Below are 56,917 nucleotides of genomic sequence, written 5' to 3' on the forward strand. Positions count from 1 at the left end.
GCCGCGCCGTCGGCTCCGGCCGGCGCCCGCCCGCAGCTGCAGGCACTGCGCGGCACGGTCCAGAAGGCCAACCGCATCCGGCAGATCACCGCCACCAAGACCCGCGAATCGCTGCAGACCACCGCGCAGCTGACCCAGACCCACGAGGTCGACGTCACCAAGATCGCGGCCCTGCGGGCCAAGGCCAAGAGCGCATTCGCCAACCGCGAGGGCGTCAACCTGACCTTCCTGCCGTTCTTCGCGAAGGCCGCCGTGGAGGCGCTGGGCGTGCACCCCAACGTCAACGCCTCCTACAACGAGGACACCAAGGAGATCACCTACCACTCCTCGGTGCACCTGGGCATCGCGGTCGACACCGAGCAGGGGCTGCTGTCGCCGGTCATCCACAACGCCAGCGACCTGTCGCTGGCCGGGCTGGCCCGCGCCATCGCCGATATCGCCAACCGCGCCCGCAACGGCGGCCTCAAGCCCGACGAGCTGGCCGGTGGCACGTTCACCATCACCAACATCGGCAGCCAGGGCGCCCTGTTCGACACCCCGATCCTGCTTCCGCCGCAGGCGGCGATGCTGGGCACGGGTGCGATCGTCAAGCGCCCGATCGTGATCTCCGACAACGGCAGCGAGTTCATCGGCATCCGCTCGATGTGCTACCTGCCGCTGACCTACGATCACCGCCTCATCGACGGTGCCGACGCCGGCCGCTTCCTGACCACCATCAGGCACCGGCTGGAGGAGGCTGCGTTCGAGGCCGATCTCGGTCTGTAAAACGCTGCGCGACACGACGATTCGGTGACGACATGAAAGTTGTGATCGCCGGTTCGTCCGGACTCGTCGGGACGGCGCTGGTCGCCGCGCTGCGCCGGGACGGGCACGAGGTGGCCCGCCTGGTGCGCCGTCCCGCCGCGGCCGAGGACGAGTTCAGCTGGGATCCGGTGCGGGCGCAGGTGCCCGCACCGGCCCTGCGCGCGGCGGATGCCGTGGTCAACCTGTGCGGCGCCGGACTCGGCGCGCGCCGCTGGAACGGCAGTTACAAACAGCAGTTGCGCGACAGCCGCATCGGCCCGACCGATGTGCTGGCCACCGCGGTCGCCGCCGCCGGCGTGCCGACGCTGGTGAACGCCAGTGGCGTGCATTTCTACGGCGGCGACACCGGCAATCGGGTGATCACCGAATCCGATTCCGCCGGAACGGGTTTCCTGGCGACGCTGTGCCGGGACTGGGAGGCCGCCACTCAGCCCGCGGTCGACGCCGGGGTGCGGGTGGTGCAGATGCGCAGCGCGGTGGTGCTGTCGCGCCACGGCGGCATGCTGGCCCTGTTGCGGCCGCTGTATTCGATCGGCCTGGGCGGGCGCCTGGGCAGCGGGCGCCAGTATCAACCGTGGATCTCACTCGACGACGAGGTCGCCGGCATCTCCTTCGTGCTGCGGCATCCGTCGGTGCGCGGACCGGTCAACCTGGTCGGCCCGGCGCCGGTGACCAATGCCGAATTCAATCGCGCGCTGGCGCGGGCGCTGCATCGCCCGGCGCCGTTCATCGTGCCCGCCGTCGCCTTGCAGGCCGCGGTCGGGGAACTGGCCCAAGAGGCGATCCTGCGCGGCCCGCGCGCGATTCCCACCGTGCTCGAGGACGCGGGCTATACCTTCCGCCACGAAACCATCGGGCAGGCGCTGGCATCGGTGATCGACTGAGCAGGCGGTGATCGGCCGAGCGGTGGTGAAACCGCTCACACCTGCACGGACACCGCTCGCATTCGAGCCCGATCGGCTCGCCGCCGCCGAGGGTTGCGGATAGTTTGGGGCGGTGACCGATATCCCGTCGGGTGGACCGCGCATTCGCGATGCCGAGGAACGCGACATCCCCACCATCCTCGCCATCCACAACGACGCCGTGGCCGAGACGACCGCCATCTGGGACACCCAGCCGGTCGACCTCGACGATCGCCTGCACTGGTGGCGGGACCGGGTGGCCGCCGGATATCCGGTGCTCGTCGCCATCATCGACGGTCAGGTGGCCGGATATGCCAGCTACTCGCAGTGGCGGCCCAAATCCGGCTACCGGTACTGCGTGGAGAATTCGGTGTACGTCTCGGAGCGGTTCCAGCGCCGCGGCGCGGCGACCGCGCTGCTGACGGCCCTGCTGGGGCGGGCCGAGGAGTCCGGGCGGGTGCACACCGTGATCGCGGCGATCGAAACCTCCAACAAGACCTCGATTCTGCTGCACGAGAAGTTCGGCTTCCGGATCGTCGGCCAGCTGCCCGAGGTGGGGCACAAGTTCGGCGGCTGGATGGATCTGACCTTGATGCAGCGCACGTTGCCGGGCCCGATTTCGGCGGGCGTAGAGTCGTTCGAGTGACCTCCGTCGATACCCCGACATCGAACAGCGGCACGGCACACACCGCCGCGCCGGCCACGTCGTCCTCCGATTCCCTGGTACGGGAGTCGGGCGGTCGCAAATTGCTTCGCATCGAGGCCCGCAACGCGCAGACCCCGATCGAACGCAAGCCGAAGTGGATCCGCACCCGCGCCACCATGGGCCCCGAGTACTCCGAACTCAAGGGCCTGGTCAAACGCGAAGGGCTGCACACGGTCTGCGAGGAAGCGGGCTGTCCCAACATCTTCGAATGCTGGGAGGATCGCGAGGCCACCTTCCTCATCGGCGGTGAACAGTGCACCCGCCGCTGCGATTTCTGCCAGATCGACACCGGCAAGCCGGCCGCGCTCGACCGCGACGAACCGCGCCGGGTGGCCGAGAGCGTGCAGGCGATGGGCCTGCGGTATTCGACGATCACCGGTGTCGCGCGCGACGACCTCGAAGACGGCGGCGCCTGGCTGTACGCCGAAACCGTGCGCGCCATCAAGCAACTCAATCCGCACACGGGCGTGGAGTTGCTGATCCCCGATTTCAACGCCGAACCCGAGCAGCTGGCCGAGGTGTTCTCCTCGCGGCCGGAGGTGCTGGCGCACAACGTCGAGACCGTGCCGCGCATCTTCAAGCGGATCCGCCCGGCGTTCCGCTACGAGCGATCGCTGGCGGTGCTGACCGCGGCCCGCGAGGCCGGCCTGGTCACCAAGTCGAATCTGATCCTCGGCATGGGCGAGACCCCCGAAGAGGTCACCCAGGCGATGCGTGACCTGCACGAGGCCGGTTGCGACATCCTCACCATCACCCAGTACCTGCGGCCCTCACCGCGCCACCATCCCGTGGACCGCTGGGTGAAGCCGGAGGAATTCGTCGAACATTCCCGCGTCGCAACCGAACTCGGCTTCGCCGGCGTGATGGCCGGTCCGCTGGTGCGCTCCTCCTACCGCGCCGGCCGGTTGTACGCGCAGGCGATGGCGCATCACGGGCGGGAGATCGCACCGGAGATGGCGCATCTGGCCCAGGAGGGCTCGGCGAGCCAGGAGGCGAGCTCGGTCCTCGCCCGATTCGGCAGCTGAACCGAACCCCAGCCACGTCGTAACGACCGGCCGAATTCGCCTTCGGCCGGTCGTTCGTCGCGTACGGGGTGCGGATTCACCACGGATGGGGTGCGGATCCCCGGAACGGGTGACACAGCCGCGCGCCGGTGGGAAGCTCGAAGCAACCGCACGTGTCGACTCCGGGAAGTGAAGAGACATGGCCGAGAAAGCGAGCACCGCCGCCCGTAACAGTTCCGCCGGCAGAGTCCTCGAGGCGTCCCGGCCGGACGGTATCCGCAATGTGGTCCTGGTCGGGCACACCGGCTCCGGCAAGACCACGGTGGTAGAGGCACTGGCCATGGAGGCCGGGGCGCTCACCCGAGCCGGCCGCGTAGAGGACGGCACCTGTGTGTCGGATTACGACGATATCGAGCAGCGGCAACATCGCTCGGTCCAACTGTCGGTGGTGCCGGTCGCCTGGAACGGCATCAAGGTCAATCTGATCGATACGCCAGGATATGCCGATTTCGTCGGCGAACTACGGGCCGGTCTGCGCGCTGCGGATGCGGCCCTTTTCGTGGTCTCCGCGGCCGCCGGCGCCGACAGTGTGGACGGGCAGACCCTGGCGCTGTGGGAGGAATGCGCGAGCGTCGGGATGCCGCGGGCGCTGGTGATCACCCATCTGGACGCGGCCCGCGCCGATTTCGACCTGATGACCCAGACCTGCGCGGATCTGCTCGGCGACGGCGATTCCGACGCGATCCTGCCGCTGCAACTGCCGGTGTACGGCCCGAAGGGCCCCGACGGGCACCGCCCGGTCACCGGCGTGATCGACCTGCTCACCGAGCAGGTCTTCGATTGTTCCGGCGGGGCGCACACCCGCACCGACGCCACCGCCGAACAGACCGCGCAGATCGAGACCTCGCGGAACCGGCTCATCGAGGGCATCATCGCCGAGAGCGAAGACGAAACCCTGATGGACCGCTACCTCGAGGGTGAACGGATCGACCTCACCACCTTGATCGCGGATCTGGAACGCGCGGTGGCGCACGACCGCTTCCACCCCATCCTCATCGCGGCGCCTCCGCCCGAGGGCACCCGTGAGGGTCTGGGCATGGTCGAGATCCTGGAGCTGATCACCCGAGGCTTTCCCACGCCGGCCGAACACGCGGTCGCGGCGCGCTGCCCGAGCAACGGGGCGGCGCCGCGGGCACTGTCCTGCGATCCGGATGCACCGCTGGCCGCCGAGGTGATCCGCACCGCCTCCGATCCGTATGTGGGCCGGGTGTCGCTGGTGCGGGTGTTCTCCGGCACCCTGCACGCCGACGACACCGTGCACGTCTGCGGGCACAACGGCGGCAACGGGCACGATGTCGACGAACGGGTGGGCGCGGTGACGGCACCTTTCGGTAAACAACAGTTCCCGATCGGCCAGGCCATCGCGGGCGATATCGCCTATGTCACCAAACTGGGGCACGCCGAGACCGGGGATACCGTGTCGGCCAAGGATTCTCCGTTGCTGATCGAGCCGTGGCCGCTGCCCGAACCGCTGCTGCCGGTGGCCGTGCGCGCCCACGGCAAGGCCGACGAGGACAAGCTGTCGCAGAGCCTGTCCCGTCTGGTCGCCGAGGATCCGACGGTGCGCCTGGAGCAGAATCCGCGCACCCATCAGCTGGTGCTGTGGTGCCTGGGCGAGGCCCATCGCGATGTCGCGCTGGAACGGCTGCGGTCCCGGTTCGGTGTCCAGGTCGATGTCGACGAGTATCGGGTGGCATTGCGAGAAACGTTCGGCGGCAAGGCTTCCGGGCACGGACGGCATGTGAAGCAGTCCGGCGGCCACGGCCAGTACGCGATCTGCGATATCGAGGTGGAACCGCTGCCGGAGGGGTCCGGGATCGAATTCGTCGACAAGGTGGTCGGCGGCGCGGTGCCCCGCCAGTTCATCGGCTCCGTGGAGAAGGGCGTGCGCGCGCAGGCCGAGCGCGGAGTCGCCGCCGGTTATCCGCTGGTCGATGTGCGGGTGACCCTGCTCGACGGTAAGGCGCATTCGGTCGACTCCTCCGACGCGGCGTTCCAGACCGCGGGGGCGCTGGCCCTGCGGGAGGCGGCCGCGGCCGCCAGGATCTCGCTGCTCGAGCCGATCGCCGAGGTGCGGGTAACCGTCGCCGACGATTTCGTCGGCACCATCCTCGGCGATCTGGCGGGCCGGCGCGGCCGCGTGCTGGGCACCGAACCGGCCACCGCCGGGCGCACCGTCATCCGCGCCGAGGTGCCCGAACTGGAATTGAGCCGCTACGCCATCGACCTGCGCTCCCTCTCGCGCGGCGCCGCCCAGTTCGACCGCAGTTATGTGCGGCACGAACCGATGCCGAGCCAGATCGCCGCAGAGCTGCGCAATCGCAGCGAAGCGACCGTCTGAGGCGAGCGTCGCACCCGTTCTGCGGCCCGTGCGGGGTATGTCCCGCTCGACCACTATCCTGAGAGGTATGGCAGCAGGTAAGGGCGGCACACCGTCGAAGGAAGCGAAGGCCGCGGCGAAGGCGGCGCGCAGGCAGGCGTCGAAGGAGCGGCGTCAGCAGCTCTGGCAGACGTTCCAGATGGTGCGCAAAGAGGACAAACTGCTGCTGCCGCTGATGATCGGCGCGCTGGTCGGCATCACCGTGGTGCTGTTTCTCATCGGCTTCCTTTTCGACATGCAGTGGTTCCTGCTGCCGGTCGGCATTCTGCTGGGCGCGCTGGTGGCGTTCATCATCTTCGGACGCCGCGTGCAGAAGAACGTCTATGCCAAGGCCGAAGGGCAAGCGGGTGCGGCCTGGTGGGTGCTGGACAACTTGCAGGGTAAGTGGCGCGCCACCCAGGCCGTCGCCGCCACCACCCAGCTCGACGCCGTCCACCGCGTGATCGGCCTGCCCGGTGTGATCCTGGTGGCCGAGGGCTCGCCGCAGCGAGTGAAGTCGCTGCTGGCGCAGGAGAAGAAGAAGACCGCCCGCCTGGTCGGTGACACCCCGATCTACGACATCGTGATCGGCAACGAGGAGGGGCAGGTTCCGCTGAAGGGCCTGCAGCGTCACCTCACCAAACTCCCCCGCAATATCGACGCCAAGCGGATGGACCTCATCGAGGGCCGCCTCACCGCCCTGGCCACCCGCGGCGGACCGGCCCTGCCGAAGGGCCCGCTGCCCGCCGGCGCCAAGATGCGCGGAGTGCAGCGCACCATCCGCCGCCGCTGACATCCGCACGGCGGGTTCTGCCGCACAGCTGAAACCCGATATCGCCGCCGCATCCACCGCTTCTGGGTGCGGCGGCGATTTCGTGTGCACCTGCAGGCCAGCGTTCTCCGCCCGCCGCTCCAGCACTTCCGCCGCCCTCCGCACACCAGTGCCCGCGCCGCTCGGTCCGGGCCGCCGGGCTGGGGCGATCGGCCCACGGGCACCGATCGCATCGCGCCACCCGGCACCGGCCTGTCTCGATCTGCGTCAAACGCCGGACAAAAATCGCACTCGCCCGTAGGTTCGCATATAGGACAGGCTGTCATGAATGTCGGACAGTCATCAGGAGGTGGCGATGCCGTACTACCGGGCCGTCGGCGCATTCCCCCGGCAGCGCCATACCGCATTCAGCCTCGAGGACGGCACGCCGACGTTCGAAGAGTTCATCGGGGAGGAAGGGTTCTCCGGGACCGGGGCGCTGCTCTATCACCGCCGGGTCCCGTCGGCACTGGTCGATGCGCGAGCGTGGGACCTCGGCGATCAGTCCCTCACCGCCAACACCCCGCTGCTCCCCCGGCATTTCCATCTGCCCGATCTGTTCCACGAGGTCACCGGCCGGGACGCGGTCCGCCACCGCCGCCCGGTGCTCGCCAACGCCGACGTCCGCATTTCCTACGTCGTCGCCGACACGCCCTCTCCGCTCTACAGCAACGGCATCGGCGACGAGGTGATCTTCGTCGAGTCCGGCGCGGCCACCCTGGAGAGCGTCTTCGGCCGGGTCGAGGTGCGCCAGGGCGACAACGTCGTCATACCGCGGGTCACCATCCATCGCTGGCTACCGCACACCGACGCGGGCCCGTTGCGACTGCTGTGTGTCGAGGCCGCCGGGCACGTCCGGCCGCCGGACAAACACCGCACGCGCTATGGCCAATTCCTCGAGGGCTCCCCGATCACCGAACGCGATCTGCGCGGACCGGCCGGACCGTTGCTGGCGCCGGACGAGCTGGTCGATGCCGACACCGAGGTCTACGTCAAACACCGCACCGCCTCCGGCCTGCACGGCACGGTGGTCGTCTACGACCATCACCCGTTCGACGTGGTCGGCTGGGATGGCCACCTGTATCCGTACGCGCTGAACTATCGCGACTTCTCCCCCGTCGTCGGCGCGGTACTGCAACCGCCGCCGACCTATCAGGTGCTGCAGGGGCCGGGTTTCGTGGTGTGCAATTTCGTCCCGCGCCCACTGGAATTCGCGCCCGGGGCGATCAAGGTGCCGTACTACCACTCGAACGTCGACTCCGACGAGGTGATGTTCTACTTCGCCGGAGAGACGGCCGCGCGCAAGGGTTCCGGCATCCGGACCGGTTCGGTGAGCCTGCATCCCGCCGCGTACACCCACGGTCCTCGGCGTCGTGCCTATCTCGATTCGCCCGATTTCACCGAACCGAACGAGATGGCGTTCATGGTCGACACCTTCCGTCCGCTCGAGGTGGCCGAAGGCGGCACCGCGAGCGATGTGCCCGGCTATCCGTGGAGCTGGTCGGACAAACCGTATGCCGGTCGGCCACAACAGAAGGGAGGGCACGGTGAGTGAGTCGTTCGAGCGGATCCCGGTGATCCTGCACAGCGAGGAGCAGCCCACCGTCCGCGAGACCTACGGATTCACCGGCGGTCACGGAATCGTGCTGGAGGGACAATTGCTGCGCCCGCCGGGCGATCGGCGTTCGGGCGCAACGGTTTTCCTCTTCCAGCATCCCACCTCGACGCTGAATCTGCTGCCGATGCCGACCGCACTCGCCGCCCGCGGACATCACGTGCTGTGCGGGGCGAGCCGCTATCCGAAGAACGATTCCGCGCTGGTGATGGAGAAGGTGGTCCTCGACCTCGGCGCGTGGGTGCGCTGGGCGCGCGAGGTCGCGGGCTACGACCGCGTGGTTCTGGTCGGCTGGTCCGGCGGTGGATCGCTGTCGCTGCTGTATCAGGCCGAAGCGTTGGATCCGAGTATCACGCACACACCCGCCGGAGATCCGGTCGATGTTGTGGGAGCGGGACTTTCACCGGCCGACGGGGTCGTGTTCATCGCGGCGCATCTGTCGCGTGCGGAGACGCTCACCGAATGGCTCGACCCGTCGGTGATCGACGAAACCGATCCGCACCGCCGCGACGCCAACTGGGATATCTATGCCGACGACGCGCCGCAGCGCCCGCCCTACGGCCCCGCCTACGTCGCCGGATTCCGCGAAGCCCAGCGCGCCCGCAACCGCCGCATCTCGGACTGGGCGCTCACCCGGCTGGCCGACCTGCGCGCCGCGGGCGGGCCCGAACAGGAGCAGCCCTTCCTGGTCCACCGCACGATGTGCGATGTGCGCTGGCTCGATCCGGCCGTCGACCCCAACGACCGCCGCCCGAACTGGTGCTACCTCGGCGATCCGCGTACCGCGAACGTCGGGCCGGTCGGCCTGGCCCGCTACACGACGCTGCGGTCGTGGCTGAGTCAGTGGAGTCTGGACCATTCGGTGGCGGGCGGGGCACGCAACGCCGCGCGGATCACGAAGGGCCCGGTGCTGCAGATCGAGAATTCCGCCGACGACGCGGTGCCCGCCACCCACAACCCGATCGTGCGCGACGCGCTCGCCACCCCGGACCGCACCTATCGCGTAATCCCCGGCGCCACACACTATTACGTCGGACAGCCCGGCCATCTGCGCACCTCCCTCGAATACGTCGAGCAGTGGGCCGCCGAGCGGGAGCTGATCGAGGCGCCGCCCACGTAGGATTCCTGCCATGCCGGCTCCCGACACCTCGCAGACCCTGAGCCGGGGACTCGACGTGCTGAAGTTGCTCGCCAGCAGCCCCCATGCCCGCACCCCCGCGCAACTGGCGCAGGAACTGGGACTGTCCCGCACGATCATCTACCGGTTGGTCGGCACGCTGGTCGAACACGGTCTGGTGCGCCGCGCCGAGGACGGCACGATCAGCGTCTCGGCGGGCGCGCTCGTGCTGACTCAGCACGTACTCGGCTCGGTGCGCGAGGCCACCCGCGAGATTCTCGAGGATCTGGCCCGCGAGGTGGAGGCCACGGCCCATTTCTGTGTCGCCGACGGGGACGACGTCCTCGCGGTCGCGGTCGTCGAGCCGCCCTTCACCACCTTCCATGTGGCCTATCGGGTCGGCGCCCGCACCGCGCGCGGACAGGGCGCGCTCGGCGAGGCCGTCGAGGCGGCCCGGCGCGGCGAGCGCGGGATATTCGAGAGCGAAGGCAAGCTCGTGCCCGGCGCGCACGGCGTCGTCGCATCGCTGCCAGGGCTGCCCGGCCCCCCAGCGGCCGTGGGGGTGGTAACCCTGGCCGGGCAGGAGACCGCTGCGATGGCCGATGCGGTGCGCCGGGCCGCCGAGCGGTTGTACGCCGCACTGGGCTGAATCTGCCGAGAAGCGGGATCCGTTACGCCTCAACCATTTTCGGCTGACGAAACTCCACTCTGGCGTCACCGCCGAGTCGGCGGTCCCACCGTGGGTGAGGGACGGCGCCGCCGCCAACCGACATCGAGCCACACAGGCTGTCCGATAATCGGATTTCTCTTCACAACATACGATCACCGCGCTAGCCTGCTCACACTTCGTTCAGTCGTCAGGAGCAGCCGTGTCCGACTACACCTCCACCGCCCGCGCCGACGGCGCGCAGGCTCCGACCACGTTCCCGCCCCGCCGGCTCTGGATCGGCGGGCGCTGGCGCGACGCGAGCGGCGGCGCGACCTACCGCTCCGAGAATCCGGCCACCCTCGCACACATCTGCGATATCGCCGACGCGTCCGCCGTGGACGTCGACGACGCGGTCCGCGCGGCGCAGGCCGCGTTCGACAGCAGCGGCTGGAAGGAGATGGGCGGCGCCGAGCGGGGGCGAATCCTGTTCCGCGCAGCGGATCTCATCGAGGCCGATAGGCAATACCTGTCCGCGCTCGAAACCCTCGAGGTCGGAAAGCTGTACCGGGACGGCGTTTTCGGCGACATTCCGGCCACTCTGGCCACGTTCCGCTATTACGCCGGCTACGCGGACAAACTGCACGGCTCGACGGTGCAGCTCCCCGATTACGCAGGCCGGCACCGGCTCAACTACACCCTGCGCGAGCCCCTGGGCGTGATCGGGGCGATCACACCGTGGAACAACCCGATCGTCGTCGCCGGCTGGAAGATCGCTCCGGCACTGGCCGCGGGCAACACCGTGGTGATCAAGCCGCCGGAGGATGCGGCGCTGTCTGTCCTGCGGCTGGCCGAAATCCTCGCCGAGGCCGGGGTGCCGGACGGCGTGTTCAACGTGGTGCCCGGCCGTGGCGAGACCGCCGGCGCCGCACTCGCCCGCCACCCCGGACTGGCCAAGCTGACCTTCACCGGCAGCCCGGAGGTCGGCGCCCTCATGAACACCCACGCCGGAGGTCAGTTCCGCAAGGTCACCCTCGAACTGGGCGGGAAGAACCCGCAGATCGTCTTTCCCGATGCCGATCTCGACCGCGCACTGCCGTTCATCGCGGTCGGCAACTTCCTGCATCAAGGTCAGGTGTGCGCGGCCGGAACCCGCGTCTACGTACACGACAGCCTGGTCGAGGAGGTGACGCGCCGACTGGCCGAGCATGCCGAATCCCTTACTCTGGGCGACCCGTTCGACGCCGATGTCGCCATGGGACCGGTGGTGAACCGGCAGCAGTACGAGCGCATCGGCGGCTACCTCGGACTGGGTGTCGCCGAGGGCGCCGAACTGGTGACCGGTGGCTCACTCGCCGAGCGGCCCGGCTATTTCGTCGAGCCGACCGTCTTCCTCGGCCGCCACGAGCAGCGCATCGCGCGCGAGGAGATCTTCGGCCCGGTGGCCACGATCATCCCCTTCTCCGACACCGCCGATGTGCTGACGCTGGCCAACGACAGCCACTTCGGGCTCAACGCGATCATCTACACCGAGGACCTGCACACCGCGCAGACCACCGCGCGCGATCTCCGCGTCGGCAATGTATGGATCAACGCCTTCGGCATCCCCGATATGACCACACCGTGGGGCGGGCGGGCCGGGAGCGGTATCGGCCGCGAGCTCGGCCCGGCCGGTATCGAGGCCTACACCGAGGAGAAGACGGTACAGATGATGTTCTGAGCCGCCGCTCTCAGGCCCGGCTGTCGAGCACGGCGCGCATTCCGGCATCCAGCTCGACCTCCCGCGCCGCCATATTCTGCTCGAGATGGTCGAGGCTGCGGGTCCCCGGGATCAGCAGGATGTGCCGATCGCGGGCCAGCAGCCATGCCAGACCCACCTGACTCGGCGTCACTCCCAGGCGGTCGGCGATATCGCGCACCACGTCGTCGCCGCCCACCTTGGGCCGAACCGGAAATCCCGATCCGAGCGGGTAGTACGGCACGAAAGCGATTCCCCGCGAGCGACATTCGGCCAACAGCGGCTCCTCGTCGCGTTCGAGCAGGTTGTAGAGATTCTGCACGCACGCGATACCAGCCGGAGCGGCGTGCCGGAGCTGGTCGACGGTCACGTTGCTCAGCCCGATCGCCCCGATCTCGCCCTCGTCCCGCAACGCCATCAGTTCGGCCAGCTGGTCGTCGAGGTCCACGATCTGGTCACCGGTCGCCACGATTCCGGGCGGACCGTCGACCCGGCGCAGGTTGACCACTGCCAGTTGCTCAGCGTCGAGCGCCCGCAGGTCCGCTTCCACCGCGGCTGCCCGAGGACGTGACGGCGGCGATGGCGGGCGCGACGCTGGCGGGTATCGACCGCGAGCAGATCGATCGCCTCCTCGACCTTCTGCTCGACGGCCCGCGCTCGGGCACCGAGCGGCCGGAGGCGGCGACGATCGTTACCGAGCGCGGATGAGTGCCGTCCCGGTCGCCCGGTCGTGCATACCGCGCCGATCCCCGTCGGTGAACAACGCGGGCACCACGAAGGTCAGCAATACCTGCCGCGCCACCGAGCGCACGAAGCCGACCGGCGCCGACGCATCGATCCGCACGGTGCGCATTCCCAGGAAGTACTGCCCGGGCGTGAACCCGAACAGCATGACCGTCACCACGCCGATCACGAACCAGATCAGATAGGTGACGGTGTTCAGCGAGCCGGCGCCGCGCACGATCAGCGCGGCGATACCCATGGCGATGAAGTAGTCGACGAACAGCGCGACGATGCGGCGCGACATGGGCGCCAGCGACCCCACCCCCTCCTGCGGCAGGCCGAGCAGCTTGCCGGGGTAGTCGTCGGGCTGCGGCTCGCCGGGGTGGGCCGCATTCGGGCCGGACAGCCAGGAACCGGTAATTCGCGCCATGCTCCCAGCGTAGGCGTAACGGCGGTGAGGATTACGTCACACCCGGACCGCGCACGCACCCACGCGTAACACCGGCCCTCGGACGCCGCCCTCCGCGCGCGGCCTCGCCCCCGCGGCTTCGCGGGCCCGCCGTGGCGGCAGCACGATACCCCGCCGGGGCGATGCACCAAAGCGGTTGCGGGCGGGAAACTCTCGGGGTCGCGCGCACCGATCGGCGACGATGCGCGGTCCTCGAATCGAGCCCCGGATGCCGTGGTGGCAGGATAACGGTGCTGGTCCGGCACCGCATCGTGAACGAACCGTCGCGTGGTGTTGCCCGGGGAGGCCGCCGACCCGTCCAGCAGCACGTGTAACACTGGCGAAACACAGCCTTGATTGCGGGGAAACACCGCATCCATACCGTTCAGCGCTGAAACCCAGCAATCGGCACAGGCTGGGAACCGATCCGTAAGGAGTACTAAGTGGCGTTCAGCACGGCCGACGAGGTCATCAAGTACATCAAGGAGGAGGACGTCGAGTACGTCGACGTACGCTTCTCGGACCTTCCTGGCGTTCAGCAGCACTTCTCCATCCCGGCGAAGTCGTTCACTTCCGACCTGGCCGAAGAGGGCCTGGCGTTCGACGGCTCCTCGGTGCGCGGTTTCCAGTCGATCGACGAGTCGGACATGCTGCTGCTGCCCGACTTCTCCACCGCCCGGATCGACCCGTTCCGTGCCGCGAAGACGCTGAACCTGAACTTCTTCGTGCACGACCCGTTCACCCGTGAGGCCTACTCCCGCGACCCGCGCAACATCGCGCGCAAGGCGGAGGAGTACCTGCGTTCGACCGGCATCGCCGACACCGCCTTCTTCGGTGCCGAGGCCGAGTTCTACATCTTCGACGGCGTGCGCTACGGATCGGGCATGAACGGCTCGTTCTACGAGATCGAGTCCGTCTCGGGTTCGTGGAACACCGGCAAGGAGTTCAACCCGGACGGTTCGCGCAACCTGGGTTACAAGGTCCGTAACAAGGGCGGCTACTTCCCGGTCGCGCCCTACGACCACTACGTGGACCTGCGCGACAAGATCTCGACCAACCTGCAGAACGCGGGCTTCGAGCTCGAGCGCGGCCACCACGAGGTCGGCACCGCCGGTCAGGCCGAGATCAACTACAAGTTCGGCACCCTGCTCTCGGCCGCGGACGACCTGCAGCTGTTCAAGTACATCGTGAAGAACACCGCGTGGCAGGAAGGCAAGTCGGTCACCTTCATGCCGAAGCCGCTGTTCGGTGACAACGGCTCGGGTATGCACGTGCACCAGTCGCTGTGGAAGGACGGCAAGCCGCTGTTCCACGACGAGGCCGGCTACGGTGGCCTGTCCGACCTGGCCCGCCACTACATCGGCGGCATCCTGCACCACGCGCCGTCGCTGCTGGCGTTCACCAACCCGACCGTGAACTCCTACCACCGTCTGGTGCCGGGCTACGAGGCCCCGATCAACCTGGTGTACTCGCAGCGCAACCGCTCCGCCGCGGTCCGCATCCCGGTCACCGGCAACAACCCGAAGGCCAAGCGCATCGAGTTCCGCGCGCCGGACTCCTCGGGTAACCCGTACCTGGCCTTCGCCGCCATGATGATGGCCGGCCTGGACGGCATCAAGAAGAAGATCGAGCCCAAGGCCCCGGTCGACAAGGACCTCTACGAGCTCCCGCCGGAGGAGGCCAAGAACATCCCGCAGGCCCCCACCTCGCTGGCCTCGGTCATCGACCGCCTCGAGCAGGACCACGAGTACCTCACGGAGGGCAACGTCTTCACCGACGACCTCATCGAGACCTGGATCCAGCTCAAGCGGGACAACGAGATCGCGCCGGTGAACCTGCGTCCGCACCCCTACGAGTTCGAGCTGTACTACGACGTGTAAGTCGTTACGGCACAGTCGAATTCACGAAGCCCCAGCCGATTCCGGCTGGGGCTTCGGTGCGTTTCGAGACTGGTTACAGATGCGGGTGGCTACCCAGGGATGCGCTGTAGACGGCCGGATGAGCTTGGGCGGCAGCGAGATTGCGGCGTTCCTCGGCGGTCAGGGTATGGCGGGCCAGCGCCCGGCGGGCGTAGGTGCGCAAGGTCCCCAAAAACGAGGGGTGGGCGTGGGTGTGGATCATGGCTGGATCCCTCCTCCCTGAACTTTCGATGTGGCGAGGATCCCATTCTTCCATCAGTTCACCGAGATTTCAGGTTGTGTTCACTTCCGGTTGCCCGGCAAGTCGGCGGAGAGCATCCGGTTGCCAAGATCGAAAGAGGGTGAGATGATTCGCATGTAATCCTCTCATCATGTCGAGTGGTCAAAGGAGATCACGGATGACCGCCTCCGTCGCCCGCGCCGAGCGCACCGAACACGAACTCGGCCCCCGGAAGCCGATCGAACCCGGAACCCGCATGTGGGACGAGGTCGGACTGATCACCTTCTCCCTCACCGCCGGGTCGGCGTTCCTGCTGCAGACCATGGAACCGACGATTTCCGCGGTCGTCGACGAGCACTCCACCTTCCGCACCGATCCGATGGGCCGCGCGATGCGCAGTCTCGCGGCGGTGATGACCTGGACCTACGGCGGTGACGAGGCCGTCGCCGAGGCCGATCGTCTGCGGCATATGCACGCCTCGCTCAACACAGTCGACGCCCAGGGCAAACGCCACTCCGCGCTCGCCTCCGGCCCGTGGGCCTGGGTGCTGCACACCGGCACCTACGCCTTCAACGAGGGCTCGAAGTACTTCAGCCGCACCCCGCTCACATACGCGGAGAAGGAGCAGTACTACCAGGAGGTGCTGCAACTGCTGCGCATGTTCTCGGTGGCGCCCAAGGAGATTCCGCCGACCTACGCCGAGTTCGAGGTCTTCTTCGCCGACACCGTGGAGAACCACCTGGTCGCCACCGACACCGCGCGCGACTACCTGAAGACGATCCGCCACGTGGCCCCGCCCAAGTCGCTGCCCACACCGCTGGTGCCCCTGTGGAAGCTGGCAGCCTCCCCGATCGGCCGCATGCAGTACTTCTGCACCGTCGGCACCACGCCCGAACCGGCACGCCGCAAACTCGGACTGACCTGGACCGCGCAGGACGAGCGCAACCTGCGCATCCTGGGCTGGGTGCTGGCCCGGCTGGTTCCGCTGCTGCCGGAACGGATCCGCTACTTCCCCATCGCCTACGAGGCGCGCAAACTCGAGCGCGACCGGGCCCGGCTGCGCAAGGTGCTCGATCTGCGTCCGATGTGATCGAGGGCCGAATGGCCGGCCGGTTTCCCGACCCCGGTTCTGAGGTCTGGACGGGTGGCGGTGCAGACTCGATAGTCCTATGGTGCTCGAGAATTCATCGCCACGCGCCCGGCGCGTGCTCACGCGTGTGCTGTGCGGGCTGATCCTCCTGATCGCCGCGGCCGCGCCGGTCACCGCGACCGCCGCACCGGCCCCGGCGTATCAGTGGCGCCAGGAGTTCCTGACCACCCCCGACGGCGTGCGGTTGCACGCGGATATTCTGCGGCCCGCGGGCGTGGCCGACGACGTGCGCACCCCCGTCGTCATGACGGTGAGCCCCTACCGCAATCACCTGGCGTTTCTCACCGAGATCTATCCGGAGGGCGGGCCGTCGCTGCGCGATCTGTATCCGGAACTGTTTCTCGACGCCGGCTACACCTATGTGGTCGTGGATCTGCGCGGGTTCGGCGGGTCCAGCGGCTGCCCCGACTTCGGCGGTCCCGGCGAGCAGAGCGATGTCCGTACCGCCGTGGAATGGGCTGCGGCACAACCGTGGTCGACCGGCCGGGTGGGTCTGACCGGCACCTCCTACGAGGCGTGGACCGGCATCATGGGTCTGGCCACCAACCCGAAGGGGCTGGCCGCGGTGGCCGCGTTCGAACCCGATGTCGATCCCTACAGCTATCTGTACATGCAGGGCATCGCGTGGAAGTTCTCCGGAAAGCCGGTGACCGAGGACGGAATTCGCCCCGGCGATATGGCGGGGTTCGAACATCTGCTGATCTCCTCCACCCCCGCCCACCCCTCCGACTCCCCGGAGTACAAGGCCAACGCCGCGCGGTTGCCGATCGAATGCGCACAGCCGTATCTGGCCGGTATCACCAACCACGACGGTGGCACGCAGTTCTGGCGCGACCGCGATCTCACCGATCGCATGCGCGGCAGCAGGATTCCGCTGTTCCTGGGCCAGGGCTTCCTCGACTACAACACCCGCCCCTACCGGGTCTTCGACGTCTGGAAGAACCACGATCTGCCCGAGGACAAGGGCTGGTTCGGCCAGTGGGGTCACCAGAACTGCCACGACGGCTGCGGCACACCGCAATTCGACAGTGAGCTGCTCGCATTCTTCGACAAGTACGTGGCCCGGCGCGACGTCACCGTCCCGGGCCCGCGGGTGACGGTCGGCAGCTTCGACGGCCGCTGGCGCAGCGAAAAGGTATGGCCGCCCGCCGATTCCGCACGAGTCGCGATGCCGGTCCGCCCCGGCGAGTACACCGATCGCGGTCTCGTCCCCGGGCCGGATCGCGAGTACTGGTCGCTGTCGCAGCCATTGCCCGCCGATCAGCATCTGTCCGGAATCCCCACCGCCACCCTGGCTTTGAGCGGCCCGCCGAACGCCACGGTCGCCGCGGAACTCTACGATGTGGCGCCCGACGGCTTCAGCACCGTGATCACCCGCGGCATCGCCCAGGTCGCCGAGACCGCGACCATCCGCCTGCTGGCCCAGGACTGGACCGTGCCGGCCGGACACCGGATCGGCGTGCGTATCACCGATGTGGTCGACACCGTGTGGGCGCACCCCCCGGCGAATGCCCGGGTGAGCGTGCGTTCCGGCACCGTCGAGCTGCCGTTGCTCACCGGCACCCGGAACTTCGATCTGACCGGCGGCAGCAGTGAGGCGCTGGGCAAATGGCGCGCCCGCCGGGTGACCACGATCGCGCCGGAGGTCCTGCGCGATTCCGGTGTGACCGTGGACTTCCCGCAACGACGAGGAGATCGATGACAGCGACCGGTACGACCGCGACCACCGTCGACGACGCGACCGCGCAGCGGCTCGCGGCCGCCCTGCGCTGCGTCACCGTCTCGCGCGATGATGCCGATGCCGACGAGGTCGAATTCGACCGGCTCGCAACCCTTCTCGACGACGAGTTCCCCCTGGTGCGCGAACACCTGGAACTGGAGCGATTCGGCCACAGCCGGCTGTATCGCTGGCCGGGAACCGAACCCGGGACGGCGGCCGTGCTGCTCGCCCACCAGGATGTCGTTCCGGTCGACGACGAGGAACGCTGGACCCATCCGCCGTTCGCCGGTGTGGTCGACGACGAATTCATCTGGGGCCGTGGCGCGATCGACGACAAGAGCCGGGTGCTGGCTATCCTGGAGGCGGCCGAATCGCTGCTCGCCGAGGGCCGCCGTCCGCGCCGCACCGTCTATTTCGCCTTCGGCCACGACGAGGAGATCTTCGGCCGCGCCGGCGCCACCCGGATGGCGGCCCGGCTGCGCGAGCTCGAGGTGCGCGCCGACCTGCTGCTCGACGAGGGCGGGGTGATCACGCAGGGCGTCGCCGACGGCGCCACCGCACCCGTCGCCTCCATCATGCTCGGCGAAAAGGGCTGGGCCACCGTACAACTGCGCACCACCGACACCGGCGGCCATTCCTCGATGCCCGGCCGCGAAACCGCCGTGGGCCGGATCGCACGGGCGGTCGCGCGCATCCAGGACCATCCGATGCCGCTGCGCATGACACCGGTGATCGCCGACATGCTGGTCCGGATGCGGCCCGCCATGGCCGAACCACGCCGGTCCGCCCTGCGGCTCGCGCCGATCGCGGGCGGGGTGATCACCCGGATGATGGCGGCGCGACCGCAGACCGAGGCCCTGGTCCGCACCACCACCGCCCCGACCGTGATCCGCGGCGGGGTGAAGGCGAACGTACTGCCGCAGCGCGCCGAGGCGCTGGTGAATTTCCGTATCCTGCCCGGTGATTCGGTCTCCGATGTGCTCGACCACTGCCGCCGCGTGGTCGCCGATCCGCGCGTCGCGATCGAGGTGCTCGGCACGGCCTCCGAACCCTCGCGGATCACCGGCCCCGGACCGACCTTCGACGTGATCGCCGACATCACCCGTGCCGTGGTGCCCGACGCGGTGGTCACCACGGGCATCGTGCCCGGCGCCACCGACTCCCGCCACTACGACGGGCTGGCGACCACCCGATGCAACTTCGCGCCGATCGTGGTCGACGCGGCGGATCTCGAGCGCATCCACGGCACCGACGAACGGCTCTCCCGGGCCAACTACGCGCGGTTGATCGAATTCAACCGCCGCGTTCTCGCGCACTACATCAGCGCCGCCGGCTGATGCCGGGAATGTCGGTGTTCGCGGCTACGCTCAGCGGGTGCGAGCTACAGCAACGTTCACCGTCAAATCCTTCGTCGCCACGGACGTCCTTCCCGATCCGGACATCCCCACGGCGACGCCGGTCGGAATCGCCCGGCTGGAAAAGCATTTCGAGGGTGAGGCGGTCGGTCGCTCGGCCACGTTGTTCACCGCCGCGTTCGACCAGCTGTCGGGCCGGGGCACCTATGTGGCGATGGAGTCGTTCGAAGGTTCGCTCAACGGTTTGGCCGGCACGTTCAACTTCGCCCACTCGGCGACCACCGCGGGTGAGGACCGCAGTGCGGAATTCTTCACCATCGTGCCCAGCAGCGGCACCGGGGAGCTGAGCGAGATCACCGGGACCGGCGGACTGGCGGTCGACGCGGACGGCACCCACCGGATCTGGTTCGACTACGACCTGGGCTGACCACGGCGCGGCGGGCCGTTGCGCGACGCTGCGGCCCGCCGTGCGCGACAATGGCGGCGCAGCGACGGCGCAGACGGAGGCAGCGATGACAACAGGCGATACCGGCGAATTCGACGCCCGCGGCGGACAGGTCTTCTGGCGGGCCTGGCTGCCCGACCGGGCGCGGGCCGTCGTGGTGCTGGTGCACGGGGTCGCCGAACATTCCGGGCGCTACGACCATGTGGGAAAACGATTGGCCGACAGCGGTTTCGCGGTCTACGCCTTCGACCACATCGGGCACGGCCGCTCCGGCGGCGGGCGGTCGAATATCGAATCGCTCGACGCGGCCGCCGACAATGTGAACACCATGCTCGAGATCGCGAGCGCGAAACATCCGAGCCTGCCCCGATTCGTCGTCGCCCACAGCATGGGCAGCCTGATCACGCTGTATCTGGCGACGCGGGCGCCGCTGGACGTCGCGGGGATCGCCGTCTCGGCGCCGCCGGTGGTGATCGAGGCCGGTAACCCGGTGCAGCGGCTGCTCGCCCCGGCCCTGAGCCGCTGGGCACCGAATCTGGGTGTGCTGCAACTGGATTCGGCACAGATCAGCCGCGATCCGGAGGTGGTGCGCGCCTACGATCAGGATCCGCTGGTCTACCGCGGCAAACTGCCGGCCCGCACGGCGACCGAAATTCTGCGCGGCGCGGACTTCGTACTGGGCCACCTCGACGCGCTGCGGGTGCCGACGCTGGTGCTGCACGGCGGCGACGACGCCCTGGCCGCCCCGGTGGGCGCCGATCGGATCGAGGCCGGAGCCACCGCGACCGATCTCACGGTGCTGCGTTATCCGGGCCTCTACCACGAGATATTCAACGAACCCGAGCGTGAGAAGGTACTCGGCGACCTGGTGCACTGGTTGGAGGAGCACACCGGCGCGCAGTAACATCCGAGGATGAGCAATACCGACCAGGGACGCATCGCCTTCATCCGGGCCAACTGGCACCAGTCCATCGTCACGCAGGCCCACGAGGGTTTCCTGGCCGAGTACGGCGATCTGGGGTATTCGGCGGATGCCGTCGAGGTGTTCGACGTGCCCGGCGCGTTCGAGATCCCGCTGCACGCGCAGCGGCTGGCCCGCACCGGCCGGTACGCGGCGGTGGTGGCCGCTGCGCTGGTCGTCGACGGCGGCATCTACCGGCACGATTTCGTCGCCTCGGCAGTGGTCGACGGGCTCATGCGGGTACAGCTCGAGACCGACGTCCCGGTGTTCTCCGTGGTACTGACCCCGCATCACTTCCACGAGCACAGCGAGCACGTGGACTACTTCACCAAGCACTTCCACACCAAGGGCGCCGAGGCCGCCCGCGCGGTCGCGACCACGCTGAGCTCCCTGCGCACCCTCCCCACCGGCGCGGTCTGAGCGAACATACTCCGATGGGCGACCGGCCGTCCGGTCGCCCATCGGCGTCACTTGTAGTTGTTCAGACAGGCGGCCTCACCGTCGAGCACTCCGGTGCGGTAGGCGTCGATTCGCTGATAACCACTGGGCACGACCTTGCCGTCGGTATCACTGGCGGCCAGTCCGTCGGCGAGCAGGCCGGATACCGCCGCGTCCAGATCACCGGCGGTCAAGCGCGGATCGCTGGCCGGGTCGCTGAGCTTGGTGGTGATCACCCCGGACAGACATGCCGTCCGCAGACCGGCGGTCTCCGGCCCCGACAGCGACAGATGCCGCTCGTTCTCCACCGCGAGCGCATAGCGGGAAATGAACACCACGTAGGCGTTGTAGTTGCCGTCCACGACCGCCGACAGCGGTTCGTCGTCGCCGGGTTGCGCGCCGGCCCGTTTGGCCAGCTCCGGCACATCGGTTCCGATCCGGTTCATCCACGGACAGTACGAAACCGGTTCCACCGCTTGGTTTTTCAGGCACAGTTTCACGACGCCGGAGTAGTCGAAGGCCGGCGGGTGCTGGAGCGGATAGATCCGCCCGAGCGCGGCGGCGACGGCATTGAGACCGTCGACGTCGACACCCATCTGATTCTCCTCGTCGCCGGGTTCGAAGCTCGTCGGAAGACCGCCGCGACGCTCCTGGATCTCCTTCTTGGTGATGCCCTTACATCCGGCCGCCCCGTCCGACCAGCCGATCTGCACCGCCGTCACGCGCTCGAACGCCGACCCGTGCACATTCTTCGGATTGTCGGGGTCGCGGTCACGCACGGCGACCGCCGCACCCAGAACTCCGTTGAGCCCGTCGGTCGTGTTCAGCGTGAAATGCGCCGAACCGCCCTCGGCCACATGCCGCAGGAACACCCCGGCGAAGCAATCGGCCTGCTGTTCGAGCACGATTCCGGGCGTGAAGAATCCGTTGAGCCGAGCCTGATCCTGCAGCGAGTGACCGTACTCGTGCGCGAGCACCATCACCACCGCCATCTTCCCGTACTTGTCCGAGATCAGCGGTAGCAGTTTGCCGCGGTCCCAGCCGACGGTCTTGTCGATCTTGCAGTAGGCCGCGTTCACCAGGTGGTAGGTGCTGGAGCGGCAGAAGGTGACCGATTGTTCCTTGGGGGCGTTGGCATCCCAGGAAATGAAGTGGTCGACCGGCTTGAAGGTGCCCGGGAAGTTCTTGCCGTATTCGGCGCCCCAGTAGTCCTGCAGATCCGACAGCGTGTTGAGCGCCAGCCGGTCCATCTCGCCGCCGTCGCCGTTGTCGGCGTGCAGCGGCGCGTCGGGCACGCCCGGTCGCGGACCGCTCGGCCCCGAGACATTGGGCGCGGCGCCGCTCAATGCCCACGGATTCTCGTTCGTCGCGGCAACATCATGTGCCACAGTCGTTTTCGCATCGGCGCCGCATCCGGCCAATACCGCACCGAGCGCCAGCAGCCCGGCCGTCGCGGCCAGCCGCAGCCGCCTCTCGTGTTTCATCTCGTGTCCTCCCCGAATACCACTGTCGACGCCCGGACCGACGACGATCCGGATTCCGCACAGCGGTCCCCCCGTCTCCCGAGCGCTCACATCGTAATCGGGCGCCCGCGCGAATGCGCAACGTATATCTCGATATCGGCACGGATGCCGCGCGTGACGACCACGACATGGCGCGCACACCATTCGTTCAACTACTATTTACCTACGTAGGTAGTAGATGCTCAACGGCGAGCAGAGAGGCCGAGACCATGCCCCGACACCCCCGCGTATCGTTCACCCTTCCCGCCCTGGCGGCGCTCACCGCCGCGGGCCTCGGCTTCACCGCGGCGCCCGCCGAAGCCGAATCCAGGCGATCGGCCGCCCAGCCCGCCACCGGCTGCCTGTGGGCCGGAACCACTCACCCCGCCGGAGCCACGGTCGTCGCGGGCGGACGCGGCTACACCTGCGGCGCCGACGGCCGCGGCACTCCGATGTGGTCGGCCGGCGCGACGTCGGACCGGCCCGATACCGTCGCCAACCCCGGTTCGACCGGCGACCCCGCCGCCCACTTCAGCCTGGGCGCACGCCAACCCGGCACCGCCTACAACGACTACTGCGTCGGCAATCAACTGATCGAGGGCACCGACGACGTCTACCAGGTGGTGCGCGGCCACGACGGCCGGTTGTTCTGGAAGGCCACCGAACCCGTCAGCGCATGGCGCTTCGACCGCGGAACCGTTGCCCCGCAACCGACCTGGCGCGGAACCGGCCTGTGCTACGAGGGCAATATGGCCTGACCGCCCGCTCAACCCTGCTTGCGGTGCGGCACGAATTCCAGGGTCAGCAGCGCGAGCGCGGTGAAGACGATCTCACGCCAGCGGATGAGGACGAAACGCTGATTGCCGAAGGAGTTGAACTTGCGCAGGAACCGATACAGCGATTCCAGCCGGATCAACGGGTCCAGCGTGCGGGCCAGCACATAGATGGCCTGTTTGGAGCGGGATCGTTCCTTGTCGGCGAACAGTTCGGGGAACGCCGCGAACGCCAGCGAGATGCGGTGCACGTCGTGGTCGCGGCCGTAGTCGACGAGGTCGACGATCATCCGCTCGTCCAAGCCGTTCGGGGCGTCCTTGCGCCGCCACGGCACATCGAGGCTGAGTTCGCTGCCGTGGTTGGAGGACCCGTAGCGCTGGAATCCGGCGACCCGGCCCTCACCGTCGCGGGCGATCACCACGAGCATGCCCGGATTCCGGCCGTCGAGCAGATGGTCCAGGATCATCGAGAAGCCGCGGGTCTGATGTCCGCTCCCCCACTCGTCGACGATGCCCAGCAGCGTCTCGCGCAGCTCGCGGTCGAGTTCGCGTTCGGGGATCACCTCGGTCTTGACGCCGAAGTTACGGGTGCGGCTGACCGCCTGGCGCAGGTTGCGGAATTTGCGGCCGACCATATCGAACGAGTCGACCTCGACCACCACGTCGCGACCGATCGGAATGGCGTGCAGGCCATGGTGATCGGCCGCGCGGGTGCGCCACAGTTCGGTAACCGCGGGGCTGGCGCCCAGCACGGCGATCCGCCAGCCGTGGGCGGCGGCGAATTCGGAGAACTCGGCGATGAGCCGGCCGAATTCGGCGCAGTTGCCGACCGGGTCGCCCGCGACGACCGCGATACCGAAGCGCGCGCGATATCCGATCGCGGCGTTCGAATCCGCGCTGAAGAAATAGGATTTGGCCGAGTGCAGCGCGAACGGGGCCAGCGGATCCTCGACCGTGCGGTCGACGAGCGCGGCGATGCGATGCTGCTGGTCCGGCTGCGGACGCGAACTCTGCGGCAGCATGAGGATCAGGCCCGTGGAGGCGAGGCAGACGAAGCCGACGGTGCCGTGATCGCTGCGGTAGGCGATGTTGGAGACACCGAGCACGATCACCGCGACGGTGAAGTGCGGCAGCGTGATCGGCCGTCGCAGATTCAGACCGCGCGCCACGAACAGACCCGACAGCGACACCGCCACGAACCAGCCGCGATTGACACCTTCACGGGAGGCATGGTCGGCCGCGTAGAGCAGCACCACACCGACCAGCAACAGCACCACGATCAGAGGAACCCGCACGGCGCGGGTCGGATTCAGGGCGGCGTGCCGATAGGTGCGGTAACCGGTGACGGCCGAATTGAGTTCAGCCATCACGGTCTCCGATCACAGAGCGCATCGCGTGTGCCGTCGAGCAGGTGGGCGTAGCGCACCTCCACGAACATCCTCACCATGGTGGTCCTCCCGACTGGTCGCGTACGGATACAGTATGCGGAACGCTCGTTCCGGCTCTGCGAGGCCCCTCGCACGGTGACGATGGCACGGCACACTCTGTATCAACCGATATCGCGCCCGGCCTGTTCCCCGCAACACGTTTTCGGCCCGTACCGCGGAATTCATCGCCGGTCCACGAAAATCCCCCGGTCAGCCGCGTGACCGCGGCACCCGCCGCAATCGCGCGTCGGTGTCATCCATCGCGTACCCGGCCGCGACGGATCTACGCCGCGCTCACCCGCCGAAGACGCGCTCGACGACCGTCTTCGCCCGTCGCGTGACGCGCATGTAGTGGTCGAGAAATTCGCTGCCGTCGTCGGTCGGCCAGCCCGCGACCCGGGCCACGGCCGAGAGCAACGGCCCGGGCCCGGGCAGCTGGTCGGCGGGTTTGCCGCGCACCAGCACCAGCGCGTTGCGGGCCTTGGTCGCGGTGAGCCAGGCGTCGCGCAGCAGCTCCACATCGAGGGCGTCGAGCAATTTCTCGCGCTCGATCACAGCGAGGCATTCGAGCGTGGAGGTGTTGTGCAGATCGGGCACCTCGTGCGCGTGCTGCAGTTGCAGCAGCTGCACGGTCCACTCGATATCGGCGAGACCACCGCGGCCGAGTTTGGTGTGGGTAGCCGGATTCGCACCGCGCGGCAAACGCTCGGAGTCGACCCGCGCCTTGATCCGGCGGATCTCGCGCACGGCCTCCTCGGAGACACCGCCCTTGGGATAGCGGACCGGGTCGATCGAATGCAGGAACCGCAGGCCCAGCTCCTCGTTGCCGGCGACCTGATGCGCGCGCAGCAGCGCCTGCACCTCCCACGGCTGCGCCCACTGCTGGTAGTAGGCGCGATACGCGGCCAGAGTGCGGACCAGCGCGCCGTTGCGGCCCTCCGGCCGCAGCCCGGCGTCGACCTGCAGCGGCGGATCGGTACTGGGCGCGCCGAGCAGCCGCTGCACCTGTTCGGCCACGCCGATCGCCCACTTCACCGCGACCGTCTCGTCCGCGCCGGGACGCGGATCGCAGACGAACAGCACGTCGGCGTCGGACCCGTAGCCCAACTCCATCCCGCCGAGCCGACCCATGCCGATCACCGCGAAGTCCGCGGGCGCGGGCGCCTCGTGTTCGGCCTCCCAGGCCCGGATCACGGCCTGCAGCGACGCCTCGAGCACCGCGACCCACACCCACGACAGCGCCCGGCACACCCGCGGCACCTCCAGCATGCCGAGCACATCGGCGGAGGCGATGCGGGCCAGCTCGTGGCGGCGCAGCGAGCGGGCGGTGGCGACGGCGCGCCGGGGCTCGTCGTAGCGGGCGGCACCGGCCAGGATGCTGGAACGCACGTCCTCGGCCTTCGGGCTCAGCAGCAGCGGACCGTCGGGTCCGTCGGCGAACATCCGGATGGTCTCGGGCGCGTTGATCAGCAGATCCGGCAGATAGGCCGAGGAACCGAGCACGATCATCAACCGCTGCGCGATCGCACCCTCGTCGCGGAGTTCGCGCAGGAACCAGATCTGATCGTCGAGGCCCTCCGACACCCGCCGATAGGCCAGCAGCCCGGCATCGGGATTCGGTGTGTCACCGAGCCATTCGAGCAGCGTCGGCAGCAGCAGCGCCTGGATGCGGCCCTTGCGACCCACCTCGCCGGTGAGCGCCTTGAGGTGGCCGAGGGCGTTCTCCGGGGCGGCGTAGCCGAGGGCGGCGAGCTGACGGACCGCGGCCTGCGGACTCAGCCGCAACGCGGCGGCGTCGAGGCGGGCCACCGATTCCAGCAGCGGGCGGTAGAACAGCTTCGCGTGCAGCCGGCGCACCCGCACCGTGTTGCGCTTGATCTCGCTGCGCAGCACCCCGACCGCATCCTGGCGGCCGTCGGGACGCATGTGCGCGGCGCGGGCGAGCCAGCGCATCCCCTCCTCGTCGTCGGGCGCGGGCAGGGTGTGGGTGCGCTTGAGCCGCTGCAGTTGCAGGCGGTGCTCGAGCAGGCGCAGGAATTCGTAGGAGGCGGTGAGGTTGGCGGCATCGTCGCGGCCCACATAGCCGCGTGCGGCCAGCGCCGTCAGTGCTTCGACCGTGCCCGGCACGTGCAGTGATTCATCGGCCTTGCCGTGGACCAACTGCAGTAGTTGCACCGCGAATTCGACGTCGCGCAGGCTGCCGTGGCCGAGTTTCAGTTCGCGCTCGCGCATTTCCTCGGGCACCAGGCTCTCGACCCGGCGCCGCATCGCCTGCACGTCTGAGACGAAATCCGGTCGTTCCGAGGCGCTCCACACCATCGGCATCAGCGCCTCGCCGTACTGCCTGCCGAGTTCCAGATCGCCGGTGGCGGGGCGGTTCTTCAGCAGCGCCTGGAATTCCCAGGTGCGCGCCCAGCGCTTGTAGTAGGTGATGTGCGAATCCAGGGTGCGCACCAGCGCCCCGGCCTTGCCTTCCGGGCGCAACGCGGCATCGACGTCGAAGAACGCGCTGCCCGCGATACCCATCATCTCCGCGGCCAGCCGGGTCGCGGTGGTGTCGGCGGGTTCGGCGACGAACACCACATCCACATCGGAGACGTAATTCAGTTCGCGCGCACCGCATTTGCCCATCGCGACCACCGCCAGCCGGACCGGAACCGGATCGTCGGGGCAGATCCGCGCCACCGCCACCGAGAGCGCGGCGGTGAGTGCGGCGTCGGCGAGATCGGTGAGATGGTTGCCGACCTGCTGATACGGCAGCACCGGTTCGTTCTCGACGGTGGCGGCCAGATCGTGGGCGGCCAGTACCATCAGCTGATCGCGATATCGCTTGCGCAGCAAGGCGATAGCGTCGGGTCCGGCGTGGGTGGCCCGATAGAGCAGCGGGGCGGCGTTCGGCCCCGTCTCGGGCGTGGCACCGACCGCGTCGAGCAGATCGTCGAGGATCTCCCGCGGGCCCGGCAGTTCCCGCCGCAGCAGCTGCCAGCTCGCCGGATCGGCGACCAGATGATCGGCGAACGCGCTCGACGAGCCGATCAGCGCGAACAACCTGCCGCGCAACGACAGATCGGTGCGCACCGCGGAATCCAATGCGGCCCAATCGGACCCGAGCGCCTCGCGCAGGCGGACGAGGGTCAGCAGCGCCAGATCGGCATCCGGCGACCGCGACAACGCCCACAGCAACGCAACACTGTCGACATTGTCCCAGGCGAGCTCTCGTAACGACGCGGCTGCCGTCGGCTCCAGCAATCCCAGCCGACCGGCACCGGGCACTGCGGGACGTGCAGTCGGTGGCCGGACCATTCTCTCAAATTACCGTTACGGTCGAGCATGCGGAAGTTGCCTGCTCGCAGGCCGTCGAGGGAGTGCTCGGCCGCCGTTGGTCGGGGAGCCGATTCCCTTTCGGCGAGGAACGCGGTGTCCCGCCGGCGGGCTGCCGGGGTCGCGGCGAGCTGTACCCGTCGCGGGCCGCAGCACGCCGACCTTCGCCCGCGGTCATCACAAGGACGCATCGGGAGCGCTGGGCCGCCCGTCGCGGTGCGGCGTGCTGCGCGTCGGCGAGCGCGGCATCGGCGCCCGCGACGAACAGGGATCGACCGCGGACCGCGCGTACGCGACCCGCGGTCGACCCCGTCCCTCAGAAACTGTGTTCCGGCCCCGGGTAGGTTCCCTGCGCCACCTCGCGCGCGTATTCCGCCGCGGCGCTGCGCAATTCGTCGCCCACGCGGCCGAAGCGCTTGACGAACTTGGCCGTCTTGCCGCTGGTGTAGCCGGCCATGTCCTGCCAGACCAGAACCTGGGCGTCGCAGTCGCTACCGGCGCCGATGCCGACGGTCGGGATGGTCAGCTTGTAGGTGACCTGACCGGCCAGCTCGGCCGGCACCATCTCCATCACCACGGCGATCGCCCCGGCCTCCTGGACCGCGATGGCGTCGGCGATCAACTGCTCGGCCCCGTCACCGCGGCCCTGCACGCGGTAGCCGCCGAGGGTGTTGACGCTCTGCGGGGTGAAGCCGATATGCGCCACCACCGGGATGCCGGAGGCGGTGAGCCGGGCGATGTGCTCGGAAACGCGTTCTCCGCCTTCGAGTTTCACCGCGTGCGCACCGCCTTCCTTCATGAAGCGGGTGGCGCTGGCCAGCGCCTGTTCCGGAGAGCCCTCGTAGCTGCCGAACGGCAGGTCGGCCACCACCAGGGCGTGCGGCGCGCCGCGGACCACGCCACGGACCAGTGGCAGCAGTTCCTCGATCGTGATCGGCACGGTGGTGTCGTAGCCGTAGACCACGTTGGCCGCCGAATCGCCGACCAGCAGCACGGTGATGCCGGCCTCTTCGAACAGCTTCGCGGTGGAGTAGTCGTAGGCGGTCAGCATCGCCCACTTCTCGCCCGCGGATTTCCATTGCTGTAGGTGCTGTACTCGCGTCTTCCGCCGGGAAGTTGTCGGTGCGGCGCCGTAAGCGGTGGTTTCGGAAGCAGGATTGTCCTGAGCAGCGGACATCATCGTCCCTTTCGTCTGTCCTCGAGGCCCGACCGGGTCCCCGGGTTGCTATGACCTGTTCAGTCTGCCACCGCGGCACGGCCGCTTTTAAGGCGTGGCCGGGATGGGATTTGTCACAGCGGTGGGAGCGACGTGGCCGGAGGAGGCAGCCCGCGTAACCACGGAGGCCGCCGCGGACACCGCCCAACGGACACAGGCGGAGGTGGAAGGATGGCGCGCATGTCCTTGTCGCGATCCGGTCGCGTCGCAGCCGCGGTGGCCCTGATGTGTGTGGCCGCCGCCTGCTCGTCGACGTCGAAGAATCACCCCGTCGCCCAGCCGTCCGCGCCGAGTCCGGCCGCGCTGCAGAAGTACTACACCCAGGTCCCGTCGTGGGGTAGCTGTGACGGATTCGGCGATTCCTCGACCCGGTTCCCGCAGGGCACCGAATGCACGCACATCTCGGTGCCGATCGACTACGACAAGCCCGAGGGCGCGACCGCCCAGATCGCGGTCTCCCGGATCAAGGCGACCGGGCAACGCATCGGATCGCTGCTGTTCAACCCGGGCGGGCCCGGCCAGGCCGGCCTGTGGATGGCCGCGCAGGGCCAGGACACCCCGCTCGCGGAGCGGTTCGACCGGATCGGTTTCGACCCGCGCGGCGTCGGCGCGTCCACGCCGCTGATCGAATGCCTGACCGGGCAACAGTGGGATCAGCAACGCGCCGAACCGCCCAAGGACTACACCCCCGCCGGCATCGCGGCCGCCGAGCAGGAGAACAAGGATTTCGCCGCGCACTGCACCGAGAAGACCGGCAACGAATTCCTCGCCCACGTCGGCACCCGCGAGGTCGTGCAGGACATGGACATCATCCGGGGTGTGCTCGGCGACGACAAACTGAACTACGTCGGCTACTCCTACGGCACCCGGCTCGGCTACACCTACGCCGAGAAGTTCCCGGACAAGGTGCGGGCCATGGTGCTCGACGGCGCTCTCGATCCGGACGCCGATCCGGAGAAGGAATCGGTGCAGCAGGCCGCCGGATTCCAGAAGGCGTTCGACGCTTACGCCGCCGACTGTACGAGCAAACCGGACTGCCCGCTCGGCCAGGACGCGACCCAGGCGGTGGCCCGCTTCCACGATCTGGTCAACCCACTCTGGGACCACCCGGCCGAGACCCGCGACGGCCGCGGCCTCACCTACAGCGACGCCGTCACCGGTGTGCAGAACACCCTCTACGCCGAGGACAGCTGGAATGTGCTGAGCGCGGGCCTGGCTCAGCTGGCCAAGGGCAAGGGCGACATCCTGCTGCAGCTCGCCGATCTCTACGACGGCCGCAACAAGGACGGCAGCTACGACAATTCGCAGGACGCGTTCCTGGCCATCCACTGCGTCGACGATCCGGCCATCAAGGACCGCACCGAAACCGATAAGCAGGACGCGGAATACCGCAAGGTCGCCCCGTTCCTCGACGACGGCCACGCCACCGGGCAGGCGCCGCTCGAGATGTGCGCGTTCTGGCCCGTGCCCAACAGCGGCTCCCCGCACAACATTTCCGCACCCGGCCTGCCCAAGACCGTGGTCATCTCCACGACCGCGGATCCGGCCACGCCGTATCAGGCCGGTGTCGATCTGGCCCATCAGCTGGGCGCGGCACTGATCACCAACAAGGGAACCCGGCACACCGCGTTCCTCTCCGGCGGTGTTCCGTGCGTCGACGATGCCGTATTCGCCTATCTCACGGACCTGAAGACACCGCCGGAAGGGCTCACCTGCGGCTGACGCCACACATGCGGACCGGCGGTTGTTGCACGATGTAACACGGATTTAACCGCGGGTGCCTACGCTCGCGCGTATGGATCGCCAGAAGGAATTCGTGCTGCGGACGCTCGAGGAGCGGGACATCCGCTTCGTGCGACTCTGGTTCACCGACGTCCTGGGATATCTGAAGTCGGTGGCGATCGCCCCCGCGGAGCTGGAAGGCGCCTTCGAGGAGGGCATCGGATTCGACGGCTCGGCGATCGAGGGCTTCGCCCGGGTGTCGGAGGCCGATATGGTCGCCAAGCCCGATCCGTCGACGTTCCAGGTGCTGCCCTGGTCCACCAGCAAGGGCCATCAGCATTCGGCGCGCATGTTCTGCGATATCGCGATGCCCGACGGATCGCCGTCGTGGGCCGATCCGCGCCATGTGCTGCGCCGGCAGCTGAACAAGGCCGGTGACCTGGGATTCAGCTGCTACGTGCATCCGGAGATCGAGTTCTTCCTGATTCGTTCGGTGCTCGAGGGCGGGCGCCCGGTGCCCGCCGACAACGGCGGGTTCTTCGACCAGGCCGTGCACGACGAGGCGCCGAACTTCCGCCGCCACGCCATCGACGCGCTCGAATCGATGGGTATCTCGGTGGAGTTCAGCCACCACGAGGGTGCGCCCGGCCAGCAGGAGATCGACCTGCGCTACGCCGACGCGCTGTCGATGGCCGACAACGTGATGACCTTCCGCTACCTCATCAAAGAGGTCGCCATCGACGAAGGCGTGCGGGCCTCGTTCATGCCCAAACCCTTCTCCGACCATCCGGGTTCGGCCATGCACACCCACATGAGCCTGTTCGAGGGTGAGCACAACGCCTTCGCCGATCCCGACGACCCGAACAACCTGTCCGAGACCGCGCGTGCGTTCATCGCCGGCATTCTCGAACACGCCAACGAGATCAGCGCCGTCACCAACCAGTGGGTGAACTCCTACAAGCGCCTGATCCACGGCGGTGAGGCGCCGACCGCCGCGTCCTGGGGCCGGTCGAATCGTTCTGCGCTGGTCCGCGTTCCGATGTACACGCCGAACAAGCAGTCCTCGCGGCGAGTCGAGATCCGCAGCCCAGATTCGGCCTGCAATCCGTACCTGGCCTTCGCGGTGCTGCTGGCCGCGGGCCTGCGCGGCATCGAGAAGGGGTACACGCTGCCGCCCGAGGCCGAGGACGACGTGTGGTCGCTGACCACCGCCGAACGTCGCGCGATGGGCTTCCGCGAGCTGCCCTCGACCCTGGACGAGGCGCTGCGGGCGATGGAACGGTCGGAGCTGGTCGCCGAAACGCTGGGCGAGCACGTGTTCGACTTCTTCCTGCGCAACAAGCGCCACGAGTGGGCCACCTACCGCGCCCAGGTCACACCGTGGGAGCTGGGCGAGTACCTGACGCTGTGATCGGCTGTGCGAGAACGGCTTCGGCCGGCCGCACCGACGATCGGTGAGCAGGTTAGGTTGTCCCGGTGAACGCGCCTGTTTCGGTGGCCGATCAAGCACTGCGACCGCTGATCGACTGGGCCACCGCGCAACTCGGGAATCTGGGCCTGGCCGTGACCGGTGCGCAGGAGATGCGGCGCCGGGACTGGACGCTGCTCGCGCGCGTAGACACCGACGCCGGAGCCGTCTGGGCGAAGGCGAGTGCGCGTGCGTTCGCCCACGAGGGCCCGCTGCTGGCGGCGCTGGATCGGCTCGTTCCGGGTTCGGTGCCCAAACCCCTTGCGGTACACCGTGAGAACGGGTGGTTCCTGGGACCCGACGGTGGCGAGACCATGCGCACCGGACCGCTCGACCGGCAGTTCGCCCTCGACGGCGCCGACGCGCCGCCGCCGCGGCCACCGGGCTGGGAGTCGGTGCTGCGCTCCTACGCCGGCATGCAGCACACGCTGTGCACGCACGCGGAGTCGTTGCGCGACACCGGAACTCCGTATCTACCGCCGGCCCGCCTGATCGAGGTCTACCGCCATTTCGCCGATCGCGCGCCGGGACTGGAGTACGCGATCGAGTCGGCCGCCGGCGAACTCGCGCAGTACGGCCGGCTGAGCGTGGAACACAACGACCTGTATCCGGGCCATGTCTTCCGCTCCACCGCCGCGGTGTTCGACTGGGGCGATGCAGTGCTCACCCATCCCTTCCTGTCGGTGCGCACGTTCCGGGACCCGCGGCGAGCGGCCTATTTCGACGCCTGGCGTGAACTGGCGAGCGTCACCGACCGTGAAATCGAGCTGGCCGAACGCCTCGCACCCCTGACCACCCTGCATTCGTGGCTGACCATCGACACGGCACCGGGCCGCCCGGCCGAACGGTTCGCGCCCTTCGTCACCGAGATGCTGGACCAGCTGCGCGCGAACTTCGCCTGAGCCACGCGGCCACCCGCGGCGAGGTGGCAGACTCGTAGGTCCACAGGAGGAACTTCGGATGCACTCCGGAATCGAACAAAGGGAACAGATGTCGCAGAGCCGTTGGATGACTCGCGGAGCGCTCGCCGTCGGTGCGGCGCTGGCCGTCGCGCTGGTCGCCGGATGTGGTGGCGCGAGCACGGGTTCGGCCGGGCCCGAGAAATCCGGCGCCTCGGCCACGTCGACGGCCGCGCGTCCCAGCGGTTCGGCCGGTGTCACCGCCAAACCGGGACAGACCAGTCCCGTACAGGTTCCCGACCCGGTCGCGCAGAAGCTGTGCGACGCCATCTCCCCGCAGCTGTCGGATTGGCGGGTGCAGGGCCCGACGCTGGGGAAGGTGGCGCTCAACATCACGGTGCATCAGTGGGCCGCGGAGAACGGCGGCATCAACCTCGCGGTGCTCGGCGACAAGGCCGTGGTGGACCGGATCACCACCAAGACCTGCTCGGATACTCGTACTCAGGCGCTGCAGGCGCTGGAGCTGCCCGATCTCGCCTCGGGAATCGCCTTCTGATGCGCACCCTGTACCCGCCGCTGGAGCCCTACCGTGAGGGCATGCTCGACGTCGGCGACGGCCAGCACCTCTACTGGGAGGAGTCGGGCAACCCCGAGGGCAAGCCGGTGGTGTTCCTGCACGGCGGTCCGGGTGGCGGCACCGATGCGACGCACCGGCGGTTCTTCGACCCCGCCGCCTACCGGATCGTGCTGTTCGATCAGCGCGGCTGCGGGCGTTCGACACCGCACGTGGCCGACGGGGCGAGCCTGGAGGTCAACACCACCTGGCATCTGGTCGCCGATATCGAGCGGCTGCGCACCCATCTGGGTATCGAGCGCTGGCAGGTTTTCGGCGGGTCCTGGGGTTCGACACTGGCGCTGGCCTACGCCCAGACCCACCCCGAGCGTGTGACGGAGATGGTGCTGCGCGGTGTTTTCCTGTTGCGGCGCAAGGAGATCGACTGGTACTACAACGGCGCCGCCGGATTCGTCTATCCCGACGAGTGGGAGAAGTATCTGGCGCCGATCCCGGCGGACGAGCGCGACGGGGATCTGGTGGCGGCCTATCACCGGCTGCTGCACTCCCCCGACGACGAGGTGGCGACGGCCGCCGCGGTGGCGTGGTCCAGTTGGGAGGGCGCGACGAGTTCGCTGCTGCCGCAACCGGAACGGGTCGCCGAATCCGCCGAACCCCGGTTCGCACTGGCCTTCGCCCGCATCGAGAACCACTACTTCGTGCACGGCGGATTCCTGGAAGAGGGGCAACTGCTGCGCGATATCGACCGGATCGCGCATATTCCGGTGGTGATCGTGCAGGGCCGCCACGATGTCGTCTGCCCGGCTGTCAGCGCCTGGGATCTGCATCGGGCCTGGCCCGGTTCGCGCCTGCATCTGGTGGCCGATGCCGGACATGCCGCCGCCGAACCCGGCACCACCCATCATCTGATCGAGGCCACCGACGAATTCCGGGATCGGCGATGAGCGGGGCAGCCGGTCCCGCCGTCGTCGCCGCCCTCGGCGAGGACGTGGACCGGCTGCTGGCCGCGGAACCGAGGGTCCGCGCCGACGAATCGGATTCGGTACATCAGATGCGGGTCGCCACCCGCCGCCTGCGGTCTGTGCTGCGGTCGTATCGGAACGTTTTCCACCGCGACGAGATAGACGCGATCCGTGCCGAATTGCGGTGGCTGGCGGGCCTGCTCGGCATCGCTCGCGACGTCGAGGTGCGCGCCGACCGGTTCGCCGCGCTGCTGGACGAATACCCCGATGTGCAACGCCATCTCGGGCGGCGGCTGGTGAGCGCGGAACGCGCGGCCTACACCGACGCCCACCGCACCGTGCTGCGCGAACTCGACGGTGAGCGCTATGCGCTGCTGCGGGCGCGGGTGGTCGGCCTGCGCACCGATCCGCCGTTGCGCCGCAAGCGCGCCCGCCGCGATGCCGACCTCGTGTTCAAGGCAGCGGTGCGCGCGGATCTGCGCCGGCTGAAAGCACGCGTCGACGCCGAACGAGACGTCGAGGAGGCCGACCGCGTCGAGGCACTGCACGATATCCGCAAGGCCGCCAAGCGGTTACGCTACAGCGCCGAAGCGGCCACCGATATCCTGGACGGCCCCGCCGAGGACCTGGCCCGTCGCGCGAAGAAGGTGCAGGGCGTCCTGGGCGATCACCGCGACGCCATCGAGGCGCTGGCCACCATCACCGCCCGCGCCGAAGTCGTGCGCGGCCACGGCGCCGATGCCGCCCCCTACGAATTGCTGTGCGCCGCCGAAGTGGAAGCCGCCCGAACCGCCCTCGCCCAGTACCCGTCCCTCATCGAATTCTCGAACTATGACTACCTGTCCTGATCGGGCTTGACCTTCACGCATACGTCAATCCCTACGGTCGGCGGTATGACGTCCACTATCGCCACCACCCGCTCGATCCACCTGGCCGCCCGCCCCGGCGGGTTCCCCGAACTCACCGATTTCCGAACGGTCGACCATCCGATGCCGGCACCGGCGGCCGGCCAGGTACTGATCCGCAATCTCTTCATGTCCATCGACCCCGGAAGCCTGATGCAAATCGGCGCCTTTCCCGGAATTCCCCTGCCGCCCTTCGAGATCGGTGAAACCCTGTCCGGGGACGCGATCGGCGAGGTGATCGAATCAGGTGATCCGGCGGTGCCCGAGGGCGCCGTGGTCCTGCATCGGCTCGGCTGGCGGGAACACGCTCTCGCCGACGCGGGGACCGTGCGGGTGGTAGATCCCGACGCCTATCCCTCGCCGTCGGGATACCTCGGCTTCGGCCTGGTCGCCTACGCCGGGCTGACCGTCGCCGCCGAACTACGCCGCGGCGATACCGTCTTCGTCTCCAGCGCCGCAGGCGCCACGGGGAGCCTGGCCGGGCAGATCGCGCGGCTGCTCGGCGCCGGCCGTGTGGTCGGCAGCGTCGGCTCACCGCGGAAGGCCGCCCACATCATCGAGGAGCTGGGTTACGACGCCGCTGTCGACTACCACGACGATCCCTTCGTCGATCGGCTGCGAGCCGCGACGCCCGACGGCGTGGACGTGTATTTTCGACAATGTCGGCGGAGCCCAGTTGCGGGCGGCGATCGAGGTGATGAATCCCGGCGGCCGCATCGCGCTCTGTGGCGCTTTGGCCAGGCAGCGTGCCGGTGGCGAGCCGGACGGCGGTCCGGGTGATCTGTTGGCGGTGATCGGCAAGCGATTGACGTTGCGCGGATTCAGCACTATCGATCACTTCGACCTGGCCCCGGAGTTCGGCCGGAAACTGCGGGAGTGGACGGCAGCGGGAAACATCGTGCGGACCGAAACCGTCGTCGACGGGCTCGAGAACGCGCCGCGGGCACTGCTGGATACGGTCCGGGGGCGCTACACCGGGAAGGTTGTGGTGCGGCTGGCGCGTTGAGCACCACGTGAGACGGCGGAGAGGATACGCGCGATGTTGATCGGCGAATTGGCGGCCCGCACCGCAGTGACGACGCGGGCGCTGCGCTTCTACGAAGAACAGGGACTACTCACGTCCGGGCGCACCGCCGCGGGATACCGAGAGTACGAGGAGAAGGCGGTGGCCAGGGTACGCAACATTCGCGAACTGCTTCGCCTCGGATTCACGGTCGAGGATGTGCGTGCTTTCGCTCCTTATCTGGACCGGGAGCTTCCCGACGTCTTTCCGTACGAACCCCGCTGCGCCTCGGGATACGCGGTGGTCGGGCCGCCGCGGGTGGCGGAGCTGAACGAGCGCATCGCCCGTTTGACACACCTACGGGACCAGTTGGTGAGCCGGATGCCGTGGCTCGATCCCCAGCGAGGCACCGGCGACGAGCAACTCACTCCGCCGGAAAGCTGAAGCCCACCACGCGTTTGTCGGGGTCCGCGATGTCCAGGCGGACCCGCACCCGCTGGCCCTCCGGCGGCGAGCCGGTGCATTTGGCGAGCACCGGCGGATCGGCGACGAAGATTTCGGCGGATCGGTTGCCGTTGCCCTCGCGGATGACCACCGCCTCGAAGATGTCGCCCAGACGTGGTGCGAGAACGGTGGATTCGGTGAGATCGATGCACGCGCGTTCGAGTTTGCCGCCGACGGCGTCGCTGCGCCGCATCGTGTCCGCGGCGGCGGCGAGTCCGTCGCGAACCCAGTGCGGTACCGGGGTGCCGGCGCAGCGAGCCAGGCAGATTTCGGTGGCGTACCGGTCGGCGAGGCGGCGCAGCGGCGCCGTCACATGGGCGTAGGCCGCGCCGATACCGCTGTGCTGCAACACATCCGGCGTTTCACCGTCGAGCACGGTGTAGGACGCGCCGCGCAGCAGGCTGGTCGCCTCGGAGTTGAGCACCAGCGCGGCGGGGGTGTTGGGGTCCAATCCGGCGAGCATCCGGCCCACCGGCATTCCGGCCGGCCAGCGCACGCCCAGCGCGGCGGCGGTGCGGCGCATGGACGCGATCGCGGAGGCCGGTGGCGCCGGCATGGTGCGCAACAGTCCGATGCGGGCGTCGGAGCCGTTGTCCGCCAGCATGATTCGGGCCGCGCAGATGCCGGTGAGCAGGGAGACCTGTTCGTTCCAGTCGTCGGCGGCGGTGCGCGGTTCGACCGCCAACTGCCAGTGCTCGGTGTCGTGGTCGCGCCCGTCGGGGATCACCGATTGCGCGGGCAGCCGCAGTTCGATCGCGCCGCGGGCCAGGCCGGCCTCGATGCGCAGGCGGCCGAATTCCGGCAGTGCGGCGATCGAGGGATGCAGGCGGCCGGCGTCGGCGTCGGCCTGGACGCCGGGATAGTCGAGGCGGGCGCGGGAACGAACCAGGGCGCGCTGAACCGAGAAGCGTTGCGGTTCGGCCTTGTCGTCACAGTCGATGGTCCACAGGGCGGCGGGACGAACCGCGCCGGGCAGCAGACTGGCCGACCCTTCCGAGAGCACCGGCGGATGCAGCGGCACGGTGCCGTCGGGGAGATAGAAGCTTTGGCCCCTCGCGAGGGATTCCCGCGCGAGCGCGCCGTCGGGCGCGACCACCGAGCCCACATCGGCGATGGCGTAGTGCAGCAGGAATCCGGTCGGGGTGCGTTCGAGATGCAGCGCCTGGTCGAGATCCATGGCGCCGGGCGGGTCGATCGTCACGAACGGGATGTCGGTGCGATCGGCCCGGACGCCCGCGAACGCATCGGCTGCGTCGCGGGCCTCCGAGACCGCCTCGGACGGATATTCCGAGGCGAGTCCGAATTCGGATCGCACGACACCGAAGTCCACCGGTGCCGAGACGATCCTGGGATGCAGTTCCACGCGGGGCGCTGAACCTTACTTGAGCGCCAGCATCGTGCCGTTCAGCTGATCGAACGGACCGTACACGGTGAAAACGACGCGGCCGTCGGGGTACTGCGACGACAGGGTCGCCGCGGCATCGAGAGCCTGGCCGAACGAGGCCGCCGACGGGTGCGGCAGCACCGCGATCGTCCGGCCGACGTGGGACTGGTGGACCCACTGGGTGTCACCCGGGCTGAGGTCCACCTGGACGCCACCCGGCAACGGAGTGACCGCGACGGCGGACGCCGATCCCGCGCCCAGCACCGCAACACCCGACGCAGCTGCGGCGATCAATGCACCGGCCGCCAACTTGCGAACTACTCGCATATATACAGAACCTGCTTTCCGACACTCGTAGCACCCATTAGCCACTGCCACCCCCGGCAGCGACACTTCCAACGGCCAACACTTTATGACGTCGATCACGGTTCCGGCCACTCCGGGGCGGTTAGTCGCACGGGACACGCCGAGACCAGCCGATTCGCCCGCATTTGCCGAGAATGCGCCCGTCCGTCCGACCGGGCTCCAACCGCAGCTCGGACCGCGCGAACCGCCGGTGCCTGCGATTTCGCGCTCACCCAGCGCGGTGGCGGCAATGCGGTCATGACGAGTGCAACGGGGGTCGACGAATCGGCTCGACTACGGCCCGCACCGGTCGTCGAACTGGATCATTCCGGAAGGAAATGCCACACGATTCAGAGCGAACAGTCATAACTCGAACTAATCGGACCTACGTCCAGATCACGCTACCGCACGCCGAATCCCCCCGTCGAGTCCGTTTTCCGCTGAGCCTGCGACTGTCGGAGCGCGCTGTTACTGTTGCCGATGGTGACAGGCCACGGCGTACCCACGGATTCGGGGGTCCGTGCAGTAACGAGAGTGCGCCGCGCGGCGAGAGTCGTCGAGTAATAGTTCCTCGAGTACAAGGAGTTCCACACCGCATGTCGTCCATCGTCTTCGACTACCTGCTGCCTCTCGTCGGTCCCGAGCAGGCGGCCTACTGGGCCCAGATCCTGGTGATCAACCCCGCCGGCTGATCATCGCGCGACCGCACCCGGTGCCGGCGGCCCGCCGCGGGCACCGCATGCGGTCGCAAGGCCCGGCTTCGACGACGATCCGACACAGGAGGCCTCCACCATGACCACCGATCACGTCTGGTTCATCACCGGCACCAGCAGCGGCTTCGGCCGTGCGATCGCGGAGGCGGTGCTGGCCGAGGGCGGCAGTGTGGTCGCCACCGCTCGCACACCCGAATCCCTTGCCGACCTTCGAGATCGCGCTCCGGAGCGGGTGCTCGTCGCACAGCTGGACGTCACCGATCCGGCGTCGATCACCGCGGCGGTCGAGGAGGCGCGAGTTCGGTTCGGCCGCATCGACGTTCTGGTCAACAACGCCGGGTACGGACTACGCGGCGCGCTCGAGGAATGCGACGACGAGCAACTGCGCACACTGATGGAAACCAATGTCTGGGGCCTGATTTCGGTCACCAAGGCGGTACTGCCGCTCATGCGGGCCCAGCGCAGCGGTCATATCGTGCAGCTGTCCTCGGTCGGTGGGGTGCGTGCCCGTCTCGGCGGAACGCCTTACGCACTCAGCAAATTCGCGGTCGAAGGACTGTCGGAAGGTTTGTCGTACGAGGTCGCACCGTTCGGCATCAAGGTCACCATCGTGGAGCCGGGACCGTTCCGCACCGACTTCGCCGGCCGGTCCATCCAGTGGGCCGAACCGATGCCCGAATACACACCGATCTTCGCCGAGGAACGTGAACGCTTCCAGGCTCAGGACGGCGCCCAGCCCGGCGATCCGGCCCGAGCCGCCGAGGCCGTTCTGCGCGCGGTCGCCATGGACGAACCGCCGTTGCGGCTGCCGCTCGGCCCCGAGGCATTCGCCGGCATCCGCGCCACCCTGACCCAGCGCCTCTCTGATCTGGACGAGCTCGAACCCTGGGCCGCCGACACCGGTTTCCGGTAGGGCTCAACCACTTTCATCCGATCGGAGACTTGCCATGCTGTCCGCCGAGGACCGCTTCGCCATCACGGACCTGATCAATCTGCACGGCCACCTCACCGACTACGGCGACTTCGACGGCTGGCAGGCCCTGTTCCACGAGAACGTCACCTACGACGTCACGGCCCTCGGTGGCGAGGTCCTCGTCGGCCTGCCGGCGCTTCGCGACGCCGCCCTGGCCCTCGGCGACGACAATCCGGTTGCCCACCACGTCACCAACATCGTGCTGAACGAGGTGTCCGACGGAACTGTCCGCGCGCTGTCCAAAGGGCTGGGTGTGATGACCGACGGCACGGTCGGCAGCGTCACCTACGAGGACACCATCGAACGGGTCGGCCCCGGCTGGAAGATCACCCACCGCATCGTGCGTCCCCGGCGCAAGCCGTTGCAGCCGTAGACGCGGGTCCGACGCCGCCCGGTCGGCATCCGAACCATCGTTGCGGAATAGTCGCGAAATATGCGCTGAAGTACTCGGCACGGGTGATCATGGATGCATGACTGCGGAACCGCTACCGCACGCCCCCGGCCTGCGACGCGCACTGGACGAAGCCGCCGGGATCGCGCGCGAGGCCGGCCACACCGCCCTCGACACCGAACATCTCGTCCTCGCATCGCTGCGTCACCCGAGTTCGGCTGTCGCTCGGGCCTTCCAGCGCACCGGCGCCAATCTGGCGGCGATCTCGGATGCCCTGCACGAAACCCTGCGCAACGGGCCGTACCCGAATCCGAACGAACATCCGGACAACGGCGAGGGCTGCGCGCGCTAGCCGGGTCGGCCGGTCAGCGCAGGAGGGTTTCGTCAGCGACCGCGAATTCGGCGACCCGCGCCTCGCGGATCATCGCGCCCTGATCATCGGAGACCCCCGCGCCGCGGAACGCGTCCAGCGCCGCGCGGTCGTTCCACCGTTCGAGAATATTGATGCGGCCGGTGTCGACCAGGTCCGCAGACAGGGCGAAATCGAGGCAGCCGGGGGTGTGCCGGGCCGCTTCCACGACCTCGACGCAGGTCGCCAGATATCGGTCGCGATCGGCCGGGTCCACCCGCAGGTAACCGGTGACGATGATCTGCGGCGTCGCATCCATGAGGCAAGGATCGCATGTCGCGCCGACACTCGAACCTCACCGGCGGCTCGGCGGAGCAACCCCGGAGGGGACGAGTCGGTCTGTAAGCCGGATCCTGTTCCCGGTTCGCACCGGGAGGCGACCATCCATCTGGGTGCACCGTCACCGGGCACCTCGAGCAGCCAACCCGCAGGCTCGGGCGAGCAGCCCTCGGGCACCTGCGCAGCCGCACTCGCGAGAGTGCGACCTTCGACCTTGCTCCGGGCGGGGTTTACCGAGCCGCCCCGGTCACCCGGGGCGCTGGTGCGCTCTTACCGCACCGTTTCACCCTTACCGGCGGACCTCCGGAGAGACCGCCGGCGGTCTGTTTTCTGTGGCACTGTCCCGCGGGTCACCCCGGGTTGCCGTTAACAACCGCCCTGCTCTGTGGAGTCCGGACTTTCCTCGGCGACGGGCAGCGGCACATCCGTGCCCGTTCCCGTCGACGCGGTCGCCCGACCGACTCGTCGCGCACCATTCTGCCGTGCGAGCACCGCCGAGCGCACGCCGCCCCGGCTATCGCACCCGCACGTCCGCACGACCGGCTCGGACGTCGCGTGCCCACTCCGACGACCACTGTCGCGGGCGGACCTCAGCCCCGCCGGGCAACGGCGAGATCGTGGCGCGGTACCGCCGGTTACGCATACAGTGAAGCCCGCACTCGCCGTCGAGCGCGCATACTCGCCGGCGAACCGACGGCACAGAAGGGCAGCGCATATGGGGTTCGGCGACTTCCAGAACGAGATCTACTTCCAGGGGCTGCGCGGTGTCGTACCGGAGTACCCGGTGGCGTTCGCCGAACTCGAACAGCGCGCGCAGGCGGCCATGCCGCCCTCGATCTGGTCGTATGTGGCCGGCGGCGCGGGCGACGAGCGCACCCAGCGCGCCAATGTCGCCGCCTTCGACCACTGGGGGCTCATCCCCCGCATGTTCGTCGGCGCGAAGGAGCGCGACCTGTCGGTCGACCTGTTCGGAATGACGCTCCCCACACCGCTTTTCATGGCTCCGGTGGGCGTGATCGGCCTGTGCGCCCAGGACGGCCACGGCGATCTGGCGACCGCCCGCGCCGCCGCCCGCACCGGCGTGCCGATGGTCGCCTCGACCCTCACCGTCGATCCGCTCGAGGATGTCGCCGCCGAATTCGGTGACACTCCAGGCTTTTTCCAGCTCTACACCCCCACCGACCGCGATCTCGCCGCGAGCCTGGTGCAGCGCGCGGAGCAGGCCGGTTACCAGGGCATCGTCGTCACCCTCGACACCTGGATCACGGGCTGGCGGCCGCGCGATCTGTCCACCGGAAACTTCCCGCAGCTGCGCGGGCACTGCCTCGCCAACTATTTCACCGATCCGGTCTTCCTCTCCGGTCTGCAGCGCTCGCCCGAGGAGGATCCGATGAGCGCGGTGCTGCGGTGGGTGCAACTGTTCGGCAACCCGCTGCGCTGGGAGGATCTGGCCTGGCTGCGCTCGCTGACCGATCTGCCCTTGATCGTCAAGGGAATCTGCCACCCCGACGATGTGCGCCGGGCCCGCGACGGTGGCGTGGACGGCATCTACTGCTCCAATCACGGTGGGCGCCAAGCCAATGGCGGACTGCCCGCACTGGACAGGTTGCCCGAGGTCGTCGCCGCGGCCGAGGGTCTGCCGGTGCTGTTCGATTCCGGAATCCGCAGCGGCGCGGACGTCGTCAAAGCGCTCGCGCTGGGCGCCACCGCGGTCGGGGTGGGCCGGCCCTACGCCTACGGTCTGGCGCTCGGCGGCGTGGACGGAATCGTGCACGTCCTGCGCACTCTGCTGGCGGAAGCGGACCTGATCATGGCGGTCGACGGCTACCCGGCGCTGAAGGATCTGACTCGCGAGTGTTTGCGTTCCGTCCACCCATAATCGCGCCCTGAGCGGGGATCCACGTCTGCGGCCGGGCGCGCGTCCCGGTACGGTATTCGCCCATGGAGCGTGTCGAGGTGGGGTTCGGTTCGGGAAGCGAACAGTGTGCAGCGTGGCTCTATCTTCCGGACGGCCCGCCCAAACCGCGTCCACTGGTCATCATGGGGCACGGGCTGGGCGCGAACCGGGAAATGGGTCTGGATCGCTACGCACGCCGGTTCGCCGCGGCCGGAATGGGCGTGCTGGTCTTCGATTACCGGCATTTCGGCGCCAGCGGTGGTGAGCCGCGCCAGCTGATCAACATCGCGCGCCAGCGCGACGACTGGCGCGCCGCGATCGCCTTCGCCCGCACCCTCAAGGGTTTCGACGCGACCCGAATCGCATTGTGGGGCAGTTCGTTCGGCGGCGGACACGTCCTGTCCATCGCGCACGAGGACGACTATCTGGCCGCGGTCGTGGCGCAGTGCCCGTTCACCAGCGGCTGGTCCTCGGCGGTGGCGAAGGGGCCGATCAGCCTCGCCAAGACCGGCACCCTCGCGTTCGTCGACCTTCTCGTCGGCCCGATCCGCCGCAAGCCGGTGGGCGTGCGACTGGCCGGGCGCAAGCGTTCGGCGGCGTTGATGAGCGCCTCCGACGTGCCCGAGGGCTTCGGCCGCCTCGCCGAGGAGAGCGCGCAGTACCAGCCGAAAGTCGCTGCCCGCGTGGGCATGTCGGTGATGTTCGATTCACCGTGGCGGCGCACCAAGGCCATCAAGGTGCCGGTGCTGTACGCGGTGTGCGACAACGATTCGGTCGCGCCGGTGGGTCCGACGCTCAAAGCCGCCGAGCGCACCAAACACGGCATCGTGAAGCGATACCCCATCGGGCACTTCGACATCTACTTCGACGACTGGTTCGAGAAGGCCGTCTACGACCAGACCGAATTCCTGGTGTCGGTGCTGCGCCCCTGAACCCGGTGTCCCCGACCGGTGTTCAGAGGTACGAGGTGTCGTTGACCAGCCGCACCGACGATCCGCCGTCGGGATAGAACTCGGCGATCGACAGCGACGCCAGGTCCAGATGCAGCCGGTACAGCAGTGACGGGCCGACCTCCAACGCCAACTGCAGCAACGTCTTGATCGGCGTCACGTGGCTGACCACGACGACGTTCTGTCCCGGATACAGCGCCAGCAGATCGCGGCGCGCACCCTCGACGCGTTCGCGCACCTGAGTGAAGCTCTCACCGCCGGGAGCGGGCAGCGACGGATCACCGAGCCAGCACTGATGCAGTTCCGGATCCCGTTGCGCCGCTTCGGTGAACGTGAGACCTTCCCATTCGCCGAAGTCGGTTTCGGTCAATGCGTCCAGGACCCGCACCGGCACGTCGAGCGCTTGGGCCGCGGCCTGCGCGGTCTCACGCGCCCGGCCCAGTGGCGAGCTCACGACCGCGGCGATATCGCCTTTGGCGGCAAGGTATTTCGCGGCACGGGCCGCCTGTTCGCGACCGAGCGCGGTGAGTTCCGGATTGCCGCGGCCGGAATACCGTCGCTCCACGGACAATTCGGTCTGACCGTGACGCAGCAGCAACAGCCGGGTCGGCCGCCCGCGGGCGCCGGTCCAGCCCGGGCCGGATGCCGGGGCCGTCTCCTGCACGACCGGATCCTCGTGCGCGGCACGGGCGTCGGCCGCTTCGTCGATCCAGCTCGGAAGCTCGGCTTCGACGCCGCGTGCCGAATCCTGGGCGGCCGATTCCGGTTCGGCCACGCTGTCGATCACCGGCCGCTCGGTATCCGCCTCGCGCACCTCCGCGACCACCACCGCATCGTCCATGGCCTCGTTGGCGAGCCGATCGGCGTGCGAATTCTGCTCGCGCGGAATCCATTGGAAACCTACCCGATCGAAGCCCGCGACCAGCTGCCGGGCTCGCTCGGCGAGCGGAATCATGGCCGCGTGCTTGACCTTCCAGCGCCCCGACATCTGTTCGACGACGAGTTTGGAATCCATCCGCACCTCGACGGTGCGCGCGCCCAGTTCGGCGGCGGCGGCCAAACCCGCGATGAGACCGCGGTATTCGGCGACATTGTTCGTGGTGACGCCCAGATATTCGCGACGTTCGGCGAGGATCGTGGCGCGGTCGGAATCCCAGATCACCGCGCCGTAGCCGGCCGGGCCGGGATTACCTCGCGAGCCACCGTCGGCCTCGACGATCACCGTGCGTACCGTCATCGCCGGCCCGTCACAATCCGGACTGCTTGGTGCGCACCATGATCGCACCGCATTCGGGACAGCGGACCACGACCTGCGGATCGGTCTTGGCGATCCGGGCGATCTCGCCGCGGTCGAGTTCGATCCGGCAGGCGCCGCACCGGCGGGCCTGCAACAGCGCCGCGCCGACGCCGTGCTGGGCGCGCTGCTTGTCGTAGATCGCGAGCAGTTCGTCCGGGAATCCGGCGACGAGCTGTGCGCGGTCGGCGTCGCAGCGCTGCGCGGCCACATCCAGGTCGGCGACCGCGTCGTCGCGACGGCTCTGCGCGAGGGTCAGATCCTCCTCGGCGCGCGAGAGGTTGGCGCCGGCGTGCTGGTGATCGGCCTCGGCGGCCTCGCGCCGCTCCATCACCTCGAGCAGTTCGTCCTCGAGGACCCCGCGCCGGCGTTCCAGGCTGCCGAGTTCGTGCTGCAATTCCGAGAGCTGCTTCGCGCCCACGTTGCCGCCCTCGAGCATGCCGCGGTCGCGCGCCTCGCGTTTGCGCACGGCGTCGATCTCGCCCTCGAGTTTGCGAATGTCGCGGTCGAGATCGTCGAGCTGGATCTCGACCTTGACCGCCGCATCCTTGCGGTCGGTGCGTTCGGCTTCCAGCCGCTGCACTTCCTGCTGTTCGGGCAGCACCTTGCGGCGATGCGCGATCCGCGTCAGCTCGGCGTCGACGGCCGCGAGGTCGAGCAGTTTGGCCTGGATCGGTGGTTCGACATTCAACGCGGGACGTACTCCTCGACACTATGGACGGTTGCGGAGCGACGGGCAGCGGGTGCGCGACGCCGGTGCTCAACCGTACTCTGCCTGCGGCCGGTTTCGCCCCAACCCCGCATCGCCCGCCCGCGACCACCGGATACGCGGTCGAACGCGGTGCGCCGGGGTGCCGGTTCGCGGGTCCACCGACAACTCGAGTGCGGTGCCGCCGCCACTGTGACACCCTGACCGGATGGCCGAACATCGCTATCGCGTGGACGTGGTGTGGACCGGTGCCACCACCGATTACCGCTCGTATTCGCGCAATCACGAGGTGCTCGCCGAGGGGCGGCCGCCGCTGCAGGGGTCGGCGGACCCGGTCGTCGGCCGGGGCGACGCGACCCGCTGGAATCCCGAGCAACTCCTGGTCGCCTCGCTCTCGGAGTGCCACATGCTGTGGTACCTGCATCTGTGCGTCGAGGCCGGAATCGTGGTGATCGACTATCTCGACGAGGCCGAAGGCGTGATGAACGATCAGCGCTTCGAACACGTCACCTTGCGCCCGCGCGTCACCATCACCGACGCCGCCCTGGCCGGGCAGGCTCGCGCACTGCACGCGGAGGCCAACAAGCGCTGCTTCATCGCCAACTCGGTCAATTTCCCGGTCGACCACGAGCCCGCCATCCGGACCGAGTGAATCCGCGCCGGTCAGGGCCCGTCGCGTGGTGGTTCAGGAGCGGGCTCGCCACCGAACGCGACTGACTGAGTGCCCCGCGGTGATCAGCGTGCGTATCGCAGCTGTCCGCGTCAGTCGTCGGCGGCGCCGAGGGTCCACGGATCGGTACGGAGAGTGCTGACCCGGGTCTCCACTCCCGGAAGAGCTTCCCGCACAATGCCTTCCGCTTGGCCGCACCAGGGGAATTCGCTGGCCCAATGGGCGACGTCGACGAGTGCGGGACCGCCCGCGCGCAGGTGTTCGTCGGCGGGATGGTGGCGCAGGTCGGCGGTGACGTAGGCGTCGACGCCGAGCTTCGCGACCGTGCCCAGGAAGGAATCGCCGGCTCCGCCGCATACCGCGACCGTGCGGATCTCACGGTCGGGATCGCCGGCCGCCCGCACACCCCACGCGGTGCCGGGCAGGGCGGCGCGCACGCGAGCGGTGAAGGCGCGCAACGTTTCCGGTTCCGGCAGGGTGCCGATGCGCCCGAGGCCCTGCGCCGAAGGCAGCGCCGCGCGTTCGGTGACGTCGAAGGCCGGTTCCTCGTAGGGGTGGGCGGCACGCAGCGCGGCCAGCACCGCGGCGCGGGCCGACGGCGGTGCCACCACCTCGACACGGTCCTCCTCGACGAATTCCAGGTCGCCGACCTGCCCGATCGCCGGATTCGCCCCCGCCATCGGCCGGAACTGCCCCGTTCCCGGCACCCGCCAGCCGCATTCGCGATAGAACCCGGCGCCGCCCGCGCCCGCCTCGAACATCGCCGCCAGCACCGCGTCGGTGTGCGCGCGCGGAATGAACACCACCCAGGTGTCCACCGGCGCCACCGATTTCTGTTCCAGCGGCCCGGTCACCGTCAGCCCGAGCGTGTGGGCGAGGGCATCCGACACTCCGGGATCGGCCGAATCGGCGTTGGTGTGCGCGGTGAACAACGCACAGTCGTTGCGGATCAGCCGATGCAGCAACGCACCCTTCGGGGTACTCGCGGCCACGGTGTCGACACCGCGCAACAGCAACGGGTGGTGCACGACCAAAGCCTGTGCGCCCCAATCGATCGCCTGGTCGACGACGGCGGCGGTGGCGTCGACCGCGAACAGCACCCGCGAGACGGAGGCCGCGGGATCACCACAGACCAGCCCCACCGAATCCCAGGACTCCGCCAGCCGAGGCGGATACGCGCCGTCGAGGACATCGATCAAGTCCTTCAGCGTCACAACAGAATTCGTCGCTGTCACCACCGCACCTCCACCGTTTCGCCGTTCCGGTCATTATCCACGCCGATGCCGCCTGCCGGGCCGGACCGCGCCGCGAGCCACCTGGTCGCCTGGGCGCCGATCCTCACAGCCCGACGGCCTCGATCGCGGCGATCAGACGTTCCACGGCGGCGTGGTCGCGGACCGCCAGGCGCAGAAATTCGGTGCCGAGCCCCGGGAAGGTGTCACCCCGGCGGACACCGATGTTCTTGTCCGCCAGGTGTTTCCGCAGCAACTCGCCGTCGGGCACGCGGATCAGCAGGAAGGGGCCGGCGGCCGGTTCGTGCACGTCGATACCGAGGGCGCGCAGGCGGGGAATCATCGCCTCCCGCTCGGCCACGATCCGGGCCGCACTCGCCTCGGCCTGCGCGATCGCATGCGCTTCGCAGGTCGCCGCGATCGCCTCGAGCTGCAACGTACCGAGGGGCCAATGCGCGCGACCGTGGTTCAACCGGGCCAGCAGCGCGGACGGGCCCAGCAGATATCCGCACCGCAACCCGGCCAGCGCCCAGGTCTTGGTCAGGCTGCGCAAGACCAGGACATCCGGATAGGACCGTTCCGCAAGCGATTCCGGTTCGCCCGGTACCGCATCGGCGAACGCCTCGTCGACCACCACGATGCGACCGGGCCGCCGCAGCGATTCGATCGCGGCGCGAGGATGCAGCACCGAGGTCGGATTGGTGGGATTACCGAGCACCACCAGATCGGCGTCCTCGGGGACCAGCGCCCCGGCCAGCTCGTAGGGCGGCGCCAGCACCACCCGCACCACCGGAACATCCGCCTCGCGCAGCGCGAGTTCCGGTTCGGTGAAGGACGGATGGATGACGGCCGCCAGCCGAGACCCCAGCCGCGGCAACAGCGCGAACCCCTCCGCGGCCCCGGCCAGCAGCAACACCTCTTCCGCCGCGCGCCCGTGCCGTGCCGCGACGATCGCGCGCACCGCCTCGGCCTCCGCCTCGGACGGATACCGCCCCAGTTCCGGCAATCGCGCCGCCAGCCGCCGCAACAACCACTCCGGGGGCGCGTCGCCGCGCACATTCACCGCGAAGTCGAGCATCCCCACCCGCACATCGCGGTCCCCGTGGTGGCGCAGCGCCGAACGATCGACCTGCAAACCACCGAATTCAGCACCGCCGGACACCGCACCGTCGTGCAACGCACCCCCGGGCTCCCGCACGCGGTCGTCGCGCACGGCAGAACCCGCACGCGTCGCATCTGCCTCGGCTGCGCGTCCGTCCCGACGGGTATCGCTCGGGCGGTCCGGGCCTCGGTGCGACCGCGTGCCGGCGGTCGTGGGGGTGTCCTCGGGCACAGCCACCTACCCTACGTGGCCGCCGCCCGCACCGACCGGCCACAATGGGTGCGTGGGCGAGCTGCATGTGACCTTCATCTGCACCGGCAATATCTGCCGGTCGCCGATGGCCGAAAAGATCTTCGCCGCGCATCTGGAACGAGCCGGACTGGCCGATCGGGTGCGCGTGAGCAGCGCCGGCACCACCGCCTGGCATGTCGGCTCGGACGCCGACCCGCGCACGACCGCCCTGCTCACCCGGCACGGATATCCGATCGGGCACGTCTCGGCCATGATCGGGCCCGATCATCTCGACGCCGATCTGCTGATCGCCCTGGATTCCGACCACGACCGGGAACTGACCCGGCTGCGGATTCCGGAAGCGCGGCGGCGACTGCTGCGCAGCTTCGACCCCGGCGCCGACGATCACGACGTGCCCGATCCCTACTACGGCGACGACACCGATTTCGAGCTCGTGCGCGAACAGATCGAGGCGGCCGTCCCGGCGCTGCTGGCCTGGGTGCGCGAACAACTCGGCGAACCCGCGACGACCGGACCGCGACAATGAGCATCCTGCGCCGGCTCACGTTCCTCCTGCGGCCCAGCTGGGCGATTCTGGCGGTCGTCGTGGTCGCGTTCGCCTATCTGTGTTTCACCGTGCTCGCGCCCTGGCAGCTGGGCAAGAACACCTCGACGTCGCATCGCAACAACCTGATCGCGGCCTCGGTGAACGCCGACCCGGTTCCGGCGAAGAATCTGCTGAACACCGGCGAGGGCACACCACCGGCCGGGACGAATCCGGCCGACACCGAATGGCGGCGGGTCATCGCCACCGGTAGCTATGTGCCGAATTCGATGGTGGTCGAGCGTTTGCAGCGGCTCAACGATCAGCCCGCCTACGGGGTGCTGGCCGCGTTCCGGCTCGACGACGGCCGGGTCGTGCTGGTCGATCGCGGCCTGATCGCGGCGGTGAACGGCTCGGATCTGCCGATGATCGCGGAACCGCCGTCGGGTCCGCAGCACATCGAGGGACGGGTGCGCAGATCCGAGGGCGTCGTCCCCGGCAAGGATCCGATGGTCCGCGACGGCCTGCGTCAGGTGTACTCGGTCGACACCGCTGCGCTCTCCACCGTCCTCGGCACGCCGCTGACCGGCTTCGCCACCGGTGAGCACGGCGGCTATCTGCAGTTGGACGCGGGCCAGCCCGGCGCCTTCACCCCGGAAGCGCTCCCCCAGCTCGACGCGGGCCCGTATCTGTCCTACGGCCTGCAGTGGATCGCGTTCGGTGTCATGGCCCCGCTCGGCCTCGGCTACTTCGTCTACGCCGAACTCCGTGAACGCCGCCGCGACCGTGCCGCTGCCGCGGCGGCCACGGCCACTCCGAGTGACCAGGTTCCGGCGATGAGCACCGCCGGATCGCACGCCGAATCGGCAAGCACCGCAACCGAAGACACGAGCACCGGTCCGGCCGTCCCTTCGGACCCGGCTCCGACGCAAGCCGAGACGACGCCCGCATCCGACGAATCACCGGCGAAACCACGTACCACCGCGGACCGCCTCGCCGACCGCTACGGCAACGGCCGCCGCTGACCGCGAAGGTGGTCCGGGACCGGCAACACCTGGACACCGCGGCCCTACTCCGGCAATTCGGCCCGAACCGACCGGCGGCGGCAGAACGCATACGCAGCCGCTGCCACCGCGGCCGCCAGCTGCACTCCGTTCGACAATCGCACCGCTCGCCGCAGATCGGGTACCTGCGGAGTCCGCCCGCTGCCCAGCACCGGCCGCATCTCGATCCCGTGCCGGTACTCGGTCCGCCCGCCCAGCGCGACGCCCAGCGCACCGGCCATCGTGGCTTCGGCGACGCCCGCATTGGGGCTCGGATGTGATCCGGCGTCGCGGCGCCACGCCCGCCACGCATCGCCGGGCCGGCCGCCTGCCAGCGGTGCGAGCGCGACGGTCAGCGCACCGCTCACCCGCGCGGGCAGCAGATTCGCGAGATCGTCGACCCGCGCGGCGGCCCAGCCGAAGTTGCGGTACCGCTCGTTGCGATAGCCGACCATCGCGTCGAGGGTGTTGATCGCGCGGTAGCCCAAGATGCCGGGCACACCCGCGATCGCACCCCACACCAGCGGCGCGACGGTGGCGTCGGAGGTGTTCTCGGCGATGGATTCGACTGCGGCACGGGCCAATCCGTCGGCATCGAGCACCTCGGGATCGCGTCCGCACAGCGAGGGCAGCACCTCCCGCGCACCGCTCAACTCGCCCGCCTCCAGCCGATCCGCCATATCGCGTCCGGTCCGGGCGAGCGTGGTGCCGCCGAGCGCGATCCATGTGCCGACCGCGGTGATCACGACGGTGCCGAGTCCCGCGCGCAGACCGGAGCGCCCCTGCGCTGCCCGAGGGGCGCTGCACCCGCCCCGCTTGCGCCCGGCCGCGACGCCTCTCCTCCGCCGATCCGACCCCGCCACCGCGCCGCGCCCACGGCTGCTTCCCGATTGCCGGCCGGCGATTTCCGCACCGGCACTCAGCGCGACGACCCCGCCCACCAAGACGATCTCGTGCACGATCCCGGCGGCACGCGTATCGCGGTACCAGGGCGATTCCAGCGCGGCCGCCGCCGACCCGAACAGCGCCACCGGATGCCCGCGCCGCGGATCTCCGAATATCCGATCCGCCGCGAATCCGATCAGCAGTCCCGCGGCCCGCGCCGTTCCATATCGCACCGGGCGAGACTATCGGCCGCCTCCGGCACCCCGATGTCACACTCGGCACGGCGGCATCGTCACCATAGGGAAGCATCCGGGCGGTGGGCCCGCACGGCGAGACGAGGATGGCACCTGTGACGACCGGACACGACGATATCGACCAGACCGAACTGGCACGCCGGTTCGAGGAGCACCGCCAGTATCTGCGCCGGGTGGCCTACAGCACGCTGGGCAGCCTCAGCGATGCCGACGACGTCGTGCAGGAGGCGTGGCTGCGGCTGCAACGCTGGTACGAAACCCGTTCTCCCGGTGATCGAATCGACAATCTGCGGGCCTGGCTGACCACCGTCACCGGCCGCCTCGCCCTGGACCAGCTGGGTTCGGCCCGGGCGCGCCGCGAACAGTACGTCGGCGAATGGCTGCCCGAACCGGAGGTCACCAGCTGGGACGATCCGGCCGACCGCGTCTCGCAGGACGAGCGCGTCACCACCGCCCTGCTGGTGGTCCTCGAATCGCTCTCGCCCGCCGAACGCACCGCGTTCGTACTGCAGGACATCTTCGGCATGACCGGTCCCGAGGTCGCCGACGTGGTCGGCCGTACTCCGGCCGCGGTCCGCCAACTCGCCTCCCGCGCCCGCAAGCACGTCGAGGACGGCACCCCGCGCTTCCCGGCGTCTCGCGACGAACACGAGCGGGTGGTCTCGGCCTTCTCGACGGCGTGGCGGTCCGGCGATCTGAGCGGCCTGCTCGGTGTGCTCGACGAGAACGTCACCCTGACCGCCGACGGTGGCGGCCGCGTGCCGGCGATCCGGCAGCCGGTGCAGGGCGCCGAGCTGGTGGCCAAGCTGTACTTCGGCTGGTACCGCGCCGGAACCGGTGCGTGGGCGCGCAAGGTCGCGGTCAACGGCCTGCCCGGCCTCATGGTGTTCGACGGCAACCACCTGGGAATCATGGCCTTCACCGTCGAAGAGGACCGCATCACCTCGATCGCGATCGTCCGCAACCCGGAGAAGCTGCACGATCTGCCCGAGGGCGAACCGGATTGGACGATGTGAGGCCGTACTCGATCATGCGCGGCTCGATCAGGGCCGCCACCTCGCGCCGTGACCGGCCCCGGCCAGGCCGTGTGCTCGCGCCACCGCGGCGGAATAGAGCTGTCCCGCATCGGCATTGAGCCCCGCCTCGAGCCCCGGGTCGGCCCGGCAGGCCTCCCGCCAGCCGAGATCGGCGATGGTCCGCACATACGGCAGGGTGGCGTTGGTCAACGCGACGGTGGCGGTGTGCGGGACCGCGCCGGGCATGTTCGCGACGCAGTAGAACAGCGAATTGCCCACGGCGAAGGTCGGTTCGGCATGGGTGGTGGGATGCGAGCTCTGGAAACAACCACCCTGGTCGATGGCGATATCGACCAGCACGGTTCCCGGCCGCATCCGCTGCACCAGGGTGTCCGGAACCAGTTGCGGCGCACGGGCTCCCGGTACCAGCACCGAACCGATCACCAGATCCGCGGCGACGACGGCCCGCTCGATATCGGCGGCATTCGAGGCGAGAGGGGTGACGCGACCGGCGAACCGGACATCGAGTTCCCGCAATCGCACCGGATTGTTGTCGAGCACGATCACGCGCGCGCCCATTCCGACCGCGACCGTCGCCGCACTCGTTCCGGCCACCCCGCCGCCGATCACCACCACTTCCGCCGGCCGCACCCCCGGCACACCGCCCAGCAACACACCGGCGCCACCCTCGGGCGCCATCAAGTGGTAGGCGCCGACCTGCGGTGCGAGCTTGCCCGCGATCTCGCTCATCGGTGTCAGCAGCGGCAGCGATCCGTCGGGCCCGCGCACGGTTTCGTAGGCGATGGCGGTGATCCCGGAGGCCAGCACGGCGTCGGTGCATTTGCGGGAGGCCGCCAGGTGCAGGAAGGTGAACAGCACCTGCCCGGCGCGCATGTGTGAGTATTCGGGGCCGACCGGCTCTTTCACCTTCAACACCAGTTCCGCCTGGTCCCAGACCGCGTCGGCGGTGGCGGTGATGGTCGCCCCGGCGGCCACGTAATCGGCGTCGGTGAATCCGGACTCGAGTCCGGCGCCGGATTCGATCAGCACCCGATGACCGCGCCGGGTGAGTTCGACGGCGCCGGCCGGGGCGAGCGCGACCCGGCTCTCCTGCGGTTTGATCTCGCGCGGAACACCGATTCTCATACCGCCATCGTGGCCCCGATCCGGGCGCGGCGCCATGATCATGTCGCGGTGATTCGCCGAACCGCAACCAATCGGCAATCGATCCGCGTCCGGCCGCCCGCCGTCCTCGTCACAGCGTGATCGACTCGCCGAGCGGCGGGATCCGAAGCTGCTTCTCCCGCCCGCCGTAGCCGAAGGTGCGTCGCAGATGATCGAGGGTCTCGGTGAAGTGCGCCCAGCCCTCGGCGTGTACCGGCACCACGACGGCGTCGCCGAGCGCCGCCGCCGCTGCCAGCGCGGTGCGCGCGTTGAGCGTGACGTCGCGATCCTCGAACCGGCCCACGTTCGCGGCGCCGACATTGAGCAGGGCGATGTCGATCCGGCCGAATCGCGCCACGATGCGCTCGACGTAGTCGACGGAGGCGTTGTCGCCGGAGATGTACACCGTCGGCAGATCCTCGGCCTGCAATACGAACCCGGTGACCGTGCCGCTCAGCGCCTCGGCACCCTCCGGCCCGTGCAGTGCGGGTACCGCGGTGACGGTGACGGCGCCGATGCTCACCGACTCCCACACCGTCAGTCCCCGAACACCTTCCAGCCGTCCGGCCGCTTCCGGCGTGGACAGCACGGTCTCCACGCCGGCCATGACGTCGCGCCCGGCCGGATCGAGGTTGTCGGGATGCTGATCATGCGAGAGCAGCACCACGTCCACCGGACCCACCCGATCCGCGGCGATTGCCGGTCCGGTCAGTTTGTGCAGGGTGAGCGCGCCGGCGGAGTAGTCGCCGGGTTCGTCGAAGGTCGGATCGGTCAGCCAGACCAGCCCGCCGTAGTTCAGCCGGACGGTGGGGCCGCCGATGTGCAGGAGTTCGACCGTGGTGGAGAGCGTGTTCGTCATGAGCACCAGCCTGTACCGCTCCGGCACGTTCGAACAGTGGCCCGCAGGCCATGCTTCGATAAGATCGGGCCATGCATGTGGTCGCGGTGATCGCCTTCGACGGGATCAGCCCGTTTCATCTGTCCGTTCCCGGAATGGTGTTCGGGCGCATCGGCACCAGCGTGCAGCACAGCGCGCCCTACCAGGTGCTCACCTGCGCGGAAGTTCCCGGAATACTGAGCACCCCCGGCGATTTCGACCTCGTCGTGCGCCACGGCCCCGAGGCGATCGACCGGGCGGAGACCGTGGTGATTCCCAGCTGGAATCCGGAACTTCCCGTGCCCGAGGTCATTTCGTCGGCCCTGTGGCGCGCGCACGACCGCGGTGCCCGCATCGTCGGATTGTGCCGCGGTTCCTGGGTCGTCGCCGCGACCGGTCTGGCCGACGGTCGCGAAGTCACCACCCACTGGGGTCTGGCCGCGGCCCTGGCTCGCGCGTTTCCCGCGGTGACCGTACGCGCGGATCGGCTGTGGACCGACCTCGGCGATGTGGTCACGTCCGCGGGAGTCGCCGCGGCACTGGACTGTTGCCTGCACCTGGTGCGCGCCGACCACGGCGCCCGCGCCGCGACCGAACTCGCGCGCACGCTGGTCCTGGCGCCGTATCGCGCCGGGTCGCAGGCACAGTACATACCGCTCGCGGTGCCCGATGCCGACGACGACGATCCGATCGAACACGCGATGGTCTGGGCGCGAACACATTTGGATCACCCGATCGATCTGGACGGCTGGGCCCGCACCGCCCTGATGTCGCGGCGCACCTTCACCCGCCGCTTCCGCGAACGCACCGGCTCCAGCCCGCAGCGCTGGCTGCTCGATCAGCGCATCGACCGCGCCCGGCTGCTGCTGGAATCCACCGACGACACGATGGACCGCATCGCCGCCGAGACCGGCCTGGGAACGGCGATGAATCTGCGCCACCATTTCCACCGCACCCTCGGGCTGCCACCGGCCGCACATCGCGCCCAGTTCCGGGCCAGCTATGTTGACCTGCATGAGGATCAAGCTGGGTGAGCACGAGCCGCAGATCGACGACACCGCGTGGGTGGCGCCGACGGCCACGGTGATCGGCCGGGTGCGGCTGGGTGAACAGGTCAGCGTCTGGTACGGCGCGGTGA

At 68.9% G+C, this 56,917-nt stretch carries 56 protein-coding genes and 1 other RNA gene (1 of these 57 cut by a window edge); 39 read left to right on the forward strand and 18 right to left on the reverse strand.

What is annotated here, in order from left to right:
• The 10 genes from sucB to NK1_RS15530 all read left to right on the forward strand — a co-directional run.
• Positions 1 to 765, forward strand: a 765-nt coding sequence (sucB, locus tag NK1_RS15485; RefSeq protein ID WP_063906012.1) for a 2-oxoglutarate dehydrogenase, E2 component, dihydrolipoamide succinyltransferase, incomplete at its 5' end; no start/stop codon positions are given.
• Positions 766 to 797: 32 nt separating this feature from the next.
• Positions 798 to 1,688, forward strand: coding sequence for a TIGR01777 family oxidoreductase (locus NK1_RS15490; RefSeq protein ID WP_063009297.1), 891 nt, complete (start codon positions 798 to 800; stop codon positions 1,686 to 1,688).
• A gap of 112 nt (positions 1,689 to 1,800) precedes the next feature.
• Positions 1,801 to 2,352 carry a GNAT family N-acetyltransferase gene (locus NK1_RS15495; protein WP_281189159.1) on the forward strand — a complete coding sequence of 184 codons (552 nt, stop codon included), beginning with the start codon at positions 1,801 to 1,803 and terminating at the stop codon, positions 2,350 to 2,352.
• Between the two features lie 74 nt (positions 2,353 to 2,426).
• The gene (gene lipA / locus NK1_RS15500) at positions 2,427 to 3,437 is read left to right on the forward strand and encodes a lipoyl synthase (protein ID WP_063009420.1); all 1,011 of its coding nucleotides are present in this window, start codon (positions 2,427 to 2,429) and stop codon (positions 3,435 to 3,437) included.
• A gap of 178 nt (positions 3,438 to 3,615) precedes the next feature.
• Positions 3,616 to 5,817, forward strand: a complete 2,202-nt coding sequence (locus tag NK1_RS15505; RefSeq protein ID WP_063009299.1) for an elongation factor G-like protein EF-G2 — start codon at positions 3,616 to 3,618, stop codon at positions 5,815 to 5,817.
• A 67-nt stretch (positions 5,818 to 5,884) separates the two neighbouring features.
• Positions 5,885 to 6,628, forward strand: a complete 744-nt coding sequence (locus tag NK1_RS15510; protein ID WP_036500017.1) for a DUF4191 domain-containing protein — start codon at positions 5,885 to 5,887, stop codon at positions 6,626 to 6,628.
• Positions 6,629 to 6,962: 334 nt separating this feature from the next.
• A complete protein-coding gene (locus NK1_RS15515) occupies positions 6,963 to 8,201 on the forward strand; it encodes a homogentisate 1,2-dioxygenase (RefSeq protein WP_063009424.1) in 1,239 nt (412 codons plus the stop codon).
• Positions 8,194 to 9,381 (forward strand): alpha/beta hydrolase family protein, encoded by a 1,188-nt coding sequence (locus NK1_RS15520; protein ID WP_245660540.1) that lies wholly within the window; start codon positions 8,194 to 8,196, stop codon positions 9,379 to 9,381. The genes NK1_RS15515 and NK1_RS15520 overlap by 8 nt, the downstream gene beginning before the upstream one ends.
• Positions 9,382 to 9,391: 10 nt before the next feature.
• Positions 9,392 to 10,027, forward strand: a complete 636-nt coding sequence (locus NK1_RS15525; RefSeq protein ID WP_063906013.1) for an IclR family transcriptional regulator — start codon at positions 9,392 to 9,394, stop codon at positions 10,025 to 10,027.
• A 220-nt stretch (positions 10,028 to 10,247) separates the two neighbouring features.
• Positions 10,248 to 11,744, forward strand: a complete 1,497-nt coding sequence (locus NK1_RS15530) for an aldehyde dehydrogenase family protein (protein ID WP_084461003.1) — start codon at positions 10,248 to 10,250, stop codon at positions 11,742 to 11,744.
• A gap of 10 nt (positions 11,745 to 11,754) precedes the next feature.
• Here NK1_RS15530 and NK1_RS15535 read toward each other — a convergent pair whose 3' ends face one another.
• A complete protein-coding gene (locus NK1_RS15535; protein ID WP_063009303.1) occupies positions 11,755 to 12,312 on the reverse strand; it encodes an aldo/keto reductase in 558 nt (185 codons plus the stop codon).
• A gap of 17 nt (positions 12,313 to 12,329) precedes the next feature.
• Between NK1_RS15535 and NK1_RS34535 the strand changes: the two genes are divergently transcribed.
• On the forward strand, positions 12,330 to 12,470 hold the full coding sequence (locus NK1_RS34535; protein ID WP_157104287.1) for a hypothetical protein: 141 nt from the start codon (positions 12,330 to 12,332) through the stop codon (positions 12,468 to 12,470).
• Here the strand turns inward: NK1_RS34535 and NK1_RS15540 are convergent.
• Complete coding sequence (locus NK1_RS15540) at positions 12,454 to 12,915, reverse strand: RDD family protein (protein WP_036500011.1); 462 nt, start codon at positions 12,913 to 12,915, stop codon at positions 12,454 to 12,456. The two genes, NK1_RS34535 and NK1_RS15540, sit on opposite strands and share 17 nt — an antisense overlap.
• A gap of 461 nt (positions 12,916 to 13,376) precedes the next feature.
• Here NK1_RS15540 and glnA (NK1_RS15545) point away from each other — a divergent pair, with 461 nt between their 5' ends.
• Positions 13,377 to 14,813, forward strand: a complete 1,437-nt coding sequence (glnA, locus tag NK1_RS15545) for a type I glutamate--ammonia ligase (protein WP_036500008.1) — start codon at positions 13,377 to 13,379, stop codon at positions 14,811 to 14,813.
• A 73-nt stretch (positions 14,814 to 14,886) separates the two neighbouring features.
• Here the strand turns inward: glnA (NK1_RS15545) and NK1_RS34540 are convergent, their stop codons facing one another.
• Entirely contained in the window at positions 14,887 to 15,054 is a 168-nt protein-coding gene (locus NK1_RS34540) for a hypothetical protein (RefSeq protein ID WP_157104288.1), read from the reverse strand.
• 196 nt (positions 15,055 to 15,250) lie between these two features.
• Between NK1_RS34540 and NK1_RS15550 the strand changes: the two genes are divergently transcribed.
• From NK1_RS15550 to NK1_RS15575, 6 genes are all read left to right on the forward strand, one after another.
• Entirely contained in the window at positions 15,251 to 16,162 is a 912-nt protein-coding gene (locus NK1_RS15550) for an oxygenase MpaB family protein (RefSeq protein ID WP_063009305.1), read from the forward strand.
• A 115-nt stretch (positions 16,163 to 16,277) separates the two neighbouring features.
• Positions 16,278 to 17,924 (forward strand): CocE/NonD family hydrolase, encoded by a 1,647-nt coding sequence (locus tag NK1_RS15555; RefSeq protein WP_245660542.1) that lies wholly within the window; start codon positions 16,278 to 16,280, stop codon positions 17,922 to 17,924.
• Positions 17,921 to 19,279, forward strand: coding sequence for a M20/M25/M40 family metallo-hydrolase (locus NK1_RS15560; protein WP_063009308.1), 1,359 nt, complete (start codon positions 17,921 to 17,923; stop codon positions 19,277 to 19,279). The genes NK1_RS15555 and NK1_RS15560 overlap by 4 nt, the downstream gene beginning before the upstream one ends.
• Before the next feature lie 37 nt (positions 19,280 to 19,316).
• Positions 19,317 to 19,724 (forward strand): DUF3224 domain-containing protein, encoded by a 408-nt coding sequence (locus NK1_RS15565; RefSeq protein ID WP_030515341.1) that lies wholly within the window; start codon positions 19,317 to 19,319, stop codon positions 19,722 to 19,724.
• Between the two features lie 85 nt (positions 19,725 to 19,809).
• Entirely contained in the window at positions 19,810 to 20,646 is an 837-nt protein-coding gene (locus NK1_RS15570) for an alpha/beta hydrolase (protein ID WP_063009310.1), read from the forward strand.
• A gap of 9 nt (positions 20,647 to 20,655) precedes the next feature.
• Positions 20,656 to 21,123 carry a 6,7-dimethyl-8-ribityllumazine synthase gene (locus NK1_RS15575; RefSeq protein WP_036500001.1) on the forward strand — a complete coding sequence of 156 codons (468 nt, stop codon included), beginning with the start codon at positions 20,656 to 20,658 and terminating at the stop codon, positions 21,121 to 21,123.
• A 47-nt stretch (positions 21,124 to 21,170) separates the two neighbouring features.
• On the opposite strand, the gene NK1_RS15580 is transcribed toward NK1_RS15575, so the two are convergent.
• Complete coding sequence (locus NK1_RS15580; protein WP_063009312.1) at positions 21,171 to 22,625, reverse strand: neutral zinc metallopeptidase; 1,455 nt, start codon at positions 22,623 to 22,625, stop codon at positions 21,171 to 21,173.
• Positions 22,626 to 22,873: 248 nt separating this feature from the next.
• Here NK1_RS15580 and NK1_RS15585 point away from each other — a divergent pair, with 248 nt between their 5' ends.
• A complete protein-coding gene (locus NK1_RS15585; protein WP_063009314.1) occupies positions 22,874 to 23,401 on the forward strand; it encodes a hypothetical protein in 528 nt (175 codons plus the stop codon).
• An 8-nt stretch (positions 23,402 to 23,409) separates the two neighbouring features.
• Here NK1_RS15585 and NK1_RS15590 read toward each other — a convergent pair whose 3' ends face one another.
• The 3 genes from NK1_RS15590 to panB form a co-directional block, all read right to left on the reverse strand.
• The gene (locus NK1_RS15590) at positions 23,410 to 24,783 is read right to left on the reverse strand and encodes a bifunctional lysylphosphatidylglycerol flippase/synthetase MprF (protein ID WP_084461005.1); all 1,374 of its coding nucleotides are present in this window, start codon (positions 24,781 to 24,783) and stop codon (positions 23,410 to 23,412) included.
• Positions 24,784 to 25,137: 354 nt separating this feature from the next.
• Positions 25,138 to 28,146, reverse strand: a complete 3,009-nt coding sequence (locus NK1_RS15595; protein WP_063009316.1) for a bifunctional [glutamine synthetase] adenylyltransferase/[glutamine synthetase]-adenylyl-L-tyrosine phosphorylase — start codon at positions 28,144 to 28,146, stop codon at positions 25,138 to 25,140.
• Between the two features lie 334 nt (positions 28,147 to 28,480).
• Complete coding sequence (gene panB, locus NK1_RS15600; protein ID WP_157104289.1) at positions 28,481 to 29,344, reverse strand: 3-methyl-2-oxobutanoate hydroxymethyltransferase; 864 nt, start codon at positions 29,342 to 29,344, stop codon at positions 28,481 to 28,483.
• A 207-nt stretch (positions 29,345 to 29,551) separates the two neighbouring features.
• Between panB and NK1_RS15605 the strand changes: the two genes are divergently transcribed.
• From NK1_RS15605 to NK1_RS15640, 9 genes are all read left to right on the forward strand, one after another.
• On the forward strand, positions 29,552 to 31,102 hold the full coding sequence (locus NK1_RS15605) for an alpha/beta hydrolase (protein ID WP_157104290.1): 1,551 nt from the start codon (positions 29,552 to 29,554) through the stop codon (positions 31,100 to 31,102).
• Between the two features lie 73 nt (positions 31,103 to 31,175).
• On the forward strand, positions 31,176 to 32,513 hold the full coding sequence (gene glnA / locus NK1_RS15610; protein WP_063009318.1) for a type I glutamate--ammonia ligase: 1,338 nt from the start codon (positions 31,176 to 31,178) through the stop codon (positions 32,511 to 32,513).
• A 65-nt stretch (positions 32,514 to 32,578) separates the two neighbouring features.
• Positions 32,579 to 33,472: an aminoglycoside phosphotransferase/kinase family protein gene (locus tag NK1_RS15615; protein ID WP_063009320.1), complete on the forward strand. Its 894-nt coding sequence runs from the start codon at positions 32,579 to 32,581 to the stop codon at positions 33,470 to 33,472.
• 88 nt (positions 33,473 to 33,560) lie between these two features.
• Positions 33,561 to 34,025 carry a hypothetical protein gene (locus tag NK1_RS35015; protein WP_036499960.1) on the forward strand — a complete coding sequence of 155 codons (465 nt, stop codon included), beginning with the start codon at positions 33,561 to 33,563 and terminating at the stop codon, positions 34,023 to 34,025.
• The gene (pip, locus tag NK1_RS15625; RefSeq protein WP_063009322.1) at positions 34,025 to 34,987 is read left to right on the forward strand and encodes a prolyl aminopeptidase; all 963 of its coding nucleotides are present in this window, start codon (positions 34,025 to 34,027) and stop codon (positions 34,985 to 34,987) included. Before NK1_RS35015 ends, pip begins: the two co-directional genes overlap by 1 nt.
• Entirely contained in the window at positions 34,984 to 35,853 is an 870-nt protein-coding gene (locus NK1_RS15630; RefSeq protein WP_063009324.1) for a CHAD domain-containing protein, read from the forward strand. The genes pip and NK1_RS15630 overlap by 4 nt, the downstream gene beginning before the upstream one ends.
• 45 nt (positions 35,854 to 35,898) lie before the next feature.
• Positions 35,899 to 36,690: an MDR family NADP-dependent oxidoreductase gene (locus tag NK1_RS15635; protein WP_245660544.1), complete on the forward strand. Its 792-nt coding sequence runs from the start codon at positions 35,899 to 35,901 to the stop codon at positions 36,688 to 36,690.
• Positions 36,608 to 36,916: an MDR/zinc-dependent alcohol dehydrogenase-like family protein gene (locus tag NK1_RS35750; RefSeq protein ID WP_245660546.1), complete on the forward strand. Its 309-nt coding sequence runs from the start codon at positions 36,608 to 36,610 to the stop codon at positions 36,914 to 36,916. The genes NK1_RS15635 and NK1_RS35750 overlap by 83 nt, the downstream gene beginning before the upstream one ends.
• Positions 36,917 to 36,949: 33 nt before the next feature.
• A complete protein-coding gene (locus NK1_RS15640) occupies positions 36,950 to 37,357 on the forward strand; it encodes a MerR family transcriptional regulator (RefSeq protein ID WP_063009326.1) in 408 nt (135 codons plus the stop codon).
• Here the strand turns inward: NK1_RS15640 and NK1_RS15645 are convergent.
• Together NK1_RS15645 and NK1_RS15650 are read right to left on the reverse strand one after the other, a co-directional pair.
• On the reverse strand, positions 37,338 to 38,780 hold the full coding sequence (locus NK1_RS15645) for an RNB domain-containing ribonuclease (RefSeq protein ID WP_084461007.1): 1,443 nt from the start codon (positions 38,778 to 38,780) through the stop codon (positions 37,338 to 37,340). The two genes, NK1_RS15640 and NK1_RS15645, sit on opposite strands and share 20 nt — an antisense overlap.
• 15 nt (positions 38,781 to 38,795) lie before the next feature.
• On the reverse strand, positions 38,796 to 39,128 hold the full coding sequence (locus NK1_RS15650; protein WP_063009328.1) for a hypothetical protein: 333 nt from the start codon (positions 39,126 to 39,128) through the stop codon (positions 38,796 to 38,798).
• 810 nt (positions 39,129 to 39,938) lie between these two features.
• Between NK1_RS15650 and NK1_RS15655 the strand changes: the two genes are divergently transcribed.
• The 3 genes from NK1_RS15655 (at position 39,939) to NK1_RS15665 (ending at position 41,575) form a co-directional block, all read left to right on the forward strand.
• Entirely contained in the window at positions 39,939 to 40,772 is an 834-nt protein-coding gene (locus NK1_RS15655; protein ID WP_063009330.1) for an oxidoreductase, read from the forward strand.
• 34 nt (positions 40,773 to 40,806) lie between these two features.
• The gene (locus NK1_RS15660) at positions 40,807 to 41,205 is read left to right on the forward strand and encodes a nuclear transport factor 2 family protein (RefSeq protein ID WP_063009332.1); all 399 of its coding nucleotides are present in this window, start codon (positions 40,807 to 40,809) and stop codon (positions 41,203 to 41,205) included.
• Between the two features lie 97 nt (positions 41,206 to 41,302).
• Positions 41,303 to 41,575: a Clp protease N-terminal domain-containing protein gene (locus tag NK1_RS15665; protein WP_063009334.1), complete on the forward strand. Its 273-nt coding sequence runs from the start codon at positions 41,303 to 41,305 to the stop codon at positions 41,573 to 41,575.
• Positions 41,576 to 41,588: 13 nt separating this feature from the next.
• Here the strand turns inward: NK1_RS15665 and NK1_RS15670 are convergent, their stop codons facing one another.
• On the reverse strand, positions 41,589 to 41,891 hold the full coding sequence (locus NK1_RS15670; protein ID WP_063009336.1) for a putative quinol monooxygenase: 303 nt from the start codon (positions 41,889 to 41,891) through the stop codon (positions 41,589 to 41,591).
• A gap of 67 nt (positions 41,892 to 41,958) precedes the next feature.
• Positions 41,959 to 42,376, reverse strand: an RNA gene (gene rnpB / locus NK1_RS15675) — RNase P RNA component class A.
• A gap of 250 nt (positions 42,377 to 42,626) precedes the next feature.
• Between rnpB and NK1_RS15680 the strand changes: the two genes are divergently transcribed.
• Both NK1_RS15680 and NK1_RS15685 read left to right on the forward strand, forming a co-directional pair.
• Complete coding sequence (locus tag NK1_RS15680; RefSeq protein ID WP_063009338.1) at positions 42,627 to 43,790, forward strand: lactate 2-monooxygenase; 1,164 nt, start codon at positions 42,627 to 42,629, stop codon at positions 43,788 to 43,790.
• Between the two features lie 62 nt (positions 43,791 to 43,852).
• Entirely contained in the window at positions 43,853 to 44,740 is an 888-nt protein-coding gene (locus tag NK1_RS15685) for an alpha/beta hydrolase (protein WP_063009340.1), read from the forward strand.
• 22 nt (positions 44,741 to 44,762) lie between these two features.
• On the opposite strand, the gene NK1_RS15690 is transcribed toward NK1_RS15685, so the two are convergent.
• Positions 44,763 to 45,995: a bifunctional RNase H/acid phosphatase gene (locus NK1_RS15690; protein WP_063009342.1), complete on the reverse strand. Its 1,233-nt coding sequence runs from the start codon at positions 45,993 to 45,995 to the stop codon at positions 44,763 to 44,765.
• Positions 45,996 to 46,005: 10 nt separating this feature from the next.
• The gene (locus NK1_RS15695; RefSeq protein WP_036499940.1) at positions 46,006 to 46,743 is read right to left on the reverse strand and encodes a zinc ribbon domain-containing protein; all 738 of its coding nucleotides are present in this window, start codon (positions 46,741 to 46,743) and stop codon (positions 46,006 to 46,008) included.
• Between the two features lie 226 nt (positions 46,744 to 46,969).
• Here NK1_RS15695 and NK1_RS15700 point away from each other — a divergent pair, with 226 nt between their 5' ends.
• The gene (locus tag NK1_RS15700) at positions 46,970 to 47,413 is read left to right on the forward strand and encodes an OsmC family protein (RefSeq protein ID WP_063009344.1); all 444 of its coding nucleotides are present in this window, start codon (positions 46,970 to 46,972) and stop codon (positions 47,411 to 47,413) included.
• 110 nt (positions 47,414 to 47,523) lie between these two features.
• Here the strand turns inward: NK1_RS15700 and NK1_RS15705 are convergent, their stop codons facing one another.
• Positions 47,524 to 48,666 carry a Nif3-like dinuclear metal center hexameric protein gene (locus NK1_RS15705; protein ID WP_063009438.1) on the reverse strand — a complete coding sequence of 381 codons (1,143 nt, stop codon included), beginning with the start codon at positions 48,664 to 48,666 and terminating at the stop codon, positions 47,524 to 47,526.
• Between the two features lie 103 nt (positions 48,667 to 48,769).
• Entirely contained in the window at positions 48,770 to 49,798 is a 1,029-nt protein-coding gene (gene cobC, locus NK1_RS15710; protein ID WP_063009440.1) for an Rv2231c family histidinol phosphate aminotransferase CobC, read from the reverse strand.
• A gap of 250 nt (positions 49,799 to 50,048) precedes the next feature.
• Here cobC and NK1_RS15715 point away from each other — a divergent pair, with 250 nt between their 5' ends.
• Positions 50,049 to 50,543 carry a low molecular weight protein-tyrosine-phosphatase gene (locus NK1_RS15715; RefSeq protein WP_063009346.1) on the forward strand — a complete coding sequence of 165 codons (495 nt, stop codon included), beginning with the start codon at positions 50,049 to 50,051 and terminating at the stop codon, positions 50,541 to 50,543.
• 5 nt (positions 50,544 to 50,548) lie between these two features.
• Positions 50,549 to 51,565: an SURF1 family cytochrome oxidase biogenesis protein gene (locus NK1_RS15720; RefSeq protein WP_063906016.1), complete on the forward strand. Its 1,017-nt coding sequence runs from the start codon at positions 50,549 to 50,551 to the stop codon at positions 51,563 to 51,565.
• 44 nt (positions 51,566 to 51,609) lie between these two features.
• On the opposite strand, the gene NK1_RS15725 is transcribed toward NK1_RS15720, so the two are convergent.
• Positions 51,610 to 52,701 carry a cobalamin biosynthesis protein gene (locus NK1_RS15725; RefSeq protein WP_063009350.1) on the reverse strand — a complete coding sequence of 364 codons (1,092 nt, stop codon included), beginning with the start codon at positions 52,699 to 52,701 and terminating at the stop codon, positions 51,610 to 51,612.
• Positions 52,702 to 52,817: 116 nt separating this feature from the next.
• Here NK1_RS15725 and sigJ point away from each other — a divergent pair, with 116 nt between their 5' ends.
• Positions 52,818 to 53,738 carry an RNA polymerase sigma factor SigJ gene (sigJ, locus tag NK1_RS15730; RefSeq protein WP_245660548.1) on the forward strand — a complete coding sequence of 307 codons (921 nt, stop codon included), beginning with the start codon at positions 52,818 to 52,820 and terminating at the stop codon, positions 53,736 to 53,738.
• A 27-nt stretch (positions 53,739 to 53,765) separates the two neighbouring features.
• Here sigJ and ald read toward each other — a convergent pair whose 3' ends face one another.
• Positions 53,766 to 54,884, reverse strand: a complete 1,119-nt coding sequence (gene ald / locus NK1_RS15735; protein ID WP_063009444.1) for an alanine dehydrogenase — start codon at positions 54,882 to 54,884, stop codon at positions 53,766 to 53,768.
• A 109-nt stretch (positions 54,885 to 54,993) separates the two neighbouring features.
• Positions 54,994 to 55,761 carry an MBL fold metallo-hydrolase gene (locus NK1_RS15740; RefSeq protein WP_063009446.1) on the reverse strand — a complete coding sequence of 256 codons (768 nt, stop codon included), beginning with the start codon at positions 55,759 to 55,761 and terminating at the stop codon, positions 54,994 to 54,996.
• Positions 55,762 to 55,832: 71 nt separating this feature from the next.
• Between NK1_RS15740 and NK1_RS15745 the strand changes: the two genes are divergently transcribed.
• Positions 55,833 to 56,813 (forward strand): GlxA family transcriptional regulator, encoded by a 981-nt coding sequence (locus NK1_RS15745; protein WP_063009352.1) that lies wholly within the window; start codon positions 55,833 to 55,835, stop codon positions 56,811 to 56,813.
• Positions 56,794 to 56,917, forward strand: the beginning of a protein-coding gene (locus NK1_RS15750) for a gamma carbonic anhydrase family protein (RefSeq protein ID WP_174552725.1). Its footprint extends 395 nt past the window's final position; the window shows 124 of its 519 coding nt (coding positions 1-124); its start codon is at positions 56,794 to 56,796; its stop codon lies beyond the right edge, outside the window. Before NK1_RS15745 ends, NK1_RS15750 begins: the two co-directional genes overlap by 20 nt.

The sequence above is a fragment of the Nocardia kruczakiae NBRC 101016 genome (genome assembly GCF_001612965.1).
GTDB lineage: Bacteria > Actinomycetota > Actinomycetes > Mycobacteriales > Mycobacteriaceae > Nocardia > Nocardia kruczakiae.

Excerpts from the sequence above, each read along its gene's own strand:
- NK1_RS15490 (WP_063009297.1), top strand. The coding sequence starts at position 798 with ATGAAAGTTGTGATCGCCGGTTCGTCCGGACTCGTCGGGACGGCGCTG.
- NK1_RS15505 (WP_063009299.1), top strand. The coding sequence starts at position 3,616 with ATGGCCGAGAAAGCGAGCACCGCCGCCCGTAACAGTTCCGCCGGCAGA.
- NK1_RS15510 (WP_036500017.1), top strand. The coding sequence starts at position 5,885 with ATGGCAGCAGGTAAGGGCGGCACACCGTCGAAGGAAGCGAAGGCCGCG.
- NK1_RS15515 (WP_063009424.1), top strand. The coding sequence starts at position 6,963 with ATGCCGTACTACCGGGCCGTCGGCGCATTCCCCCGGCAGCGCCATACC.
- NK1_RS15525 (WP_063906013.1), top strand. The coding sequence starts at position 9,392 with ATGCCGGCTCCCGACACCTCGCAGACCCTGAGCCGGGGACTCGACGTG.
- NK1_RS15540 (WP_036500011.1), bottom strand. The coding sequence starts at position 12,915 with ATGGCGCGAATTACCGGTTCCTGGCTGTCCGGCCCGAATGCGGCCCAC.
- NK1_RS34540 (WP_157104288.1), bottom strand. The coding sequence starts at position 15,054 with ATGATCCACACCCACGCCCACCCCTCGTTTTTGGGGACCTTGCGCACC.
- NK1_RS15550 (WP_063009305.1), top strand. The coding sequence starts at position 15,251 with ATGACCGCCTCCGTCGCCCGCGCCGAGCGCACCGAACACGAACTCGGC.
- NK1_RS15560 (WP_063009308.1), top strand. The coding sequence starts at position 17,921 with ATGACAGCGACCGGTACGACCGCGACCACCGTCGACGACGCGACCGCG.
- NK1_RS15570 (WP_063009310.1), top strand. The coding sequence starts at position 19,810 with ATGACAACAGGCGATACCGGCGAATTCGACGCCCGCGGCGGACAGGTC.
- NK1_RS15575 (WP_036500001.1), top strand. The coding sequence starts at position 20,656 with ATGAGCAATACCGACCAGGGACGCATCGCCTTCATCCGGGCCAACTGG.
- NK1_RS15580 (WP_063009312.1), bottom strand. The coding sequence starts at position 22,625 with ATGAAACACGAGAGGCGGCTGCGGCTGGCCGCGACGGCCGGGCTGCTG.
- NK1_RS15585 (WP_063009314.1), top strand. The coding sequence starts at position 22,874 with ATGCCCCGACACCCCCGCGTATCGTTCACCCTTCCCGCCCTGGCGGCG.
- NK1_RS15590 (WP_084461005.1), bottom strand. The coding sequence starts at position 24,783 with ATGGCTGAACTCAATTCGGCCGTCACCGGTTACCGCACCTATCGGCAC.
- NK1_RS15595 (WP_063009316.1), bottom strand. The coding sequence starts at position 28,146 with ATGGTCCGGCCACCGACTGCACGTCCCGCAGTGCCCGGTGCCGGTCGG.
- panB (WP_157104289.1), bottom strand. The coding sequence starts at position 29,344 with ATGATGTCCGCTGCTCAGGACAATCCTGCTTCCGAAACCACCGCTTAC.
- NK1_RS15605 (WP_157104290.1), top strand. The coding sequence starts at position 29,552 with ATGGCGCGCATGTCCTTGTCGCGATCCGGTCGCGTCGCAGCCGCGGTG.
- glnA (WP_063009318.1), top strand. The coding sequence starts at position 31,176 with ATGGATCGCCAGAAGGAATTCGTGCTGCGGACGCTCGAGGAGCGGGAC.
- NK1_RS35015 (WP_036499960.1), top strand. The coding sequence starts at position 33,561 with ATGTCGCAGAGCCGTTGGATGACTCGCGGAGCGCTCGCCGTCGGTGCG.
- pip (WP_063009322.1), top strand. The coding sequence starts at position 34,025 with ATGCGCACCCTGTACCCGCCGCTGGAGCCCTACCGTGAGGGCATGCTC.
- NK1_RS15630 (WP_063009324.1), top strand. The coding sequence starts at position 34,984 with ATGAGCGGGGCAGCCGGTCCCGCCGTCGTCGCCGCCCTCGGCGAGGAC.
- NK1_RS15635 (WP_245660544.1), top strand. The coding sequence starts at position 35,899 with ATGACGTCCACTATCGCCACCACCCGCTCGATCCACCTGGCCGCCCGC.
- NK1_RS35750 (WP_245660546.1), top strand. The coding sequence starts at position 36,608 with ATGAATCCCGGCGGCCGCATCGCGCTCTGTGGCGCTTTGGCCAGGCAG.
- NK1_RS15640 (WP_063009326.1), top strand. The coding sequence starts at position 36,950 with ATGTTGATCGGCGAATTGGCGGCCCGCACCGCAGTGACGACGCGGGCG.
- NK1_RS15650 (WP_063009328.1), bottom strand. The coding sequence starts at position 39,128 with ATGCGAGTAGTTCGCAAGTTGGCGGCCGGTGCATTGATCGCCGCAGCT.
- NK1_RS15655 (WP_063009330.1), top strand. The coding sequence starts at position 39,939 with ATGACCACCGATCACGTCTGGTTCATCACCGGCACCAGCAGCGGCTTC.
- NK1_RS15660 (WP_063009332.1), top strand. The coding sequence starts at position 40,807 with ATGCTGTCCGCCGAGGACCGCTTCGCCATCACGGACCTGATCAATCTG.
- NK1_RS15665 (WP_063009334.1), top strand. The coding sequence starts at position 41,303 with ATGACTGCGGAACCGCTACCGCACGCCCCCGGCCTGCGACGCGCACTG.
- NK1_RS15670 (WP_063009336.1), bottom strand. The coding sequence starts at position 41,891 with ATGGATGCGACGCCGCAGATCATCGTCACCGGTTACCTGCGGGTGGAC.
- NK1_RS15680 (WP_063009338.1), top strand. The coding sequence starts at position 42,627 with ATGGGGTTCGGCGACTTCCAGAACGAGATCTACTTCCAGGGGCTGCGC.
- NK1_RS15685 (WP_063009340.1), top strand. The coding sequence starts at position 43,853 with ATGGAGCGTGTCGAGGTGGGGTTCGGTTCGGGAAGCGAACAGTGTGCA.
- NK1_RS15690 (WP_063009342.1), bottom strand. The coding sequence starts at position 45,995 with ATGACGGTACGCACGGTGATCGTCGAGGCCGACGGTGGCTCGCGAGGT.
- NK1_RS15700 (WP_063009344.1), top strand. The coding sequence starts at position 46,970 with ATGGCCGAACATCGCTATCGCGTGGACGTGGTGTGGACCGGTGCCACC.
- ald (WP_063009444.1), bottom strand. The coding sequence starts at position 54,884 with ATGAGAATCGGTGTTCCGCGCGAGATCAAACCGCAGGAGAGCCGGGTC.
- NK1_RS15740 (WP_063009446.1), bottom strand. The coding sequence starts at position 55,761 with ATGACGAACACGCTCTCCACCACGGTCGAACTCCTGCACATCGGCGGC.
- NK1_RS15745 (WP_063009352.1), top strand. The coding sequence starts at position 55,833 with ATGCATGTGGTCGCGGTGATCGCCTTCGACGGGATCAGCCCGTTTCAT.